Raw genomic sequence first — 57,671 nt, 5'->3', positions numbered from 1 at the left:
TTCAATCACCTGTGCGATTGAGTGTTCTTCGTTATAGGCCGGAATAATCACTTCGGTTTTCATCATTTACCTTATTTGCCTTAAGTACAAAAGAAAAAGGGGTGGATCAGATCCACCCCTTTCGAGAATCATATTTCATTGAAACTTAGTTGCCCGGATTCACCAGGAAGACTTCGATATCTTCAACAATTGGCGCTCCGATGCCGGAGTTAATTGTAAAGATCTCTTCGCCGTTCGATGGATCGGTGAACGAGAAGATAAACGGCCCGATCGGGTCTACTGGATTGACTGGCAACAAGCGGTTCTCACGAACCGTGGTCAAGAAGTTGTCAGCGCCGCCAAAGGTGTGAATCGAACCAAAGCGCGTTACGGCAAAGATACCGAGACCGTGCGTGGGATCGTTCTGCACTGCAAAGCCAACCAGCGTCGAGTTAGAGCCGAAGAAGAACGTCGGCAATTCGATTCCCGTTGGTTCGCCGCCCTCTGGGTAGACTTCAAAGAAGTCGCCAGGGCCGGTGCAGGCCACACCGCCAGCCAATATGCCGCTCTCGACGATTAATTCGAGGTCGGTATAAGCAGGCACGTTAGAAACCGGAGGCCCTGTTAACGCAGGAGATGCGCTTCCGGCTGGGGAATCAATGCGAGAAATCAATCCGCCGCTAAACAGGACGTAAATGACGGGGTTGTTGAGGTCGCCCGACACAACTTCCATATCAACAGCCTTCTTGCCTGTGCGTGAAGTACGGATTGTACGGAAAGCGTTCAACGAACCGTCAGCGCCCACGGCAAAGACATCGCCTTCTTTTGATAAGGCAAAGTAACCGTCTGCGTTCGTCGCAAATTCGATATCAACAGGACGCAGATCAATTGACGGTAAGTAGTTGCGCTGAATAAATCCAGTTTCAGCATTGCGTCGCACGGAACGGATAAATCCATCGTTACGCGCAGCAATAACGGCGCTCACTTCCGTACTCTCTGAACCTGCCGTCAGAATTTCGAGATCAACATATTGTTTTGTCGTGTTGAAACTCAAGAAGCCGAGACTCGATGCAGGATCAAGTTCACCGTCTCCGTTGAAGTCGAACCAACCTAATGTATCGCCTAACTCGTGGATACCGCCAAAGCGGTCGAGCAAGTTGATGCCTTGGTTTGCGTTCTCAAAGATCGGAATCGGCGTCTTCGTCGGTTTTGGAGTCGCAGTCGGAACAATTGGCGTCGGAGTTTCCGTCGGAGACTCTGGAGTCGCTGTCGGCGGAATCGGCGTCGCTGTTGGCGTTTCACCAGGAGACTCAGGCGTCGCTGTCGGCGGAACCGGAGTATTCGTCGGTGGAACCGGAGTCGCTGTTGGCGTTTCACCAGGAGACTCAGGCGTCGCTGTCGGCGGAACCGGAGTGTTCGTCGGTGGAACTGGCGTCGCCGTCGGCGTCTCACCTGGAGATTCAGGTGTCGCTGTCGGCGGAACCGGCGTGTTCGTCGGCGGAACAGGGGTCGCTGTAGGGGTTTCTACAGGAGTTTCACCAGGAGACTCAGGCGTCGCTGTCGGCGGAACCGGAGTGTTCGTCGGTGGAACTGGCGTCGCAGTCGGGGTTTCAACTGGCGTTTCAGTCGGCGTCTCTGATGTTTGTGCGTTAACGGTCGTCGTTCCAATCATCATTGCCAAAGCAAGCGCAAAAAAGAAGGTAGGAACGAGAAGAAAACGCACGGAAATTTTCTTCATCATGGAATCTCCTTACAGCGATGGTCATTTAACCACCCCATCTTAAAAGAAATTAACGTTCTTAGCAAGAGCATTTTGTCTTTTTACTGAAAATCTTTTTTTATCGGAGTTACCGTAACTGCTTTAGCTTGAATGTTTTTTTACATCGAAGCCCATTTAGAACGACCGGGAGCATGGTTCCTGTCCGGCGGAATGAACGATAAAAACCGTTACGTTTATTTACATTTTTTTCAGACATAATCATCTATTTTTATCAACAAAGCGAACAGGGGCAATTCAACCATCTCATTTATATAAACTTAAAACAATATGCGTAGATAGGTCTTGTGTTAAATCTATTTAGATATTAATCCCATATCCTCCTAATAAATTTCAAGTTAAGTGGATGATGATGAAGCAGACCACACTCTTATCTATTTATTTATCATCCATGATCGTAAATAGTCATCCGTGAGTTGTTTTTTTTATTTTGGAACCTTAATATCTTCCGAAGAGTTCGTTTTAAACCAAAACCCCGTCCTGGAGGACTCGCGCAATGACAACAAAGAAAGAAAAAACAAATGTAAACCGCCGGACATTTTTAGAAGGCGCTGGTTCAGGCGCTGCGGCGATTGCTGCAATGACATCCGCTCCGGCGGTGTGGGCGGCCGGTTACAGCCCCAACGAAACCATCGGCGTCGCCCATATTGGACTCGGCGTTCGCGGCGGGCAGTTGATTGTCGACGTCGCGGGGGAGCCTGAAAAGGACCGCCCCGGCACTAAAGGCGCGAAAGTGGTTGCGGTTTGCGACATCTACAAACCTCACCTCGAGAAAGGCGTGAAATCCAGCGCAAATAAAAACGTCAAAACCTACCATAATTATGAAGACGTGCTCGCAGATAAGAATGTTGACGCCGTAGTCATCGCGACGCCCGACCATTGGCATTCAAAAATGACAATCGACGCAGCCAACGCGGGCAAAGACATTTACGTCGAAAAGTGTTGGACGCGAACATTGCCCGAAGCCAAGGCCATGTACAAAGCCATCAAACAAAACAAGACCGTCATGCAATTAGGGCACAACACCCGCGCCAGCGCCGCCGCCGTCCAAGCCCGCGAAGTCATTAACACTGGCATCCTCGGCCCGATCACCTTTGTCCGCACCGGCATCTTTCGCAACCGCCCGTGGGGCACAGATGAATGGCGCTGGTATGGCTGGTATTCAGACTTTGAACGCCCCGATGAAGAAATGGTCAAAGCCAATTTGGATTGGGACCGCTTCCTCGGCGCCGCCCCTTACCATCCGTTCAGCATGGAGCGATTCTGGCATTGGCGCTGCTATTGGGATTACGGCACCGGCATCTCCGGCGACTTGCTCTCGCACTCGTTCGACTATACGCAAATGATTCTCGGCATGGGAATCCCCGGCAGCTGCGCCTGCTCCGGTCAGAACAACTTATTGAAAGACGGTCGTGAAGCTCCCGACACATGGAACTGCATCTTTGAATATCCTCACCTCGACATGACCTTAGTGTGGAACTCGAGTTTCAATAGCCAAGCCAAATCACCGGGACCATTTGAGATTGATATTCGCGGCAAAGACGCCGTCATGGTCACTGGCGCCAACGACTACAACGTGTACGTGGAAGAAACGTCGAAAAAATACAAATCGAAAATAGACTCGGGCGAGATTAAAACTGATAAGCCATTCAAGTCGTTTGATCCCTCGCAGACGCCTGAGCAGCCGACTCACATGCAAGACTTTATTGATTGCATGAGAACGCGCGAGAAACCCAAAGACAATGAGGACGAAGCCTTCGTGGAAGCCGTCACCTGCATCATGACTGTCGAAGCCTATTTCCAAAAACGCACCGTCACTTGGGACGCCAAACGCCAGGAAATCGTGTAAGCGTCATTCCGTTAGTGTCGTGTTAGGGAGTAATTCATCCCAATGTTATAGACATATGGGGCGGCGAGCCAAGGCTAAATGAACTTCAACCAGCATGTAACTGAAAGCAAGTCTCGCTTTTTAGCAAATCTCGCTTTTTAGGATCCCCCCTAGCCCCCCTTAAAAAAGGGGGGTGGCGCTGCAAGCGCCGGGGGGATAGCGAGATATTTGGACTTCCCTTGTTTTCACTGACAGTGTTGTAATGGCTGCCCGTTTCGCTGTCTTGCCCTTGCCACCCGCTAAACGCCAGGAAATCGTGTAGAGAACTCGAAATGCTCACATGAAAAGGCGAGGCTATTACTGCCTCGCCTTTTTCTATTTCGTGTTTCTGTCTAGACTCGAACAATCATTGATCTAGAGACCAGAATGACTGAAACCCACTCCAATCGCCCCATTCGCACAAGCACGCTGTTTCGCGACGCAGAGTCTCCCATGCTGCGGCGTTGGCCAGAATGGGCGCAAATGCTATTTTTTGGCTGCACCGCATTGTTTATCAATCTCGTGATCGGTTTTATGATTCTTCCATTGGACTTCACCGACGCCGCAGATTTCAAACAGCAGATCAAACAAGAACAAGGCGTTATCGCCGGCATCCTCGTCGTCGTGGTCGCAGGGCCGATGATGGAGACCGCTGTCGGACAATTCCTGCCGTTGTTCTTTGCAAAAGTCGTCCGTCGCAAGAAGTTGGTTCAAATTCTGTGGGCTTCCATTTGGTTTGCCGCGCTGCATATCGCCAATGGTCCAGCCCACGTCATTCAGACTTTTTTTGTGGGCTGGGTGTTCGCCGTTTGCTTCTTGTTTTGCTGGTCAGAATCGTGGTTTAAAGCGGCGCGGGTAACCTACATTGCCCACGCGCTGCATAACGCCGTCGTCTATATTTTATTCTTAGCAAGCACCGCCTAAATAAATACACCAAGATAAAGCTGCGGGATATCAAATCGAGTCTTGAGAATCCATCTCATACCCATTTCGTTTGAGGTGGGAATACGGACTGCCAACAGTAGACCAGCCATTCTGGCGTGGGGGCATCTCTGTGAGCGCCTGTGCAAAAGGGCCTGAAAGCCCGCACGGAAGCGAAGAGAGATGTACCCACGCCTTTCGCAACATAAAGTACACTGTATCAAAAGGCGAGAAATTAAACTTGATAGCGATTTAATTACAATCGCCGGATGCCGAAGCCGCCGCCGACTTCGATAGATGATCCCGTTGAAAAATCGAAATGCCCCAACGCAATCGCGCTGACTGCTTTGCCAACGTCTTCGGGCGTCCCCCATCGTGGTTGAGGGCTCATGCCTTCTGAAATTAATTTGTCGTATTTTTCTTTCACGCCCGAAGTCATATCAGTCGCAATCACGCCGGGTTGTATCTCATAAACCAATATATCTTCGTGGGCGAGACGGTCGGCGAACAATTTCACCGCCATGCTCAGTCCCGCTTTTGACAGGCAATACTCGCCCCGGTTGATCGACGCGGTATACGCTGAAATCGACGTAACAAACACGATGCGCGCCTGTTGTTGAGCGCCCTGCCCGCGCAATTCAATCATCTTGTTTGCGGCGTATTGCGTAAGAAAGAACGGGCCTTTCAGGTTGGTGTCCATAACGTATTCATAACTGTCTTGCGACATGTCAAGCAAGTCGGCGCGCACCTTAGGCGCCACGCCTGCGTTGTTCACCAGCAAATCAAACCGCCCAAAGGCTTTGATGGTCTCATCCACCATACGGCGTCCATCGGCTTCATTGGCGACGTTCGCTTGGATGATTTCTGCGCGCCGCCCCAGTTGTTGAATCTTCTCTTGGGTCTCTTTCGCCGCCGCTTGGTTGCCTGCGTAATTGACCATCACGTCATATCCAGCCTGGGCGAGTTGGCAAGCGATTCCCCGCCCGATGCCCCGGCTGGCCCCAGTCACGAGCGCGCACATTGATGTAGACATAGCGATTCCCCTTGATCGTTTAGATATTTCATCTCCAATTGTGAAACAATATCATCGCCAGGTCACGGGGCGAACTATGGATTTTTTATGAACATACTTAAAGAAGCCGGCTTATTTGTTTTTTGCGCATCTTTCGTCGCGACTGTCGCATGGGGATATTCATGGCTAGACGCCCCTTCACAATCCACCGAAGCATGGGTGTACGCCGACATCTCACGAACAAATATTGTCGCCGTCTCAGGCCCTTCTCAAGTTTTTTTTAACGCTCCCGACGGCTCCTTCGTTCTCTATGATTGGATGCAGGATGAATTTTTTGCGCCTCGCCCCTATCAAGAGAACCTGGAAGGGCCGAAAAACGAACAGATATTGAAAGTTATCGAAGGGCGGTTGCGAGGCGATATTGCCGCCAATGTATCGTATAGCGATTTTACGCTGAACTGGTTCCTCGAAGAAACAAAAAAACATGGAAACTCCCAGGGCGGTCAATCGACCCAAACCATCATCGAAGACCCACGCAGGCAAATTCGCGCAATTGTTGTATGGAACCAGTTAGGCGGGATCAAAGAATATTACGAAGAATCATTTAGAAAGAAACCACGGCTATCCATCGTATATTACTCAAACGGCAATCCACGAAAAATGAAACACTTTAACGGGGCGGGAAAAATCAATGGCGGCGCGTATGAGTTTCATCCCAACGGGCGCATTCATAGCTACAGCCATTTTTTTGAAGGCGTCCCCTGGGGGCCGTATTTGTCTTGGGATGAAGAGGGCCGTCTACTCAAAGAAGATTTTATGATGGGCCGAAACCACAAGCCAACGAACTAGGCATAACCAAAATGGCAATAAGCCTCCCCCTATACCTTTGGGCGCTGCTGGCGATGTTTACCGTCACGGGCATTCTTTTTCTGGGACGATATACTTGGCAATGGCTTAGACTATTCTTGTTGATTCGACGCGGACTCAAACCGCTTAGCCAAAAAGAACGCGAAGGACGGCTGTTCTCACACCTCAGCGACGCCGACCGCCAAGCACAAGAACTGATCGACCAGCGCGTCAAGCACATTTGGCGCACGGTTTCTAAAACCCATTGGTTTGATCTGGAACACATCCGCGATGATTGCTTTGCCTTGATCCGCGATGTGGCGGCAGCCTATTACCCCAATTCCAACCGGCCTGAATATGAAGCCTCTCTCTATGAAATTCTATTATTGAGCGAGCGCGTCCACCGTGAGATCAAGACGCTGATTGCGCCCATCGCTCCGCTGCAAAAAGTCTCCGTCAAGCATCTGCTGCAAACCAAAGAGATATTTGAGAAAACCCAAACTGTCATCGACAAACGCGGCGTTCGTACCGGACGCCGCATCATTAACGCCGTTTGGACGGCAGTGAATGTCGTGAACCCGCAATATTGGGTGTCGCGGGCGATTTACCTGGGCGCATCCGAAATGGCGGGGCGCAAAGCGCTGGCGTCGATTTACCGCATCGTCGGCGTCGAAGCCATGAAAACCTATCGCTCGTCTTCCACCATTCGTCCCGATGAAGTCATGCTGAAAGATTTAGACCATTCCGTTTCCGAAAATTTAGATAACGAAAGCATCCAGCCAGACATCATCATGCCGGAAGAAAGCAGTCATACTCCGGTTCAAGATGAAATGAGCGATCTCCAGACCATCAAAACTGAGGAAGACATGCCGCCTGAATGGAACAACGAAAACAATCAGCAATCGACTCTCTATGAAAATGCGGCAAAAACGCTGTCATTATTTATTGAGGGCAGCCTGCACCTGTGGGAGAAACTCGCCAGCCCCGCGCCCATCTTGAAGAAATATGCTGAGCAAAACCCCGACATCCACACGCTGCATGACATCCAACGGCTGCCAGCGGAACAAATCGAGGCCATCGCCAAAACCTATCGCAAACAAGGCGAATGGCTCAGCGCCGTCGAAGGCGTGGCGACGGGCGCAGGTGGATTTCTCTTAATGGGCGTCGACGCGGCATCGCTGTTGGCGCTGCAATTGCGCACCATTCAGCAAATCGGTTATTGCTATGGATTTGACGTCACTCAACCTGAAGAAAAACTGTTCGCCGTCAAACTGCTGGTCGAAGGCTATACCCACCCCATGCGACAAGACCGCCGCACTCTGTTGGAAGAAATGCGCGCGGCGGCGAAGTTAATGAAAACCAATTCTCCACTGGGACTGTTGCAAAAACGCATGTTCGTCCAAGGGCTTACCAAGGCGGCGCAGAAAATCGGCATCTCGATGGGCGGGCGAAAAACCGCTCAAGTGCTCCCATTTATTGGCGCCGCAGTCGGCGGTGTGATGAACAAAAAAATCACCAAAGATATCGCTAAAATCGCCCAAGAAGTCTATCACGACCGCTTGCTTCAATTAAAAGAAGCCGAATCAGCAAAGAGCCAGCCAGAGTAAGGCTATTCACTCTCCATGGTTTCCGCGTATTGAACGGCGCGGTTCAAACGGGCAGCGATTTTTTCACATCCAAGTAGTTCCAACACATTAAAGATCGGCGGACTAACCACCGACCCCGTCAACCCGATCCGCACCGCCTGCGCCAACACTTTCATTTTCAGGTCGCGGGTTTCCATGATACGGCCAAACTCTGCTTCCCACGCTTCTTTGTTGGGCGGCGCGTCGGGATACGAGGCAGCGAACTTCGCGAGGTCGCCCAAGCCCGCCATCGCTTCGGACGTGAAGAATTTCTTCGATTCCTTTTCAGGAAACTCTAACTCGTCATTGAAAAGAAATTGAATTTTCTCCCAGGTTTCTTCCAAGGTGTGCGAACGCTCTTGGACCGCTTCGGCGATGCCTTTGAATAAAGCGTCGTTCTCTTCTGCCGTAATAAATTCCATCGGCAGATAACTCTTCACGGCTGCGAATGTTTTAAAGCGAGTGATAAAATCTTCCGGTGTGAGTTGACGGATATGCTCGCCATTGAGCCACTCCAGTTTTTTGGCGTCAAACACGGCTGCCGACTTGTTCAAATTTTCGACGCCAAACAATTTAACCAACTCATTGGGCGTGAAATATTCCTGATCGCCGTGTCCCCAACCCAAACGCGCCAGATAATTGACCAGCGCCTCAGGCAAGTAACCCTGCTCGCGATACTCCAACACCCCGGCGGCGCCGTGCCGTTTGGAGAGCCTGGTTTTGTCCGGCCCTAAGATTTGCGGCAAGTGAATAAACTGCGGCGTCGGATAGCCCAGCAGCGTTCCAATCACAACCTGGCGAAGCGTATTGTTAATATGATCGTCGCCGCGCATCACATGAGTAATTTGCATATCGAAGTCATCAACCACAACCGCAAGGTTGTAGGTCGGCGCACCGTCGGTACGCAGCAATACTAAATCGTCCATGTCTTCATTCTGCTTGACGATCTCTCCCCGCACCATGTCATGGATTTGGGTAACGCCAACGGAAGGAACTTTCAAACGTACGCAAAACGGCGTTCCATCATCGGGGTGGTTCGCCTCGCGGCAGAGGCCGTCATAGCGCGCCGTCTGTCCGGCGGCCTGTTGCTCCTGGCGCATTTGGTCAATGCGTTCCGACGAACAACGGCAGCGGTAGGCATTGCCCTCTTCAATCATGCGCAGCGCTTCGTCTTGATGCCGCTTGGCGTTCTTGCTTTGGAAAACGGGCGGCTCATCAATCGGCAGTCCCATCCAGTTTAAACTTTCAAGAATCGCGTCCACATATTCATCTTTCGAGCGCTCTTTGTCGGTGTCTTCAACGCGCAGCAAAAACAGGCCGCCTTTGTTGCGCGCATACAAATAGTTATACAGCGCAGTACGAAAGTTGCCGACATGTGGATTGCCCGTCGGGCTAGGCGCAAAACGGACGCGAATGACCGGTTGTGAAGTCATCAAAATTCTTTCCTTGCATTGGTGGTTTAGGAAGGCTGGACGTTGGAGTCGATGTGCCGTTCCTCTAATTCTTTCCGGTATACATCTAACACTTCATTGGAGGAACGATAAAGTTCTTGCATGAAGGCTTCGTTTTCGAGATAGCCTTTTTGGGCCAAGATTTCGAGCAGTTGCATTAAAACTTTTTGTTGGATGGAAGCCGCTGTTTTACGGGGATTTCTAATGTCTAATCCTTGTTTTTTTAATTTTTCGTCCCGCTTAAGGTTATCAAATGAACGAATGGCTTCGATCTTGGTTTCAAAACATTCAAATAATTGCAGCACTTGGCCGATGCTCAAAAAACGCTTGACGCTTGCACGGGGACGCAACAGTTTTATGCTGCCGCCTGCCGCGAGCGCTTCACGCTTCATCCGTAGCATGACTAACACCATCGCGCTATCAATAAAACGCACTTGTTCTATGTCTAGTATGATGAAATGACGGGATGATTCGACCAGTTGTTCAAGCAGGCTTTTTAGCGTGTTCGAATCATTCTTTCCGAGATCGCCGGACATTTCGATGATTTGAATTTGGTCTTGTTCACGGCGCGTAATCCGCATCAATTGGCTCCACAAGTAATTCGATCATTATAGTAAATGATTAAACATATACGAAGATAAATGTTTAAAATAAAATCTATCCTTGGTATTTTGTCAAACGCTCTAGAACGATTCAGAAGGCGGCGTGAAGTCAGAAAATGGATCAGAGGGCGGCGCCCCCATTGCGCGAATTGTTTCTTCAATCACAGTTTGAAATCGCCCAGCAACATCCAATATCCCTGTAAAATAGGCAATATACCGGTCAGCGCTTCGCCTCGCATTGTCGAGTTCACTCGCGTTCTGACGAGGACGATTCTGCAATCGCAAAAACGGCGCGAGAACCTGATCAGCCGCTTCGTCGAGCACAACATACAATTTTTGCTCTTGCACGGCTGCCGTATGACAGGCATGAATCTGCTGCAACAAATCTGCAATTTTTTCGTTTCTTGGCTCTTGCGCGTTTAATTCAGCATCGAGTTCCTGCGCTTTCTGCAGCCCCTCTCCAGCGTGTTGAAGCGCCAGTTGCAATATCTGCATCGCCATATTCAAAACGTCGAGCCCTTGCGCGGAGTGGTCGCCAAAGAAAAACCCGACCGTCAACGCTAGCGTGTTGTGAGTCTCGCTGGCGCCGCTGGGATCAGCGCCTCCGCCGCCCGGTGAAAATTGTTCAATCACTTGCGATAGAGGCTGGAACAACGCGCCTTCTACCTTCGCGCCGGTGGCAGAGCAATTAATCACATCCTGGGTGGTCGATTTGATTTCTTCTTCGAGCGAACGCAAATACGCTAACCAAAACTTGCTGGTCGCCGCTTCTCCGCCCGCATTCGATGGGACAAAGATTGGATCAAATTCTTCCCACTCCGGTTTGTCGCCAATCAACTCAACCCGCATTTTTCCCGGCGTTTCAGCGATCTCGATTTTCCGGTTGAATGCTGCTTGGTTGAAGTGAGTTGTCCCGCCTTCTTTGGGGAATGAAAAATCGAGGCCAATCAAAATAATTGGGGCGCACCCCATATATCGGGCGAGATAAAAACAGGTCTGCCCGACGTTGGTGCCAATTTTCACATCCGCCGCGCCTTGAGACAGTTCCGGCAGCGTCGCCAACAGTTTAGACGATGTCATTGGGATAGTGACTTTTGTTCCTTGCAATTGCGCGGCGGCTTCATGATACAAACTGGGTGAATACACCAGTGTGGTCGAGCCTAAATCCGTCACGCCCTCAAAGTGTTTGGCATTCAACGCTGTCGGGTCGGTTGAAACAACAATGTGAGGCGGCGTCCCTGCTGCGCACAGCGCTTTATAGGCGGTATCAACGGCAATGATTACTGCATTGACGCCGATCTGTTTAATGGATTCTATATCCTGATCGAGCGACGGCCCGGCGCCGATAATGTAACATGGCTTCCCCGCGAAAAGATCTCTCAATGTGGAAACATTCGGCGATTTCAACATCACAGGAAAATTGCGAATGATATTTTCCTGAATCATCGCGCCAATTTGCACTTTGGTTCGCAGTAAAATTTCGCCGCCTTGCATTGATTCGTGCACAATGGTCGCGACTTGATTGTAATAAGCGGGATTGCGGTCACACGAAGCCTGGTGCCGAATGAGCGACAGTCCATTGAGGCTGTATTGCGTCAGGTTTGCGTTGAAATGGCTTCGGATTTCAGTCGGTGTTGGCTGAACAAAAAAATAGACCGACTTGGTCAATAGATAGGGCGAGAGATCAATGGCGGTAAAGGCAGCGTGAACAACATCAATATCGTCTTCAATAATTACGATTTGGCTGAGCGTTTTTTTGCAGATTTGCACCAGCTGAAACACATGGTGCATCAACCCGCATCCAAGAACCATTAAATGAAACGGCGATTCAATGGTAACATTCGCCGCCCAGCGCTGCGCTTCCTGCAACGGATCGCGGCTGCTGTGCAGCAACGTCGTTTGCCCGTTTTTATCATGGTGAATTCGCAACGACGGTGCGCCGCTTGAGGTATCAAATAGTTCCAGATTGAGTGATGGTACGTGGTTCCCAAGACGAACAGCTAAATCCGGTTGATAGTCATGAAGCAGTTTAATGTTGTCCTGGAAAAAGTTCGCCATAGAACCCGTCTTTTTACGTTTTTTGCGAAGCGCCCGCGTCGTCTTGTTTCATCATATAAGACAGTTCAGAGAAAAATTCATTCACGGTTTTAAAATCGCGATACACCGACGCAAACCGCACATACGCGACTTGGTCGAGATCGCGCAGTTCCCGCATGACCTCTTCGCCAATCACCGAGGTTTCAATCTCGCGGTCGCTCATGGTGTGAATTTTGCCTTCGATGCGGTCAGTCACGTCTTGAATCTGCTCTTCTGACACAGGACGTTTCTGACACGCGATACGAATCGACTGCTCCACTTTTTTTCGGTTAAAATCTTCCCGCCCGTGGTTGCGTTTAATTACACGGACGGGAATCTCTTCCAGTCGTTCATAGGTCGTAAAGCGCCGCTCGCATTTATTGCATTCGCGACGGCGGCGAATACTCATCCCGCCCGCCATCGAACGCGAGTCAACCACTTTGTCATCATCAAGGCCGCAATAGGGACACTTCACAGATGCAATCCTTTATCGTTATGCAGACACAGCTTGATGCTGTTCCACTAAAGAAATCCATTGGGGATACAAGGGAAACGCCTGGGTCAATTCCTTGACTTTCCCTTGGACGTTTTTGATGACCGTCTCATCCAGTTTTGATTCGAGAATGTCCGCGATACAATTGGCGACGGTCTTCATTTCTTCAACGCCCATACCGCGCGAGGTCAACGCCGGCGTTCCTAAGCGAATGCCGCTGGTGACGAAAGGCTTCTCTTTATCATACGGAATCATGTTCTTGTTGCAGGTCAACCAAGCGCTATCCAACGCATGTTCAGACGCCTTACCGGTAAGCCCGTTGTGACTGACGTCCAACAAGAGCAAGTGCGTGTCTGTCCCGCCTGCAATCAAGCGGATGTTGCGTTCTTTAAAAGCCTCTTCCATTGCTTTGGCATTGTTAAGAATGCGTTGTTGATATTCTTTGAACGAAGGCTTCAAGGCTTCATGAAACGCCACCGCTTTCGCCGCAATGACGTGCATCAACGGCCCGCCCTGGCTGCCGGGGAAGATTTGCTTGTTAATATCTTTCTTATATTGCTCTTTGCATAAGATCATACCGCCGCGCGGCCCGCGCAATGTTTTGTGAGTGGTCGTCGTCACTACGTCGCAATGCTCGACGGGGCTTGGGTGCAATCCCACCGCAACTAGCCCGGCGATATGGGCGATGTCCGCCATCGTCTTTGCGCCAACGGAACGGGCAATCTCGGCCATTGCCGCAAAGTCTAACGTACGCGAATACGCAGACGCGCCAAACACCACCAATGCGGGTTTGACTTCCTCAACTTGTTTACGAAACTCGTCGAGGTCGATCTGTTCGGTTTCTTTACTCACGCCGTACGAGTGAAATTCGTAGAGGTTGCCCGAAAAGTTGACCGGGCTGCCGTGGGTCAAGTGGCCGCCTTGCGCAAGATCAAGCCCCATGATTTTGCTGCCGGGCGCGACCAGCGCAAAATACGACGCCAAGTTCGCGCCGGAGCCGGAGTGCGGCTGCACATTGGCATGTTCTGCATTGAATAATTTCTTGGCGCGTTCAATCGCCAGAGTTTCAACGACGTCAACATGTTCGCACCCGCCATAGTAGCGCTTGCCTGGATAGCCTTCGGCGTACTTATTGGTTAACGGCGTGCCCATGGCTTCCATCACGGCTTCAGAAGTGAAATTCTCAGATGCGATGAGTTCGAGTTTTGAGTGCTGACGGTTTGCTTCATCCAGAATGGAACTAAACACTTCTGGATCGGTGCTGCGTAAATTCTCGAGCATGGCGATACTCCTATTGGTGTAGTCGCCCAGACTCCCCGACTACGTACGTTCGTCTGGATTTAGAATTAGAAATACACAAAATACCACAATATATTGTATATCATCATAAATCAAAACACAGTGCCGTCCAGCACATTAAGACAAGAAAATCTGGATTTTGTGAATGCAATCAAAAATTTTGGAGACCGAAAAGAATAGCATTGTTAGAAGTTCAAAGGTTTGGGGGCGTCTCTATGAACGCCTGTGCAAAAAGGGCAATAAGCCCGCACCGAAGCGAAGAGAGACGTACCCGAACCTTTGGTATAAAAATTTCACCAAATTACGAGATTTCGCTCCACGTATAATCAGTGTCATTGCGAGCAAAGCGAAGCAATCTCGGTTTTCGATGCGTGAGATTGCCGCGTCGGCCTGCGGCCTCCTCGCAATGACACTGACAAAGGCTTGGGTGCCCTTAAGTCAACGACATTGCCTCTGTATTTACTGCCCCACGCCGCGTTCGTAGTCGGAAATGATGTTGATACGCCGCTGGTATTTTCCGCCGAGAAACTCTTTGGCCAGCCAGCGGTCTACCATGGCAAAAATATCGTCGGCTTCCTGCCAATCGGCGCCGAAGGTAATTACGTTGGCGTTGTTATGCTCGCGGGATTTCTCCGCGTGTTCTTCATTCAACGGCAACACCGCCCTGACGCCGGGCACTTTGTTGGCGGTAATCACCATTCCATGCGCAGAACCGCAAATCAAAATGCCCCGGTCAGCGCGGCCCAGCGCAACCAGTTCTGACACCCGGATTGCATAATCAGGATGATCGCACGACTTCTCATCGTCCGTACCGCTGTCGATGACCAGGTATCCGTTTTTCGTCAGGCGTTCGCGCAATTCATTTTTTACTTTGAAACCGCGATGGTCAGAACCCAACGCAACAACAAACTGCTTTGAATCATAAAAACGCTGTTTGACGAACTCCCAATCTCGCATCATATTCTGAATCGATATTTCGATCATTTGCGTAACGCTCTCGAACAGCGTCTCGTCGCCGCCGACTGGATCGGGAATTTCCAAGGGGCCGTCGGGATATAAAAATTGCCCCAGCAAACGCACCTTGTCAGCGTCTTGCGGAAACATCTCTTCAATAAATTCGCGGTGGTATTGCTCCATCACCAATAAGAGGTCGGCGTCGGCAGCCATTTCGGCAGTCAACAGGCTGGAATGAAAACCGTCCAACGAAACTTCACGCTTTGCGCACATCTGCAAGGCGCCCTCCGAAGCAGGCATCCCATCGACGGCGGATACGCCGCTGGACACAACCTCGACAGCGTCATCGATTTGCTGCTCGACGGCTTTTTTGAGCAGCGCCTCAGCAATCGGGCTGCGGCAGCTGTTGCCCGTGCAAATCACGTTAATCAATAATGGACGGTCTGACATGAATTCCCGCTTTCAGCCGTTGCAAATTATTTAAGCCAACGGCGGCTTTTTGGTGTGATGGTCGGTCGCCAGTTGAAACGCGTGCCCTAAGTTTAACACGCGTTCTTCACTCAGCACCGGCCCGATGATCTGCAGCCCGATGGGGAGATTGTCCTTGCTGAATCCGCCTGGAATCACCATGCCCGGCAAACCAGCCAGGTTGGTCGGCGCGGTGAACACATCTGAAAGATACATCTCAAGCGGGTCGGTCGTCTTCTCGCCCGCTTTAAACGGAGGCGACGGCGTTGCAGGACAAATCACCGCATCCACTTCTTCGAATGCGTTCTCAAAATCTCGCTTCATCAGCGTCCGCACTTTTTGCGCCTTGCGGTAATACGCGTCGAAGAATCCCGCGCTAAGGACATACGTCCCCAGCATGATTCGCCGTTTGACTTCGGGGCCGAAACCTTCGCTGCGCATCTTTTTATACATCTCAACGATGTTGTCCTGCTGGCCTTCGCGATGACCGTACACAACCCCGTCATAGCGCGCCAGGTTGCTGGACGCCTCCGCCGTGCAGACGATGTAATACGTCGCGATAGCGTATTCGGTATGCGGTAAGGAAATCTCTTTGATCTCAGCGCCAAGGCCTTCGTACACTTTGATGGCTTCATCGACGGCGTTCTTGATTTCAGCGTTCATACCCTTGGGAAAATATTCTTTGGGAACGCCAATTCGCATTCGCTTCACGTCTCCCGTTAATGCGGCGGGATAATCCGGCACGGGCGTATCGATGGACGTTGAATCCATCCGGTCAAGCCCGGAAATAATCTTGAGAAGTATCGCCGCGTCGCGCGCGTCTTTGGTGATCGGCCCGATTTGATCGAGCGACGACGCAAATGCAACCAGCCCATATCGTGACACTCGTCCGTATGTAGGCTTCAGCCCCGTAACCGAACAAAACGCCGCTGGCTGGCGAATCGAACCGCCCGTGTCAGAACCGATGCTAAGTATGGTTTCGTCCGCGCTGACGCAAGCCGTCGAACCGCCGCTGGAACCGCCCGGGACGTAGTCTAAATCCCAGGGGTTTGATGTCCGCCCGAATGCGGAATTTTCCGTCGAGGAGCCCATCGCGAATTCATCCATGTTGGTTTTACCAACAGGGATCAAACCAGCGTCGAGCATCTTTGTAATCACGGTTGCGTCGTATGGAGGCGTAAACTCTTGCAGTATTTTCGACGAGCAGGTCGTAGGGCTGCCCTGCATACAGAGGTTGTCTTTTAACGCAATCGGAACGCCCGCCCAGGGAGAGAGCGCCTCGCCTTTCGTCCGTTTTGCATCAATCTCATCCGCCCGCTGTTCCGCCTGTTCACGCAACAGGGTTTGGTAGGCGTTTACCTTTGCTTCGACCGAGTCGATGCGTTGATAGACGGACGCCGTCAGTTCCCGCGCCGAAAGTTCTTTTGATTGCAGCAGTTCCGCCGCCTGCCAGGCGGTCAGTTGATACGGTTCAGTCATGTGTTTTTCCAATTATTTACCAAAATTGCCATGTCAACCGTCGCCTTCTCGAAAAATGAGGTTGACGGTAAGCAGAGTCAAAACAGAATCCCTTCTCCCCCTGGGAGAAGGAGCGGCTTATGTAGGGTGGGTTCTTACACCACCAGAATCGACCTTTTTCTATCCGGCAATTCCAACGCGATCCACTCTGTAATAATCTTGAATTTGAGGCCTATATTAATTCGTTGCGGCGTACTTCTGTCAATGCGTACGCATGTAAGGGATTGACGATTGGCGGCGGCGGGTTATAGTTTTAGCGCACATCTATAGGCGTGTAGCTCAATTGGCAGAGCGACTGACTCCAAATCAGTAGGTTGCGGGTTCAATTCCTGCCACGCCTGTATGATTCCTCTCGACTTACGAACGCGACGGATTCAATCTTAAAAAAATTCATCGCATATACATAGCAGTACCGGAAATGCTATGGCGAACAAAAACAAATATGATTGGTTACACCGCTGGGCACCGACTATTGTCGCTCTTATCGCAATCGGCGGTTTTGCACTCGCAGCAGTTCTCTATTTCCCTAATCAACAAATCGCTCTAAAAGACGAACTCATCAAAATACTCCAAGAGTCTTTTGACCAACAAAAGCAAATTTTAGAGTTAACAACTTTCCCAAAAGCGTTGGAAAATATTAAGGCGCAAAAAGAATTGTACGAAATGGAAATTCAGAAGTTGAAAGAAGAAAGAGAACGTTTAATTGAATTAACAAATATTCAGAAAGTTGGTTTTGAAAAAGGCCTTGAATTACTAACTAATCGAATCACAGAATTACAGAAGAAAATAGATGTTGTAAGCACCAATCGCTTTAAATCAGTACAAGAATTTAAAGATTATATTGACAAAGTGGAACTGTTATTACCGACCCCTACCGCCCAACCCGGTGAATAACCAACGGCGCGGGCATATCGTCTCAAAAGAACTTTCAATATTTTATTTCTTAATTTTATTGACTTTATTTGTCATAGATTTTACACTTCACAAATACAATCTCCTCTGAACTCGCATTCGTTACGAAATTCCTTTTTCAAAACACACCTGGGCTTCTCAGACAGCGTTATCCATTTTTTATCCATTTTGAAATTTAAGACAGGAGAATACGATGTCAGAAACAATGAAGCAAAAACCCGCTCATCACCCCATTCCACAAGAAGCGTTTGATTGGTACGACGAATACGCCCACGGAATCATCGACCGCCGCACATTCATGGACCGCCTGGGGACGCTGGCCGCCGCTGGCTTCACCATGAATATGCTGCTGCCAGTATTGATGCCCAATTATGCGCTCGCCGAACAAGTTTCGTTTAACGACCCCGACATTGTGGCAAAGTATGCGACGTTTGAATCACCGAACGGGCATGGCGAAGGACGAGGCTATCTGGTCACGCCCGCAAAGATCGAAGGCAAGATTCCAGCCGTGTTGGTCATCCACGAAAACCGCGGCCTCAACCCCTACGTTAAAGACGTCGCCCGCCGCGTCGCCAAAGCGGGGTTCATCGCTTTCGCGCCAGACGCGCTTCACCCGGTGGGTGGATACCCTGGCAACGACGACGAGGGCCGCAGCATGCAGGGTTCTCTTGACCGCGCCAAAATCGAGCAAGACTTCATCGCCGCCGCCAAGTTCATCAAGTCGCATGAATCGAGTAATGGAAAACTCGGCGCAGTCGGTTTCTGCTTCGGCGGTTACATCGTGAACATGTTGGCAGCAACGCTTGGCGACCAATTAAGCGCAGGCGTCCCCTTTTACGGAACGCCCGCCGCGAAAGAGATCCGAAAGAACATCCGCGCCGCGATGATGATTCAACTGGCGGAGTTAGACAACCGCGTCAACGGCGCTTGGCCTGAATATGAACAAGATTTAAAAGCGAACAAAGTTGACTACGTTATGTATCAGTATGAGAATTCAAATCACGGCTTCCACAATGATTCAACCGGGCGCTATAACGAAGAAATGGCGGAACTGGCCTGGACGCGCACCATCGAATTTTTCAACAAACATCTGCGATAAAAAATTGCGACCGAACTTAAATTGAATAGGCGTTGCGGGTTCAATTCCTGCCGCGCCTGTTTCCCTTCACTTACGAAACCCCTCTAAAACATGGTGTCATCACATAGTCATCAAATGGACGAAAAGTTGGATTTTTGGTGACTTAATTCCGTTTTAAGTCAAATCATCACGCATTTTATTAACAAACGCCACAGTACCCATAACAATTCCCCGTTTATTTCGCTCATCCAATCCATTCAAGTCAAATAATTAAAACGGCTAAGCCTTGCACTCGCTCATAAAATTTACAACAATACGGGAATTACGTGATTAATGATGTGAAATTCAGCAGATGGTTTTGAATGGTTGTTGGATTGGGTTGTGAAGATTGGGTGACAGTGGTTGTCAGGGGTGAGGTGTAGGATCCAATAAAAATCTCACATTCAATTTCAATTAAATCTATTTAGAGAGCAAGGTTCTTATGCAAAGCATGCTACTCGATAATAAAAAAAACGGAAATGTGGGAGATACGCTGCGCAAGCATTTAATCACGGGCTCAAGACTCTCAGTAATTTCCAGTATTTTTTCAATCTACGGATTTGAATCTCTAAAAAATGAACTCCAGAAAACTGATGGTCTGCGGTTGCTTCTTTGTCTACTAACGGCGGTTGAAAATTGCGGTTGTGGCGGTCGAAAATCGCGGTGAATATACGGTAAGGAATATTAGATAAAGAATCAAGAGAAGAAAGCCCGACGCATCGGAAGGAGGCCGTAGGCCGACTGGAGTTGCGACGGGCTTTTAATGGTTTCGTAAAGTGGAGTTCGATTACTTTTTCTGTTGAGAAGACGGCTTCTACTTGAATCGTTTTTTGGATTCCTGCAACCGAAAACTCTCCCCATTCGCCTCCAGAATATGAACGCGGTGGGTCAGGCGGTCGAGAAGAGCGCCCGTGAGACGTTCGCTTCCCATGACTTCGGGCCATTCTTCGAAAGGAAGGTTGGTGGTCACCATCAGACTGGTTCGTTCATAGGCCCGGCTCGCCACATCAAACAAGAGTTCGGCTCCGGTTTTCGAGAATGGGACGTATCCCAATTCATCCAGAATCAAGAGATCGAAACGCTCCAATTGTTTGTGGAATTTCTCCAGCGATTTTTCTTCCCGGCGCTCCAGGAGTTGAGTCGCCAAACTCGTCACGGTGAAGAAACAGACCTTGCGGCCCTGCTGACAAGCGGAAAAACCCAACGCGCACGCGATATGAGTCTTGCCGGTTCCCGGGTTGCCCACCAGAAGAACATTTTCCCGGTTATCGATATAGTCTCCCGGGATCAATTCTCGAACCAGGGATTCATTGATCGAAGGCTGAGCGTTGAAATCAAACGCGTCCAAGGTTTTGATCACCGGAAATCGAGCGGCTTTGATCCGGCGCTCCGCCGCTCGTTGCTCTCGTTCGATGGTCTCCCGTTCGGCCAGGCGAGGCAGATATATGGGATAATCCGAACGGTCCGCCCGGCATTGTTCCGCCAATCGCTTGATAGTCGCGCAGGAAAGCGGGCAGTTTCAATTGCTTGAGGTAATGCTGAAGGAGAAGCGAGGCTTGGTTCATGAGGCTCCCCCTTTCAGCATCGTTTGATATGCGTTCAAATTCGGAGGCTCCACTTGCACCGGCTTGAGATGCTCCCGCCCTTCAATTTGTAATGTTAAATCAATCGTATCGATCCTCTCTCATGAGAGATAAGTTCCGTATCGTACATGGAACAGGGAGCCTATGATCGAGAAGTTTAAGTACTTATTGGACGAATTCATAAAAGAATCGGTCAAGATATGGCGAGAAAAAATTAATAAATGAAGGTAGGATTGATATTGTGGGGCGCCAATCGAAAAATATCACCGTTACTGGTGACCCCATTCGTCGGGTCATAAATCATTCCATCATAGTCAAATATTGATGAAATTTGCGCAATCTCTCCATCCGGCCCCTTGCTGACAATAACTAAACAATTTGTTTGGGCTTCTTCAAATGGAAACAATGAATTCAATTTTTGCGCTTCGATGCCAAGAAAGTGACGGCAATCAGCCTCTCGTGAGAAAAAAGGGTCAATCAGGCTATTTAAAGGTAAACGCTCGACAAATCGAAACCGCAACATATTCGCCAAATCATTGGTTTGATTTTTAACGTAAATGTCATGTCCATTGAGGATGACGCCTTGCGGTAATACCGGTGACACACTGGTCTCGGCTTGAAATAGAAAGTATTCGGTTGAAATTTGTTGTGACTTTGTATAGACGGCTGAAACTTTTGTCTGAACGAGAGCGTTTTGAAAATTAAATGCAGATATCGAACCAAGAATCATTAAAATCGCAGTTACGACCAATAATTCCAATAACGAAAACCCTCGCAATACTTGATGGCTTTCTAATGTTGCTTTTGAGGCAGGCTCCATCCGACTATCCAAAATACAAAATCATTATAGAAGTATATGATGGATTGTGGAATATTTTATGGATAGAGTCAATAGAAAGTCAATTCATTCTTTTAAATAGTCAGTCCAGGGTTTGTCATTATTGATGTTCCACCATTCAGGCGTCTGCGCATTAATAAACTCAACCTGACTTGAGTCGTCCTTAATTTGAATTTTTTGCCCTGACTGTAACAGATCGCGTTGAGAACCAATTTGAATTTCCGCTTCACCTTCGAGCAATATCAATTCAATGTGTTGTGGAGACACCAGCAGATCGAATTCTGTGCCCAGTGGAGTAATTGAACCATTGGGAACCATAAAAACCGTTTGATGGTTAGATGATTTATTTCGATAGCGAATCTGGCCCATGTCTATCTGAACGGTATGCTTTTCAATTAACGAGATCGTTGTTTCGCGGTTTAAGATAATCTGTTCGTCGTCGCTTAGACGAACCAGAACCTGGTTCGTCTGAGTATTTAGTTTTGAACCTACGCTCATAGAATATAGTTCGGCGTCAATCTGAACCGGTTTAGAATTAAGAAGAACTAAACCCGGGCCATCAATGATGGTGATCGGTTTTCCGGAGTTAAATATTGCATAGGTCCATGTGATAACAGCGATGAGAATGACGCATGTACAAAGGCTCAACGTCTTTCGAACACGTCGTCTTTGAACCTGGTATTGACGAATGGATTCAATGACCCGGTTTTCTAACGAGGGATTGCTGCTTTTGTACAAATTGGTGCGACTCAGGGTCTCTTTGAGTGCGTCGTTTAAGTCATTTGATGGTTTTGACATAATAGTTTTCCACTACATCTGAAACGATTCAGGAAGTTTTGATTTCAAACTGGTTCTTGCCCGTCGAAGCCTGCTGCTGACTGCTTCTTCGCCAATATTTAATACTTTTGCCGCTTCATGCATCTTCATATTTTCAACATAAATTAAGGCAAGAATCTCGCGCTCTTTGTATGATAGTTGGTTCATTGCGTTCGCTAGAGTCGACTCGGTTTCAGATGAATATAGAGCGTCAAGAGGAGTATATGAATTGGTGGCGGATGATTCCTGGGATGAAAATATCTTTCTAACCCGGTCTTTTCGCAGCACGTCTATAGCGTGATTGCGCGCGACTCGATATAAAAACGCTTTAATATTGTCAATATTTTTTTTCTTTACGGCTGTTTCCTTCCAGAGTTTCACAAACGTACCATGTACGATATCATCGATATCGTCGGTATTTTTAACTAAAAAGTGAACAAACCGCGTTAACGGAGCCTGAAACTCGCGTATGATTCGCCTCAACTCCGTTTCAGAGCCGTTGGTTGAATAATGATAATCCATGGATTTTAACTTAAAATGCACATCTAATAAAAAGACGCGTCAGTTTTAAAATTCGGTCATTTTTAGTATATCTCCCATCCTTCAATCGTGGTGATGGGGCCAAGTGGAAATGGAGGAAGCAACGGGTCTGCAAAGTAGACGCGGTTTATGCGGCTTCCATTCTCACTTTGAGAAGAAATAACAATCTCTCCAAGATGGTTCCCGTCAAAATCTCCCAAAATTCCCCGGCTAATTTTGTTGCCTCGAATCAAAACGCTGGAATTTAGAAAAATGGGACTAAAATCATAATTGAGCATCACCAATTCAAAGCCGTTGAGGTTGTTCTGCACAATACAATGCTCAATCCCCCGATTACTGTTTAGCAACTCAATTCCACCAATGTAATGATGAGTATCATTGATAGTAAAAATACGACTTGAATTCATCTCAAAATCAAGTCGTCGCAAGTTAGAATCCGTTGTAAGCAATGTGGCTTCAGCGAGGCCATTCCCGTCGAAATCTCCTGCTGCCAGGTCAATACAGTCCCATCGATCAATGCTGAAGGTTTGTTCTTCTTCACCGGTTAACAGGTTTATTTTACTAAAAAAGCGCTCCTGGTCAGGATCGTCTGAATTAATTCCGACATAAACCACAGGTTCTTCCAGGTCTCCGTTTGAAGCCGCAATTCTAGAAACCGAATCATTCGGCCTGAGAGGCTTGCTCCAAAGCAAAAGCGCTTCTTGAGAGTTTTTTTCAATTATATACGCGTTAAGGTTTGTGACACCGTTTATTAAAGTAGAGAAAATGATGTAGGTTTCTTCAAAACCGCCAACACTCGTCATCACGAGAGATGAGTCGTCAATTCGGTTTGTCTCTAGAAGTATTTGCTCTTCTGTAGTCCGGCTAGAAATCATCGTCAGTATCGTTCTATCATCAGTGAATGATTTCAGAGTGATAATTTCTTTTTGACGATCAAAGTTAGCGTCAATGAAGGCAATTGGAGTACATGTGGTTAAACGAGACGTTGAAGAGACTGCGCCGATTTGTGGAGCGCGGTAATTATACTCGAATAGCGTTGTCTCTTGTTTGGGTGAATAAATAATGAAATGAATATCCGGTTCTTTTGACGATTGGAATACGATATCCTGTGCGCCGTCTTCATCAAAATCGGTCAAGAATAAGAGGTTGATTTCAGTAATATCATCTTGAAATGGGACGACAATCTTTTTGCGTTCAAAAAAATCGACGATGGCTAAATTTTTTTGATCATTTGATAACGCGACCAACTCGTTAACATGATCGCCATCCACATCGCCGCTGAGCAAGGATGAATAGAAATGCTGCGTTTCAAAACTGTCGATTAATGGGATGTTGATTGCGCGGCTGGCCGTTTCTGGTAATGTAATAAAATTTGTTGATTGAATGTCGGCGTATTGATGCGCCCATTGCGCAAAAACGGGTTGGGCAATAATAAAAAAGACGATGGCGGAAAATCGACAAATCAAATTAATCTCTCGACACAAGCGACAAAAAAAAACGATTCGAAAAGTTATACTTTTCATTATATCAATCAGGATAAAGCATACTATAACTTACGTCCATTAAATGACGTTCATGACTCATTTTTTCGGTCATAAAGCGCGGTCGCACTTCAAATCACTTAGTTTATTGTTATAGTCAACCGCAAATCTTGATTTAGAATTACAATTTAGCAAGGGAGAATTTTCATCATGTTACTCTACCAGCGTTTTTATTGTCCCCTACTGCTATTTTCAACCGTTTGTTTAATCCAAACCAGCTCCGTCTTCGCTCAAGATTGGGGGTATTGGTGGGGAAATGAACTGGGGACGTTTCATTTCGACAGCCCCATTCAAACGTCTATTTCAGAACAGATTTCTGTTACGTCTTTTGAACTTAATATCTCTTTTGATGATGAGTTGTTGGTAGGGGACGTTTTAGGTTCAGAGACGCAACAAATTATTGGCGTTAACCCAGAGCGATTATCTCTAGTTGTTTTTGACCCAATGATGAATGAAACACTGAGCGTCCCTCTTGTTCAGCCAAGTGAAATCTCTGGAACAGGCGATGAGGTGTTCCTTATCACTCAACTATTCAATTATGACGACATTGAAGGTATGGAAGTTTTTTGTTCAATAGGTAACCGAGCGAACCAGCGGCCCGTTTTTCAAATTGTTTCACCTGCCAAACAAAGCGTTCTCACCCATTTTGAGGGCTTGCCGATTCAAGATGTTGACGGCGACGAAATCTGGAACGGCGCCGAAAATGGACTTTTCGCATTTCAAAGCCCATCAGGGAAATGGAAATTCATCTCGCGATCATCGGCTGGGCATTCAGACTATAAACCCCGTTCATTGAATATCTGGGATATTGAGACAGAAGAATTACAGGCCCAGTTTCATACAGCGACGCCTCCACCATTTCCAACATTTGTTCGTCAGCAGGATGGGAGTACTCGCTTTTTCTTTGTTCCTCTAACGCCAGACAATTGGATAAAAGTAGACGGTGTGCCGATATTGGACGAGAACGGAAACTATATAAACGTCAGTGAGACCTTCGCCGGCATGACGGTGAAAGATAATGAAGCGTATGACTTTTGTCTCAAGTTTGATGACAGCGACCCAAATCAACCTCCACTGACCCTTGAGTGGTACAACAAACGCGGTGAGTTAATGTCAGGCCGCGGGATGATTACGAAGAGCAAAAACGGAACGTTATATGGCGTCTCATGGGACGATTACATCAGAATTTGGGATTCGACCTCAACAGGGGCCATTCACGTTTATAATTTTGAGAGCGGAGAAATTGTCGCAGAGCACCATGCCGAAGAAGGAAAATCGTTTATGAATGCAGTCATATCAGATGGCGATGAGCAGTTGTTTGCGATATATCAAGAAGAGCCTGTGCTTCAACGCTATGACTTGTTTGATGGGCTTCAGGGTTCTGTAAACGTATCCGATGATGATAATGCTAGAGTAGAAATGACTGGCATTTCCGACATGGATGGCAACGGCAGCCCTGACGTAATATTAGAAATCATCGAATTTGGTCAACAATGTGTTTGTATATACAACTCTGACTTAACACTGCTTAGCAAACTTTCGATGCCATATCTTCAAGATAATGCAAGTGCAATTGCTGACATTGACCGTGATGGATACCCAGAAGTTTACTTCATTGATAAAGTTAGTCATAATATAGTCCACCAATTGGAGTATATTTCAACCTCTAACGCGAAAAATTATCATTTGTATTAATTTTCTGACCGAACCGGCTCCGATAATTCGTCTAGTAATTAAACACTACAAGCCTATCTGATGTAAATTTCATCAGCCAAGCTTCTATTTTATTTTCTAGCGAGCCCAAATGTCAGAATTAGGCGCCAAACGGATATTCATCTGTGACGACCAGCCGATTGTCATCGAAGGCGTGAAAAAAACGATTTCTTCGTTAACTCATCTTTCGCTGTGCGGCAGCGCATTAACCGTGGAAGACGCCGAAGAAAACATTCAACGCCTGAAACCCGATCTATTGATATTAGATTTGTTCGTGAATGGCGCCGATGGCGCACAACTTTTAGAAAAAACGTGGAATAGCGACTTCTCTTTCTCTCCTATTTTTTATGGTTCTTCCGGTATTTGGGTACTTTATCACAAATTGAATTGCGTTTTGTTGACGCTTTTTCGTGAATTCTTGATCTTTCGCTGTATCAGGCATGGGTACAACTCTGCTTGCTTCAGTGCGGGCTTTCAAGCCCTTATGCACAGGCGCTCCCAGAGTTCCACCCATACCTGATTGGGTTGTCCATTTTTGAAATGCCGGAGCCCGTTTCTGAATCCAAAAAATGGCCATCCATCAAGGTAGGTACTCACTTACCGGATGAACTTTATTTTTCTTTCCGAGCAGCTAGTTAAGGATTCTTCTAATGAAGCAGAACTGAGAACATCTATCAGTCGGGCATATTATGCTGTATTCCACATTGCGATTGATAAAATAAATGAGATTGATCCATCATTTAAATATAGTACATCCAATATACACAAAAAGATTTTGGATTGGTTCGAAATAAAATCAGTTTCTACCCATTATGGAATTAAACGGATGTCTGATGCGCGTAAACAGGCAGATTACGAGCCCAATCCAAGATTTCCAAATCCCTATGTTGATATGACGGAACTTCGTTCAAAAACGGAAGAAATCATTAGCATGGGGAAAAGTATAATCCAGAAAATCAAGAACCTTCAATAAAACCACGGGGCGGTCGATTGACCGCCCCGTTTGCGTTTCAATGAGTTGAATTTATTGCTGCGGTTTTGTTTCGTCTTCCGGCGGCTCTGGTTCCACTATCTCCACTGTTTCCTCTGGCTCTTTCGGTGTTTCCGGTTCAAGCGGTTCTTCTGCGGGTTGCGTCGCCTCCGGCGTTTTGGTTTCAACGGAAACCGAAATCGTTAGTTCAGGAGCATCAGCAGGCGGCGAGTCGGTTGGCGTCGCTGCGGCGAGTTGCGGTTCGCCGGGGATGGTCCACAGCAGGCGCATCATATAGGCCAGCGTCAACAGGCCGATCACGAACGTCGCCAGGAAAAGTATCAGGCTGGTCCATTCGTAGTTCGGGGTCAGGTCGGCGAATTCATAATACTGGGCAAGCGAAATCGAGCGCACCAAGTCGCGCCCCATCACCATACCGAATAGCGTCAGGAACGCGGTCAACACTGCGCCCCAATAGAATTTGGGTTGGTCGCGTTTAATGAAGGCGACAATCAAAAAGCCCAGCGACGCGAACGCGGTCAATACGCCGACCGTCCAGCCAACAAACAGGAGGCCGTTGCCCATAAAGGCTTTCATGCGGTCGCCGCCTAACATGCCCAGGTAGCCAAAACCGATAATGATCGCCAGAAATGTCCCTGTCTTGCCCCAAAGCAGGCCGTTCTTATACATCCATGCTGCGGCTTCGGCTTTTGAGGAGTGGTAGCGCAATTGAAAACGGGCGATGCCCGCAGCCCACAGCCCGGCGATGGCGATGGCGCCAGTCACGTTGTGTAAGTAGCGCGTCCAGAATTCCGCCGTGCCAACGATGAAACTACGCTCGCCTGCGTGGATGGCTTTCCACAGGTCAGGGTGTTCAACCAGCATGGCGTTGTTGGTGAAGATGGCGGCGACGGTGAGAAACAGCGCCAGATTCACCAGGACAATCAACCGTGTGAGCAGCGAAGCGCGTTTGTCTTCGGGCCGGACGGCGATCATGACGTAAAGCAGGTAGAAGCCGAGCATGACCAGGCCGATAATCGCCATCCAGCCCCAGCCCATCATGATATTGGCGGTATAAAAGAACTGCCCATATAACACCTGGACGAACAACAGCGGCGCCACGCCCATGGTAATCGCCATTGATAAGGCGACGGGCATCACTTTGACCATCCAATAATTGGCTTGCGAAGTGTTGGGGCGCCCGCCGAACAACCATTCATTGACGGTGACGATCAGGGTTCCGCCTAGAACGAAATTCATAAAAATAAAGTGCAGCGTCAGCGTCAGCCAGCCTAACGATTGAAAGATAATCGTCGGCGAGGGTACGCCCAGCGGGTCCGTCGGTGGAATCAATCCATTCACGGCGCGTTCTCCTTTATGATTTGCGTTCGCTTGTTGCGGAACGCAGGCCCATCGCGGCTTCTTGTTCGCGATGGAGGTTTAACAGATATTGAGTCATGGCCTTGAGGTCTTCTTCCGGCCCCACAAACGGTGGCATAAATAATTGTTCGATATGTAGTTTTTCGAGCGAATGGCGGATGGAATCTTCCGGCCAATTCAAAATGAGCGGTTTGATGCCATTGACGCCGTCGAGAGTGTGGCAGCGGCTGCATTGCGCCGCAAAGAGAGCCTCGCCGCGTTGTTCAATACTGAGGTTTTCCGGGTCAGCGCCCAGGCGTACTAGAGTCCACGGCGCCCAGGCGAGCGTGCCTTCTTGTTGTAAGCGCTCAACGTCGTCCACCAGGATGCCGTTGGAATACATATAGTCATAAATGATATACGGCTTGCGTACTCCTTCGCGGACGAACTCCATCGCGCCAGTCGCGATAAAGGCGATCATGCCCAGGAGTATCGCCGTCTCAAGATTGACGTAGCGTTTGTTCCATACCAGCCCGAAATAGGCGTAAAGCCCGACCAGGGTAGAGGCCGCCACGCCAAACATGAAAAACATGGTCATGGCGATGGCGCCGCCGCTAATCATCTGCACCGCTGCTTCGGGGACATACATGAAATACCATACCGAAACCGGGGCCATTAGCGCCATGGGAATCAACCACTTTCCGCCGGCGGTGATGATGTGGTGGCGTTCTTCGCGGGTATAGTCTTTAACCAGATTGGCGATGATCGCGACAAAAATACCGACTAGCGACATGGCGCTGATGGTGCGAAGCGCGAGCGAAGGCCAGTAGGTCGGATTCAAGAAAGCGTCCCAGAAGAAACGGGTTTCGATCCAGGCGCCGGGGGTCAGCATGAACGTCAATATCCCGTTGATAATGACCAGGCTCATAAACGCTGAAATCGCGTAGATCCAACCGACCATGTTATGCCGACCGGGGCTGAGTTTTCCCCAAGTGTAGTAATACACGTAGCCCGCGACGATCTCGACAAGAAAGAAGACCCATTCTGTCGCCCATCCCCATACGAATTGATGGATCAGCGCCGAAGTGGCGTCGGGACTGACGAGCGAAATCGAGAACCAGATGGCGACTCCAGTCAGTGCGCCGAATATGAATGGCCCCAAGATCAAGTATTTGCTGAAATCTTTGAGGAACTTCAACATGAGCTGGTCGTTGGTGCGCAAGGCCCGCCATTCAGCCCAAGCAGTGAAGAGACCAGCGCCGACGGCAAAGTGAGCGACGACGACGTGAACAATGGCGATTATGGCAATCACCATGCCGCCGCCGAGGATAGGGACGTCCCAAATCGGATATTGCATCGCGAAATCCTTTCTATTGATGAAGTCGATCAGGGGGATCACGTTTCCGCGATTGACACTCAGTATACTAAACCAATGCTCGCAATGAATAGAGGGACAGCAGGTAAAACAAATGATTCACACAAAACTGACGCTTTTCTCTAGTCGTACTTAATTGAATGTCAGGCTAGATTATTTAATGAGCAAATGTCCTTTAATTTCCTGTTTAGTTAATTATGTAGAAGTCATTATGTCAATCGAGTAAATATTTGTATTGATTTGCTTTAGGTATAAATAAAAGTGATTATTTATGAGAATATGATACTTGGCCATTGAAAACAAAAAATTGGTGTGTTAGGTAGTTGTAAGACTCGGGAAATAGATGGATTTCCGGGGATTTTGCCCAATAAGCGGCATAATTGAACTGGAGGAGTTGTAGATGAAAAGATTGATTGGAAAACTCACCTTGGCTGGGGCAGCGGCGCTGTTACTGTTGCCTTCAGTACAGGCGCAATCATTTGATTGTACGCCTGTCGATTTATTGGATTACTTAAACGCTGATGGTTGGTATGATGATGTTGCGGATGAGCCTGCCGTTGCAACCAGCCATGAATCTGGCGGGACATGGACGCTGGATAGTGGTACAACGCAGCGGATTCAAATTTCAACTTTGCCTGAAGACGTCATTCCAGGACAAGTGAACCTGACGGCAGACGGAGAAGTTGAGTTTTTGTTGCCTGAAATGGTCGGCGCACTTGATGTCTATTATCCTGTTGGAAATATCATCGCAGTGCCCGAAGGCAATTATAAATACGCCTTCTTCGCCATGATGTCGGGCAGCGGCAATTGGCCGGGCAACGAGACCCAATGGGGCCCGGAACAGGACCCTGATACCGGTGAATTGGTCGATCCGCGTACGGAACTGAATAACTTCAAGCCGATTTACGCTGACGGTGAAGGCGACTGGATGGAAATCGGCATTGTGAACGACTGGTTCTGGGAACCGCCAGTATGGGTGGCGCCCGTCAGCGGCGATGCAGAAGAAATCGTCCAGCAGTACAAAGCCTATGAAGGCGATCCCAACGGTTTGATTTATGTCTGGGAAGGCGTTGGACAAGCCAATCATGACTATGGCCAGTACACCTACTGCAACGGCGTCGATAACTATTTCACTTATTACATGGATGGTTACCCCGGCTCGTTAGAAGGCCTGACCGAAGCGACCTTGTGGGTTGAAATGTGGGGCAACGTCAAGTTCTCAATTTCAACAGACAATGTGAACTTCACTGAATTGTATAACTCTGCCACAGAAGATCAGGTTTATACGGCCCCTGCAGGCAACCTGGACGGTTATCAGCCGAACTTGGCTCTGCGTTCGTTTGATCTGGCCCCGTTTCTTGCTAACGGCGATGTCACCGAACTGTATTACAAGTTTGAAGACGCCGCGCCAGGCAACGCAGAAGGCGTAGAAAACAATCCGTGGGGACCCCGCGTTCGCAATATTGGCATCTTCACAGGTGAAGTGGAAGAAACGTCACTCGGTGATCGTTTGTGGCCTGACTTGGTGCGTTATGACGGCGCTTCACCTCCGGGCGGCTTGATCCTCATTCGCAAGCAATATCGTTTGGATGAAAACCGTACATTGACCGGTCTTCAAATGCCGAACAACATTCCTCACGCAAGCCCGATTCTTAGCTTCTTTGGAATCACGCTGGCGAATGATAAAACAGAAGTCGAACAATATATGCTTCACTAAGGCGTATGTGAATAATCAAGTTATGAAACCGGGCTGCGTTTTGCGGCCCGGTTTTTTTATGATGAGACCTTGAGCGCATCAAGTATCAATTGGGCGCGGTGCTGAGGGAGAAATCCCGATTCGATGGTTTTCATTCCTTGTTGACGTAACTGTTGGCGGCGGTCTTCATGGTTTAATAATTTGTGCGCCGCCGCGACAAATTCTTCCGGCGTGTTGGCTGCTTCGCAGTCGCGGCCCGGCAGGATGGCTTGTTCATTCATCCCGCTTACTGAATCGGTCAGAAAACACCCGCCTGCACGCAGCACGTCACAGTCGCGGATATTGATGCTGCCGGGAAGTTGCAAACTGTGGACGCCGATCACGATTTGCGCGGATCGGTATACGTCGCCCAAGCGGTCATAGGGGACGAATCCATGATAGCGGTTCGCATATTTCTCGCCGAGAACCGATAACCAGTCGCGGTTGCCGAAGACGTGTAATCCTAAAGGCAAGAGCGCTTCGGCCATGCGGCGGCGGCGCCAATCCATATCCAGCATATAGGTTAGATAGGTCAGGGCGGCGGCGTCTTCGCGAAACACGCGTCCACTGACTTGGAAATACCGTTGCGCGGATTGCAGCAGTGACGCAGGGAGGTCGCGTTGCGCCCACCATTCGCGTAAGCCCAGGGTGCCTGTCCCTGAAACGAGCGCATATTGATGGGCTTCTTGCAACAAATCGCGGTCGCTGGGTGATACTTTTTCTAAAAATGGATTGAGGTTCCAGATCATGCCAACGAAGGTGATGGGAAACGCATACTCGTCGTTGTGTTTGCCTTCATGCTCCAATAACGCAAACACTGGCAGGTGGGCGGTGCGTATCGCGCCCTGCTTTATCAGAGCAGGCAGGTATGCGTGATCGGCGTGAAACACGACTTCGTTTTCGTCATAGGTTGGAAAGGCATCGAGATTTTTGCGCATGGTGGGGTCGTCGGTCACCCAGACCGCCCGGTGGAATTCTCCTTGAGGAACCACGCTGTGAGACGGGTCGTTTAAACTCAGAACGATGTCCGGTTGTGCGCGAACTAGCCCTTCATATTCGACGAATTTTCGCGTACGCCCTCGCGGCAACGGAGTAAAAGCGCTCTCGACGCCGACGGAACTCAGTCCACGATGGATCGCCCGCAATATGGGGGTTGACGTATATTCAGAAATAGCGCCCGACGACCAAACTTTTGCGGCGCGTTTCGGAAGCGTTTGTATGTTCGACTGAAATTCTTGCGACGCTTGATTCAAGGTTTGGCAATGCTCGGCAAGTTGTCCGATACAGGTTTGAAAGGCTTGGACGTAGGCTTCGGCTGTCGCTGCGTCTTGCGCGTTTGAGCCAAAGACGATGTCCATGTTGTTGGTAAATGTCATGAAAAGTGAATGGGCTTTCACTTGGTTCAATAGGGTTTCTGCCAGAGGCTCGCCCACCGCCCACACCCAGGCGCCGCTGAGCAAAATGGAACGGAAATCAAATAACGCCAAGTTGACCGTGAGCGCAAGCGGATCGCGGTCAATCAATAGAATGATGGTTTGCGGCAGCGCTTGGGCGGCCTGCTGCAGGTATTGGTATTCAGCGAACGTCCCCAGCCCGGCGACAACGATGAGGGGCGGCGACTGGGTTTTTATCTCATCAATTTTGGTTTGAAACTTTCGCATCAATTCTTCGCCGGGTTGTAGTGCGATGGCGTCGCCTTGATCAAAACTCGCTTGTTGAGCCGCGCCGTTTTGATATTGCACTTTGAGCGTAGCGAGTTTGGGGCGTTCTTTTGTTATGGGAGCCAATAGTTCAGGGGCGGTGAGTTCGAGGAGTTGTTGATGCGCCGCCAGATAGGGAAGCGAAAGTTGAGAATAAGAATGCCAGCCATCAGTTGGGGGATGCGTTGCGTCGTTCATGCTCTGACTCTATCGAATTCGCTGCAAACAGCAAAGGGAAGATGATCTTCAATATATAAATTCTTGTCAGCAATTTCGGTTCTTTCGGTATTTGGATACTTTTTCACAAATAGAATTGAGATTTATAGAAGCCTCTTCATCAATACTTGATCTTTCGCTGTGTGTGGCATGGGTACAACTCTGCTCGCTTCAGTGCGGGCTTTCAGGCCCTTATGCGCAGGCGCTCCCAGAGTTGCACCCATGCCTGATTGGTTCGTCAATTTTCAATATGCCCGAATACGTTTTCTTAAACAAAATTATGGCCATTCATCAATGTAAGTACCAGATGAACCAAAATTTCTATAGCGTCATTGCGATGAAGCGTTAGCGACCGAAGCGTGGGGAGGGCGAGTCTCCCGACGAGCCGCGAAAATGAGAAGCGCTCGTTTTTTATAAAAATGGAGCGGAGATTTCTCCCCGCCCCGATAGACTGTGAAGTAAATTATTGAACTCGTTTGTCGTTAGATGGCGTTTCGGATTTTGCAATCAGGGCTGGTTCTTCGACCCGTCTTTGGCCCAAGCCACACAATGTCGCCGTCGCTGACAAGGCCGTTCGACACCTGATATTGAAAATTGGGGATTCCGTTCGGACAACCGAAGGTCCCTTGTCTTCCATCACGGCTCTGGCGGCATCCGCCCCAGTCGTTGCGGGCGTCAGGCCCCCAGGCGTTAATACGATAATGGGCGCCCCATAGACAATCCCAGTTGTAATTGTCTTTGGCGGCGTTCACGAGAGTAATGTCATAGGCCGAACCCCACTGGACGGCGTCTGCGGATGCGTCTGAAAAAAACGGATCTATCGGTATCGAAGAGATATAAGCGATGGGGCTGGTCAATACATACCAGCGTCGTACATTCGGCGTTTGACCACCATAAGGCGGATAGTCGCCCGCATCCATTTGATACATTTCCAATGCAGTCTCAAGCGTCTTCATGTCTGAAACGCAACGGGCGACTTTGGCGCGAATTTGCGCGTTCAAAAAATTGGGTACAGCGATTGCCGCGAGGATGCCAATAATCGCTACGACGATTAACAACTCAATTAAAGTAAAGCCGGATTGTTTCATTAACTTTCTCCCCAATCATCATTCGATTAATAGTAAGAATATAAATTATCATAAAATATTTTTGATTCTTTGCCTATCGTAATGAACTCTTAATCGAATTTTATTTCTATTTGGTGAACTCATTTTGGGTTCTCACGTATAGTTGGATACTTTTTTTTCTGCATTCGGTATGGGTACAGCTCTGCTCGCTTCAGTGCGGGCTTTCAGGCCCTTATGCACAGGCGCTCCCAGAGTTGCACCCATACCTATTCTTGTTTGGCAATTTTTGATACGCCGGAATACGTTTTTGAAATCAAAAACATGACCATCCATCAATGTAGGTATTCAATTACCGGATGAACCTCATTTTTAATAAATGAACGAACCAACCGTTGACGTTCTTTTATGCCACCCCTATAAATTAGTTTTTCTAACTAAATATAAAGGCATGACTACAATGGCGCGAAAAAATTTCCCTTTGAGTTACTTATTGTTTAATCTGCTTTTGATTACCGGTATGGCGTTGACGATATCTGCCGCGAACACCGCAGAAGAAGAAACCATTCAACTGACGCAAGGCGTTGGTATTGACCGGGTGGGACGATCCGGGCGCTCGGCGATTCGGACGGACCCGGTTGAATATCAAATTGTGACTGGAACGTGGGTGGCTCCCAAAGAAGGAGACGTTCTTATCACTGGCGCGACGGATGAACCGACCTGGCAAAAGACTGAAGCCGATGAAGACGGCTGGTTTCAGGGGCCGGGGCGCCGTCGCGGCTATATCTCCGTGAATGTTCATTCAGACAGTGATCGAATGATGCTGTTGAATGGGTCGGGCCATTCGATGGTCTACGTGAATCAGGTACCGCGCATGGGCGATGTGTATGGATACGGCTATTCATTCTTGCCGGTGCGTTTGAATCAAGGCGACAATGAGTTCTTATTTCAATGCAGCCGCGGGCGCTTAAAGGCCTCTCTTGTTACTCCATCGAACATCCTTCAATTGAATGATCGTGATATGACGTTGCCTGATCTCGTCGTCGGGGAAGACGTTGACGTTTGGGGCGGAATCATCGTGATTCAACCCATGCGCAAGCAGATGAGAGGTTTGTTCATTCGCGCCTCGCTCGAACAAGGCGGGAGTACATTGACTCCCGCGCCGCCCATCCAACCGATGAGCGCAGCGAAAGTTCCGTTTCGAATCATTAGCGATGCTCCCGTACAACCAGGAAAACAGAAACTACAGATTGAACTGTTGATGGAGTCGGACAATGGATTATCGCGGCGTGACTTCAAAGAGTTGACCCTAGATATACGCGAACCGACGCAAAGCCGCAAGCGCACTTTCATTAGCGATATTGACGGCAGCGTACAATATTATGCAGTCCAACCAGCGAACCGGTTGCCGGGCGGTTGGCGCGACCCGGCGTTGGTGTTGTCGCTTCACGGCGCCAGCGTCGAAGCCATCAATCAAGCCAATGCTTATTCAAGCAAGACCTGGGCGCATATCGTGGCGCCGACCAACCGCCGTCCGTATGGGTTCGATTGGGAAGAATGGGGCCGCATGGATGCGCTCGAAGTGCTTGGCATTGCGAAACAAACGCTTCATACCGATCCCGCGCGAACTTACTTGACCGGACACTCGATGGGCGGTCATGGAACCTGGCAAGTCGGCGTGCATTTCCCCGACCAATTCGCCGCCATCGCGCCCAGCGCGGGCTGGATCAGTTTCTTCTCCTATGTAGGGCGCGGCAGCCGCGAGCCTGAAACCGAAATCGGAAAACTCATCCAGCGTTCATCAAACGCCAGCGACACGCTGGCGATGAAACATAATTATGCGCAAGAGGGCGTCTATATTCTCCACGGCGGCGCGGACGACAACGTGCCCGCGTCACAAGCGCAAACGATGGTCGAAGAGCTGAGCGGTTTTCATCGCGACTTCGTTTATCACGAAGAACCTGGACAAGGCCACTGGTGGAACCTCTCTGATGAGAATGGCGCGGATTGCGTCGATTGGGCGCCGATGTTTGACTTTTTCGCCCGTCATGCGCTGCCGTCAAGCGAGCAGGTTCGCCGCGCCAGTTTTACGACGGTGAACCCCGGCGTCTCAGCGAAAAACCATTGGGCGACAATCTTCGCTCAAGAAAAGATGCTTGAGCCGAGCGCCATTGATATTCAGTTTGATCCCTACAAACGCCGCTTTGTCGGCGAGACGAAGAACGTCAGCCGCTTGTCGTTGGACGTCAGCGTGTTGCCTCCAAATGGGGCATTGATGGTTTCATTGGACCAGCAGGAAATCGCGGACATTCGTTGGCCTTGGAGCGAAACCGTCAATCTTGAAAAGCAAGAGGGCGAATGGTCTGTCGTTGACAAGTTCTCAAAAGCCGACAAAGGGCCGCACCGCTATGGGCCGTTTAAACAGGCGTTTCGTAACCGGATGGTGTTTGTTTATGGAACGCGCGGTTCGTCGGGGCAAAGCCAATGGGCGTTTAACAAAGCGCGCTATGACGCCGAACAGTTTTGGTATCGCGGCAACGCCTCCGTACCTGTCATCGCCGATAATGAATTTGACCCCGCCGATTATCCTGACCGCAATGTCGTTCTATATGGCAACGCAAATTCAAACTTGGCGTGGAAGAAATTGCTTGCCGATTGCCCTGTACAAGTCAATAACGGCTCAGTGACAATCGGGGCAAGAGAGATTCAAGGCAGCGACTTGGCTTGTTTGTTTATGTATCCCCGCCAGGATAGCAAACTCGCCAGCGTCGCGGTTGTGTCTGGCTCGGGTCTTGTCGGGATGAAGTTGACCGACCGCTGCCCCTATTTCACATCCGGCGTCGGGTATCCTGATGTGACGGTCTTAACGCCTGGTTATCTGAAAGACGGCGCTGAGGGCATCGTCGCCGCAGGTTTCTTCGGCATGGACTGGGGAGTTGAATCCGGCGAGTTTGTGTTTCAGGATGATTAAAAACGTTTCACCGGAATCATAGAAACGATGAAGACAGGCTTATCAAGTAGGGTGGTGTTGAGCGAAGCGAAACCCACCAATGAAAACCTAGCGTTATGCCACGGTGGGATTCATTGCATTCATCCCACCCTACATTGGGCTAATTTGTAAGAGGATTCATTGTAGGGGCGCAGCGTGCTGCGCCCTTTTTGCTTCTGATGGGTTAAGAACTCATCCTACGGGGTAAACCTCCCTCAACTTGGGGGGGGATTTTATACATCACCCTCTTGCTTTCGCCAGATATTTCAGCGTGGAGGCGTGGGGCAGGGCGCTGGTCTCGGCGTTACGGTCGAGCGAGGCAAAGTCAAAATCTTTAAATGCGTTTTCAAGCGAGAGTTCGCCGTGGGCGAGCCGCAAGAGTTCGTCGGTCAATTCGGCGCCAGACCATGACAAGACGGTTTCCGCGCGCGCCTCTTTGACATTCACCGGCGGGACGCGCACGTTGTTACGAAACGCGAGTTCCTTGCGGATGATGCGCGAGGCTTTTTTGACGACCTTGGGTTCCCACAGCCCACCGTCCGCCCAAGGGGTGGTCGGCTTTGGTACAAACGGGGATACGGTAATCGTCAGCCGCCCGCCGCCTGATTTGGTGAAGGCGTCGTTCATTTTTTTGCCGAACTCGATGATGTCGCTGGCTTCCTGCATTGGCTCTGATTCGGGCGTTCCAATGACGAAATACAATTTCATGCTGGGAAAGCGCCGTTTGCCCGCCCATTCCGCCAGCCGGATGTACTTCTCGTCCTTCACGCCTTTTCTCATGCGCTTACGGCTTTCGATGCTGCCCGTCTCCGGCGCGACGGTGATGTTGTGTTGTCCGGCTGCTTTGAGCAAATCGAGAAAGCGCTCAGTGATGCGTTCTGCGCGAAGGGACGAGGTTGAAACCTGCTTGCCGCGCGTGAGCAGCCATTCGGTGATCTCTTCCACTTGCGGATGGTCTGCGACTGCGGCGCCCAATAGGCCGACTTTGTGGTAATCGTTCTGATAGCGCTCAAGAACGCCGATTAACTTATCGTAGTTGCGGTAACGCGCCGAGCCGTTCATGTAATGGACGATGCAAAATTTGCAGCGGTACATGCAGCCGCGCGAAACTTCAAGCAAAAACGCCCCGCCGAATTCATCGTCGGGAGCCAGCATGATCGAGTGGCAATCGACTTCGTCGATCTCATCCATCGAGTGGGCGGTGTGGACCGTGGGATCGTAGACTTCATGCACCGCAGGGACAAACACATTGGGCACGCGCTCTGCGACGCGGGTGAGCACGTCCATGCGCGGAAGCCCTTGGGCTTCGATCAGAGTTTGAGCGAGCGTCGAAACAACGCGCTCGCCTTCGCCAATGACGATGATGTCTGCGATGCGCGAGACCACACGTACATTCGCCGTCGAGGCTTGGCCTCCGACGATTAATATAGGGGAACCTTCGCTGCGGTCTTGCCATAGCGGTTCGACGCCGCCGCGAATCATCATCTGCAACAAATGAATGATGTCGAGCTCGTAGGTATATGATGTCGCCAGATAGGGGAACCGAAAAAGCGGGATTTGATTGTTCAAACTGCGCGTTTCGCGCCCTTTTTTATCAAAAAAAATTCGCTCGGCGGCAATGCCTGATTCTTGAAACAAGCGATAAATTTGTTGAAAGCCAAGACACGCCATGCCGACGCCATACACATTGGGGTAGATCATCCCCAGCGGGCCATGCGGCGTCTCGGGGTAGGCAAGCAGGTGCTTCTCGTGGGCAATTTTCTCTTTAAGTCCCATATTTTTATAAGGTTACGGGTATTTATCTTTCATGGAAGTGGTTGCTAATTCTATGGAAGAGTATAGCGTTTTTTGATTCTGTGAATGAGAAACCGCGTTGTTTCACGATAATCTCATTGTAGTAGCAGCATGTCTTTTTGGTTAAATTGACTAAGAACCTAAATTTAGTCATAAATATATCCAAGTTTTGTGAGTAGGCGTTGACACTGCCCCGACGTATTAGTAGGATTATCAATCTCATAAGACAGTTTCTTTAGGACTGCTTTGTTATTGGCCTGAAGAGAGATTCGTTGGACAAAATGTCCACAAATAAATTACAGGATGATGAACCCAATTGGGTTCGCATCGCCGGGCAAGCCTCTTTTATTCCGGTGTTTCTGGCTTTGTATCCCATCGCGTTTTTTATGATTGGACGCTGGCTGGATGATTATTTTGGCTTGACTTGGTTAAAAATTCCTTTTTTATTTTTGGGAATGTTTTCAGGATTTCGACAAACATATTTTGTGATTCGCCGGTTGATTGACCAGTTGGAGAAGAAGAGTGACTCCGAAAGACATTAACCAGGTTGTGGCGAATTCACTCGGCGCGATTATTATTCTGTCGCTGTTGGCTTGGCCGGTTTTTGGATTAGACGCCGCTTTTGGATGTTTGTTTGGCGGCCTAGCATCAGCGGTTAATTTGTGGTTATTAAAGAGTCTGATCGAAGAGGCAATGGGGCCTTGCCGATCATTCCGAATTTTTTTGTACATACTTGTTAAACTGCCCGTGTTTTATGGATTGGGCGCGTTTATTTTGTTGACGATGAAAGTGGCGCTGCTTCCGGCGCTTGCAGCATTTCAGGTTCCGTTTCTTTTTGTCTTGCTCGAATCGTTGCGGGGCGGAAGAGAAGCCGGGCCGACTGAAACCGCCGCAGAAACAAAAGTCGAGGTTGATTGATGAACGTCGCAAGTACCTTATGGTTTGCGGTCATTCAAGCATCAGAAGAAGCCGGGCATGCCGTTGAGCACGCTGCTGAAAGCGCGAGCCACGGTCAAGAGGCCGCCGCGATTCCTGAACTGCCTAACTTTGTCCATGCGCTTCATGTGTATTTTCCTCATAATCAATTCATCGAATTGATGCGGTATTTTGAAAACCAAATCTTTATTATTCTGGCGATTGCCGCCATCGCAGCGTTTTTCTACACGGCGACGCGCAAATGTTCGATTATTCCTGGGCGCTTGCAGGCGTGCGCTGAATTGATTATTGAAGCCCTGCTCGGTATCGTGACTGGAATTCTGGGTGAAAAAGAAGGGCGGCGCTATTTTCCATTTATCGGCAGCCTGTTTCTCTTCATTTTTACGATGAACTGGTTCGGCCTGATTCCGTTGATGAAGTCGCCGACTTCGAGTTTTGCCGTCACCAGCGCACTCGCGATTTGCGTGTTTTTATATGTTCAATTTGCTGCGCTGACCCGTCTCGGTCCTGCGAAGTATTTTTATCACCTGATGGGCGAACCGAAAGACGCCGTTGGGTGGGGGCTAGTGCCGCTGTTTTTGCCGCTGCATATTATGGAAGAATTTATTAAGCCGCTGAGTCTGGCTTGCCGACTTTTTGGTAACATCTTCGGCGAAGACATGCTGCTGGGAATCGCCCTGATTTTAGGTGTGCAAATGGTTGTCGCCCTGATTCCCATGTCGCCAGTCGGCATCCCGCTGCACTTGCCGTTTGTGTTCTTGTCGATGTTGTTAGGGACGATTCAGGCTTTAGTTTTTTCATTATTGGCGACTGTGTATATTTCAATGGTGTTGCCGCACGAAGAACACCATTGATTACAATTTAGAAATGTCGTCGGCGCGTTGCGTCGGCATCAGGACGATAAAATAACGCCGTCCATAGTTCGGTAAAATGCTAGGAGGATAGCATGGAAGAGCAAGTAGCCAGCATGATTACGTCACAAGGCGCCTACCACTTGGGTGTTGGTATTGCCGCGATTGGTTCGGGTATCGGTTTGGGTATGGCCGTTGGCAAAGCAATGGAAGCCATGGCGCGTCAACCCGAAGCCGCCGGGCGCATTCAAACGGCAATGATCATCGGCGCTGCGTTTATCGAAGCGTTGACGATTTATGCGCTGATCTCCAACTTCTTCGCGTCACTGGCTGGATTCTAATTCGCTCCTGAATTAAACCACCAGCAGCGGAAGGAGTAGTTATTGTGATCAGTTCGATTCTTCAGACGGTTCAAAGCGTTGCGGTCGTTGGCGCGTCCGGCGGAGGTCCGCCTTTGTACGCGCAGATCATTACGCATATTGTCTGCTTCCTTATTGTATTTTGGATATTGAAGCTGTTTGCGTTTGGTCCCATCATGAACATCATTGATGAGCGTCGCAACGCGATTGATGCAGATTTGAAGCGCGCCGAGGATGTGCGCCTTCAATCAGAGAAAGACCAGGAAGCGATTTCTGCGCGGCTGCGCGGCATCGAAGAGGAGTCCCGCCAGAAAATGCTGGAACTTCTCAACGAAGGCAAGCGTACGGCGGATGGAATTCGCGAGAAGGGCCATGCGGATGCGGAAGCGCTGCTGGAAAAAGCCAGGCAGAACGTCCAGTATGAAATCCAAAAGGCCCGCGAAGAACTCAAGGCCGACATTGTCAATATGACGATCATGGCCTCTGAACACCTGATCAAAGAACGGCTCGATGACGAGAAGCAACGCAGCCTGATCGGCGACTTCTTGAATCGGATCGAAAGGAACTAGAGCGTGGAGCGGGACCCGGACGTTTCCAAAAACTATGCGTCAGCCTTGTTGGCCGCCGCAGGTAAGCACAATGTCTCGTTAGACGACGCGCTGAGCGAAGCGTTGTCGTTGCGCGAATTGATATTGTCCCAATCCCGTTTTAAGGTGTTTCTAGAAGGCCCGCAGTTTCGCGCGGACGATAAGCGCAAGATGATTCGCGACGCATTTCAGAACAATAGCTCTGAATTGTTCATGTATTTTCTCTTGCTATTGTTGCGGCGCGGACGACTAGACCATTTGATCGACATCCTTGATGAGTTCGAGCGGCTCGTGGAAAAAGAAGGCGGCGTTACTGAAGGCTTAGTAACGACTGCGGTCGAGTTGTCGGATGAAGAAAAAGATACCCTGCGACAAAAACTGGACGCCTATTGCGAACGAAAGTTTATCATGCAATTCAAGGTCGATCCCACAATTGTCGGGGGCGTACGGGTACAGTTTGGCGACACGCTGATTGATGCGACCATTCAGTCGCAGTTGGTCGATTTGCGGCGCCGGATGTCCTTGGCGCGATTGGCGTCTTAACGCTGCGCCATAGAGTGAACCACTGACGGAGAGGCGAAAACGATGGCTTTGCGACCGGAAGAAATCACGTCGGTTCTTGAACGGGAACTGTCGGCATTTGAAACCGATCTCAAGATGGAGACGGTTGGCAGCGTCCTGAAAGTCGGCGACGGCATCGCTACGATTTATGGATTAGAAGAAGCCATGTCCGGCGAGTTGCTGGAATTTCCCGGCGGCCTGATGGGCATGGTATTGAACTTGGAAGAAAACTCCGTTGGCGCCGCTTTGTTCGGTTCTGACCGGGGCATTAAAGAAGGCGATATCGTCAAACGCACCGGACGCATTGCGTCGGTTCCCGTTGGCGAAGGCGTGATTGGCCGCGTGGTCAACGCGCTGGGCGAGCCAATCGACGGCGACGGCCCCATCGCATCGACCGAGTTCCGCACCGTTGAATCAATGGCGCCGGGCGTACTTGATCGCCAGCCCGTTAAGGAACCGTTGATGACGGGAATAAAAGCGATCGATTCGATGATTCCAATCGGACGCGGTCAGCGCGAATTGATTATTGGCGACCGAGGCACGGGCAAGACGGCCGTCGCAATCGACGCCATCATCAATCAAAAAGGCGCCGACGTTTTCTGTATTTACGTCGCTATTGGTCAAAAAGCTTCCAGCGTCGCCGCTGTAGCGGAAGTATTAAAGAAAAACGGCGCGATGGAATACACCACGATTGTTTCTTCGACGGCGGAACAGTCCGCCTCGCTGCAATATATCGCCCCTTACGCTGGTTGTGCGATGGGCGAATATTTCATGTACAGCGGGCGCTCTGTGTTGGTTGTATATGACGATCTTTCCAAACACGCGGCGGCTTATCGCCAGTTGTCTTTGCTCTTACGCCGTCCTCCCGGACGCGAAGCGTATCCTGGCGACGTTTTCTACTTGCACAGCCGTTTGTTAGAACGCGCCGCAAAACTCAGCGATGAAAAAAGCGGCGGTTCTTTGACCGCGCTTCCCATTATCGAAACTCAGGCGGGCGACGTTTCCGCATACATTCCAACCAACGTCATTTCGATTACCGATGGACAGATTTATCTGGAACCTGACTTGTTCTACGCGGGCGTTAAGCCAGCGATCAATGTCGGACTTTCCGTGTCCCGCGTCGGTGGAAACGCGCAGACCAAAGCGATGAAATCGGTCGCAGGCCGTCTGCGCCTCGATCTGGCCCAGTATCGTGAATTGGCGGCGTTTGCGCAGTTTGGTTCTGACCTTGATAAGGCGACCCAGGCCCAGCTGATTCGCGGCGAGCGCATGACTGAGTTGCTCAAACAAAACCAATACGCGCCTAAGACGCTTGCCCAGCAAGTCGTCATTATTTTTGCGGGCGCCCACGGTTTCTTAGATTCTCTCGATACGCATGACGTGCGCAAGTTTGAAGAAGGCTTGTTTGCGTTTGTTGAGAAGGGTTACGGCGACGTCATCCATTCGATTGAAGAAAAGAAAATTGTGGATGATGATGCGGTCGAAAAGTTAAACGAAGCAATCACAAAGTATAAAGAGCAGTTTCAAACAGCGTAAATTCTAGGACGGGATACGAACAATGCCGTCGTTAAAAGACCTTCGCCGCCGCATCCGTACGGTGAAGAACACACAACTGATTACCCGCGCCATGCGTTCGGTCGCCGCATCCAAGATGCGCCGCACTCACGAACGCCGTGATAAGGCGCGTCCGTATGTTGAGCGCTTACAGCAGTTGGTCGCCAATCTGGTCAACTCTGTCGGTTCGGAAGGGCAGCCGCTCTTAGAAAACCGTGAAGTCAAAAAGCGCTTGATGGTTGTGTTTTCATCTGACCGCGGGCTGTGCGGCGCTTTCAACAACACAATTTCTCGATACGCAATCGACAGGGCGAAAGCCGTCGAAAACGGAACATTCTATATTGTAGGTAAACGCGCCGCCAGCGCCATTCGTCGACAAGGGTTTCCTATTTGCAAGTCGTATGAAGATTTTAGCGGTAATGTAGACGTTCCCCGGGTTCTTGAAATTGCCCGCGAGCTGCGCGACCTGTTTTTGAGCGGCGAATATGACGCAGTCGAATTGGTTTGCAACCGTGCGATCAGCGCGATGAATTATCGGCCTCATCATGAACTACTGTTGCCGCTCAAGCAGGATGAACTGGCTCCAAGCAGCGGCGGCGCGTCGGCCCCGATTGATTATATTTTTGAACCGGACCCGCTAACGCTGTTGAAACAATTGCTGCCGAAGTTTCTCGAAACGAAATTATTGTTCACGTTCGTGGACGCATTCGCCGCTGAACACCAGGCGCGCATGATGGCGATGGCGGCGGCGAATACCAACTGCCGTGAATTGATTGACACGCTGACGCTTGACATGAACAAGGCGCGACAGACCTCAATCACGACGGAAATTCTCGAAATCGTTAGCGGCGCCAACGCGCTGTCTGGCTAAACGAACACCCGGTTCTCTCCTTTTGGGGAGAGATTGAAACGAAGCATCCCGCGCGGCGGGAATAAAAAGAGAGGCAACACAATGTCGAACGTCGGAGAAGTCCGCCAGGTGATTGGCCCCACAGTGGACGTTGAATTCCACCCCGATCATCTGCCCAATATGCTCAACGCTCTTCTGATTGAAGACGAAGAAAGAGGCATCCATTTGACCGTCGAAGTGGCGCAGCACACCGGCAACAACATGGTGCGGTGCGTAGCGATGGCGTCGACGGACGGCTTGGTTCGCGGCATGAAGGTGACGGATACTGGCAAGCCGATTTCCGTACCGGTGGGCGATCAGGTGCTGGGGCGCATGTTTAACCTGCTCGGCAACCCGATTGACGGCAAGGGCGATGTTGCTGACGTTGAAAACCGCCACCCCATTCACCGCGCGGCCCCTTCATTTGAAGAGCAAGTTCCCGTCGCGGAAATTTTTGAAACGGGCATCAAAGTTATTGACTTGCTTGCTCCCTATTCCAAAGGTGGAAAAGTCGGCCTCTTCGGCGGCGCGGGCGTTGGCAAGACCGTCGTTATCATGGAACTCATCCGTAATATCGCGGCGGAACACGGCGGCGTGTCGGTGTTCGGCGGCGTGGGCGAACGTACCCGCGAAGGAAATGACTTGTGGCTCGAAATGAATGAGTCCGGCGTTATTGACCGTACCGCGTTGGTCTTCGGCCAGATGAATGAACCGCCTGGAGCGCGTCAGCGGGTTGCGCTTTCTGCGTTGACGATGGCCGAATATTTCCGCGACGACCGCGGTCAGGACGTGTTGCTCTTTATTGATAACATCTTCCGCTTTACGCAAGCGGGTTCTGAAGTGTCCGCTCTCCTCGGACGTATGCCTTCCGCCGTTGGTTATCAGCCGACGCTGAGTACCGAAATGGGCGCCTTGCAAGAGCGTATTACCTCGACCAAAAAAGGTTCGATCACTTCCGTCCAGGCGATTTACGTCCCTGCCGATGACTTGACCGATCCGGCTCCTGCGGCGGCCTTTTCTCACCTGGACGCGACGTCGGTTCTTTCGCGTCAAATCGCGGAACTGGGCATTTACCCGGCGGTCGATCCGCTTGACTCGACCTCGCGAATCATGGACCCGCGCATTCTCGGCGAAGACCATTACAACACCGCCCGCGACGTACAAGAGGTCTTGCAACGGTATAAAGATTTGCAGGACATCATCGCGATTCTCGGTATGGATGAACTTTCAGACGAAGATAAGATTTCCGTGCAGCGCGCGCGCAAAATTCAGCGCTTTTTGTCGCAGCCGTTCTTTGTTGCGGAGCAGTTCACTGGACGCGAAGGCCGTTACGTTAAAGTCGCTGACTCCATCGAAGCGTTTGGCAAAATTGCCCGAGGCGAGATGGACGAGCTGCCTGAGCAAGCGTTCTATATGTGCGGAACGTTGGATGAAGTCGTCGACAACGCGAAGAAAATGGCTGCGGCCTAGACACGAAGATTGAGAGCCTAAACGAATTATGGCGTCAACATATATATTCCGCGTTTTGTCTCACGAAGCCACGCTGTTCGAGGGCGAGGTTGTGTCCGTTATGGCGCCGGCGTATGAGGGTTCGGTTGGAATCATGGCCCATCACGCGCCTTATCTCACCACGTTGACCAAAGGGGATTTGATGGTCCGCGTGAGCGACGATGAGGTCCATAATTTTGTGGTTGACGGCGGCGTATTGGAAGTCTCCGGCGGCGAAGCGGTTTTGTTGACGGAAAGTATCGAAGAAAAGAAGTAGCAGGCATTCCATAAAATTTAGCGAAAGCGGGTGGAGAAATTCTCTACCCGCTTTTTTTGTTTGCCCTCATCCTCGCCTGCTCCCAACATTTCAAGTAGGGTGGCGTTGAGCGAAGCGAAACCCACCAATAAAAACCTACCGTTATGCCACGGTGGGATTCATTGCATTCATCCCACCCCACCCTACTGAACTGAAGCGAAGAGAAGACATCCCCAAACCGTTACTTCCCCGCTGCCTTCTTAAACGCCTCATACACAATCGGGTCATCAGCGGCGCCGTTAAATTCAAACGGGCTGTATTGGTTTAATTCTTTGTGCATGAATCCCCACGAACAGCCGTTTTCAACGCTGGCGCGTAATGCCTGCGCGGCGGTCTCGCCTAACTTGTCGTCTTCGTTACAGACAATGGGCTTGTTGAATTTTTTGAAGGCTTGAATGCGTGATGGAATGTCTTCGATTTTGGTTCCATTGAAATGGATCAGAATGAAATCGGCTTCTTCGGCGATCATTGCGTCCATTCTGCCGTGGCCCAAACCGCTGGTCGAGACGAGGAGATTGGGCGCGGTTTTCTTCGCGAGGCGGATGAGTTCTAACTCGCCTGTAGCCGATTTAATCTGATGATGGTCAAATCCATTATGGTCATATTCATTGGCGATTTCGATGGCGACATTCGTTATCTTGTTTTCTTGAATCCATTTCATCGCGTTGACGACAGCGCGCTTGACCGCCTCTGCATCGTTTAGAATCTGGTCTTGCCGCTGATAAAACAATCCCAGTATGACCACCATGCCTTGCTTGTCGCATTCATCAATCACACGCTTGATGCGTTTCATGTAAGGTTTTTTCAACGCGCCGTTGGGGCGAAACGCGGAATTGACTGCGCCTTCGTAACCAGGGAACCCGCCTTGTAAGTTCAGCGTAATTGCGCGGACTTCATACGATTTGTATTCAGGTATCTTTGACAAAAATTGGTCTGTATTTGTCGTCGAATCAAAGTCGGGTTTCGATGCGTCTTCAAAGGTGCTGTTCACCATGCGGACATTCATCAACAGACCTTCGGCAGGCGCGCCTGGATGCGTAATCGCGTTATTAATTTTCCAATTGGTTCCATCAATAGAAACGGACGTTGCGCTTGCATGAATCGTCAATGTAAGAATGCAGCAAACAAAATAGCGTATTCGCGTCATGGAAATTCTCCCGCAGCGTTTTTGCTATTGTTGCATGTACGCCTAAAGATTTTTAGTGGTTTGTTGGATGGCAGGGTTGCATTCATTGTGTAGACGCAGCAGGGCAATTTCTTTACACTCAATGCTTAGCATGATGCGTATGGATTGCGAGAGGAATAACTATGACACAAGATATTCTGAGACGAACATTCATTGCGGGCGCGGCTGGATTGGCTGCGACATGGTCCCGTGCTGCTGTTTCAGTAGATGAGAACGAACCGTATCTTCGGATTGCCGGACTGACTGTTTTTCGAGGCGACCAGTTGAACAGTAAAAGTGAACTTGAGGTGATGATGGGGTGGTCAGTTTTTTCTACGCCCCCGGCAGGGGAAGGGAACTCGGCGGAGATTCAGTTTTCAACCAACAAGCCAATCAACAACGCGTCGTTTCGGATTACGGTCGGTGTTCGTGATCGTAAGAATAAACAACTCGAACTGCTGTTGGCAAAAAGCAAGACGGTGATTGCCAAATTTGAAATCCGCAACCCCGCGTTGTTCCAGCCGATTGATGCGCCGATTGCAGATGAATATCTTGCTGCGGTGATAAAAGAGGGCGTCGTATTACGGCAATCGGTTGGAGACGTTCCATTATGGTTTGTGTCAGATCCAGCCAGTGAGTTTGGCCGCGCGCCTGCATTCATGCCGCATTTGTTTGTTCCATTGGAAGAGACCGACCGGCTCGAACAATTCTTGCAACGCATGGCGTCGTATGAAAGTTTGAACGAGTTTTGTTGGCGCAGCGGGGCGGTGATGGACGGCCTGTGGATGCTGGCGCGGTTCTCAAAGCAAAAGCGTTTTCAAAAAGCAATCAACGATCAACTCGATGTGTACTTTGAGCGCCTCATCTGGCCGGAAGGTAAGACGGCGCCTGATGTTCCGGGGATGGAGAACACGCTGACCTGGTCGACGCTGGCGCATGTTCGCCCCGACCACCGCTCGATTGATTTTGCAATCAAGAAGTGGTTTGAAAAACGCCGTCCTGACGGCGTGATGAGCGACGGGAGCAACATCGTTACAGAAACGAATTATACGGTCGCGTATCCATTGGCTGTGATCGGGCGACAACGTAACGATGAAGACCTCGTCGATGAAGCGCTCAATCAAATTCGATATCACATTCGCGAATTGGTGCATGACGGTTCACTCTATTTGCGGCGTAAGCAGTCCGGCGAATATTATTTTCAGAATTGGTGCCGTGGGATCTGCTGGTACTACATCGGCATGGTGCGCACCTTGGAAGCGTCGGGGCGTAAATCCGGCGTTGATGATATCATTGAGGAAATCCAACGCTGCGCGGATTGGATCGTTCAATACCAGCGCGATGACGGCTTGTGGCACACCTTTGTACATGATGCAACTACGCCAGCGGATACATCGGGAACCTCCGGCATTGCAGCGGCGATTGCGGCGGCGGTGCGTTGTGGATGGGTGGATGACAAATATCTGAGTGCGTCTCGTCTTGCGTTACAGGGTCTCAAAAGAAAACTTACGCTTGACGGTTGGTTGACGGGCGTTGCTCCAGGCAATGTTGGCGGAGAGGCGTTGCAGCGCAATCCCTACCGCGCAACCCAACAAATGGGCATGGGCCTGATGGGAAGCCTGGTTGCTGAACTTTGGGACGAGCGCGGATAGATTCGTCTTGATCAAAACGGAATGAAAAAGCGGACGCCTGAGATCACTCAAACGCCCGCTTTGTTTTTGTGTGGTATGAATGTTATTTTTTTTGAACACGGTTGCCGCCGTATTCATCTCTCCGGTTATTGAAACAATTGGGGCGTGAATTCGTTGAGGTATTCGCGCCAGTTGATCCAGGTGTGTCCGCCTTCTGTTTCTTTATACACCACGTCGAATTTATGTTTCTTGAACAGTTCGACGGTGGCGCGTGAGGTTTCGATCAGAAAATCGTCTTTGCCGGTGGCGAACCAGAACAATTTTACGCTTTTCTTTAATTCATCATTGGCGAGCATTTCTTTGTGGTCTTCTTCAAAAGTCGGCGCTGGACGGTTGCCCCGGTTGCCCGCCAGGCCAAAGACGCCGGAACTATAAACGCCGATGTAAGCAAACTGGTCTAAATGGGGAATGGAGATGTTAAGCGTCTGGGCGCCGCCCATCGAAAGCCCGGCAATGGCGCGATGATTGCGGTCAGCCAAGACGCGATAGTGCGACTCAACGTACGGCAAAATATCAGTATTGAAATCTTCTTCAAATTCACCGCGAGAACCGCGAGATGAATTTGTGTGTCCGGCTGGCATGACCACGATCATCGGCTTGGCTTTTTTTGCGGCGATGAGGTTGTCGAGAATAAAGCCCGCCCGGCCAACGGTTGTCCATGCTACGTCGCTGTCGGAGGCGCCGTGCAATAAATAAAAGACGGGGTATGTCTCTTGATTGGATTCATAACCCGGCGGCGTATAGATTTGCATTCTGCGGAAGCGTTCTAACGATGACGAATAATAATTGATGGTTGAGACGGCGCCGTGCGGGACGTTATTCGCGTCCATATAATCTGCGCCCGGAACATAGACCATGCTCCAGACATTTTGGTTTGATTCGCTGACCGTGGGGTTGCGTGGATCGACAACGGGAGTCCCATCGACATTGAATGTGTAGCGGTAGGCGCCGGGGGCGATTCTCATGGAGACTTCCCAAACGCCCTCGTCATTTTTGGTTAAGTCTGCGCCCTGGTCTAAACCGGGGATATCGCCGCCATTGAGTTTGACCGAGGTCGCATTCGGCGCGAGGATGCGAAATGCGACCTGCCCGTCTTCACTGACTTCCGGTGAAACCACTTGCGGGCCGCGCGGTTGCGCATGAGAAGCCATTACTAGAAAAAGCGATAGAATACAGCCAAAAACAATACTTAATCGTGAAGATCGAATGAGAAACATATTAAATATCCTATCTTTCATTGAATTATCTCAATCAGTGGATTATGTCATAATATGAATGCCATGTTCAGGTAGTTTATCGTAAAGCAGAGCGCTTTGATGTTTCATTTTTATGTTTTACGTTAATAAAAACACCGGCTGGCGCATCAAATCCAGGATTTACAGTGTGAAAAATGTATCTCTACTTTATTTCGTACACGAAAAACTGTATACTGTTATTGAGGTCACATGAATGCCAGATCAAAAAAATCCAATTTGTAATAACGTGCTTGTTGCGATTCGTCGAATTACCCGCGCGATTGACCTCCATTCGAAAGACCTCGTTCGCAATTATGGAATCACTGGCCCGCAGTTGCTTTTAATGCAGCACTTGAGTGGAGACGGTTCAAGTTCGGCGGGCGATATTGCCAAGCGAATTCATTTAAGCAACGCGACAACGACAGAAATTATCAATCGGCTGGAAAAGCGCGTATTTATCGAGAGAAAAAGAAGTTCTCAAGACAAGCGGCAAGTATTCGTTTCCCTGACGCCGCTGGGTCAAGAAGTCCTAAAAAACGCGCCGTCTCCTCTTCAGGAACGCTTTGTCAGCGAGTTTGTGAAATTAGAGGAATGGGAGCAGAACACGTTGTTGTCTTCGCTGCAGCGGATTGCGTCAATGATGGAAGCAAAAGAAATCGAAGCATCGCCGATTCTGACTTCGGGTGCAATCACACAGCCGTTGGATGAAGAGTTCGGGTGATTTTTTTCTAATATACTTCGTGCACGAATAAAATAAGATGTTAAAGATTAAGCCAGTAAGGGAGTGATGAAATGATTGTCGATAATGCTACAGGCACAGACACCGATGTGTTTCTTGAAGTCAGCGATGACATTGGCGTTGATTTTCCCGATAAAAAGTTTACCCAAGATGAAGAATTTTGCACGATTTCATTAGACGGCGTTGAAAAGCGCATCCGCTTTCACGACTATGATGAAATTTATTCGATTCCAGGCCTCTACGAGAAAATTTTTTATGATCACCTGCGTTGTTGTTCGCCGGAAACCGTATGTGATTTTTTCTTTGATGAGATCAGAAAGCGCGGTTTGTCGGAAGATCAGTTGCGTGTGCTTGAAATTGGCTCAGGAAACGGAATGGTCGGCGAATTAATGAAGCAGCATGGCGTTTCCTTTGTGGTTGGCGTTGATATTTTGATTGAAGCCAAATTGGCCGCCTATCGCGACCGCCCCAACGTATATGACGATTATTTTGCGATTGATTTGACCGATATCCCTGAGAGTATCGAAGAAGATATCTTGATGTATAAACTAAACAGTTTGGTCTCGGTCGCCGCGCTGGGCTTCGATGATTTGCCTCCGCTGGCGTATGCGCGGGCGTTTAATTTAATTTCAAAAGAAGGTTGGATTGCGTTTAACATCAAAGACCTGTTTTTGAGCGGAAAAGACAGCTCCGGGTTTTCCCGGCTGTTTAAAAAGATGATTGACAACGATATCGTGTCGATTCATGTGCAAGAAAAATATCAACACCGGGTGGCGACCGACAATTCACCTTTGTATTACTACGCTATTGTCGCCCAGAAACTGGCGGACATCCCCAGAGCCTGGCTCGCTGAGATGGCTTGAGTTTCGCCTGAATGATCTGTTTGACAAATGTATGTAAATCCTTCAGTGAAGACGGAGAGTTTGTTGTTCGAGACCTCTGTCTTGAAATCCATAAGGGCGAAACGCTTGTCCTTCTGGGTTCTTCCGGCTGCGGCAAGACCACGACCTTAAAAATGATCAATGGTTTGGTTCTGCCGTCGAGTGGTTTAATCGAAGTCGACGGGCGCGACATCAAGACGGTTGATCCTGTTGCGTTGCGGCGTTCGATGGGATATGTGTTTCAAGGGATTGGATTATTTCCTCATCTAACGGTTGAAGACAATGTTTCAATCGTGCTGCGGCTACAGGGGCGATCAGCCTTCGAACGAAAAGACAAGGCGTTCGAATGGTTAGGCATCGTCGGTTTAGACCCCGAGCAATACGCCAAGCGCTATCCAAACGAACTCTCGGGCGGTCAAAAACAGAGGGTCGGCGTTGCGCGCGCGTTGGCGGCGGACCCTGACTATTTGCTCATGGATGAACCGTTTGGCGCACTGGATGCGATTACCCGCGACGATTTGCAGCAAGAGTTGATGAAAATCAGGCTCCGCATGGCCAAGACCATCGTCTTTGTAACGCATGATTTGTTTGAAGCGCTTACGTTGGCTGACCGGATTGCAGTGATGAACCACGGTCGCATAGATCAAATTGGCGTTCCCAATGAATTGATGCAGTCTCCCGCCACGGAATTTGTACGCGAGTTGTTTGAAAAACCCAAACGGCAACTACAGTTGGTGCAAGGAAATGAATGATGGATGAATCTCTCTTTCGTTTCATCGTAGAGCGCTTGCCCGACCTTGGACAAAAAACGGGCGAACATATTATTCTTTCTTGCGGCGCCGTCTTCGGCGCTGTTTTCATTGGAGTGCCTGCTGGCGTGTTGGCTGTGCGTAACCGGACGGTTCGCAAGGTTTTCTTTACGATTGCGGGCATTATTCAAACCATCCCCAGCTTAGCTATGCTGGCGTTTCTTCTTCCATTTCTCGGGATCGGCGTCGCTCCGGCTCTGGTTGCGTTAATCCTCTATGCGCTATTGCCGATTGCAAGAAATACCTACACTGGAATGAATGAAATTGACGATGCGATACTCGAAGCCGCCGATGGATTGGGGTTTTCGCGTTCGCAACGTCTATGGCTCATTGAGTTGCCGACTGCGTTGCCCACCATCATCGCCGGGATTCGCACCGCCGCCGTGATTTGCGTCGGCATCGCAACCCTCTCGGCGTTTATTGGCGCTGGCGGTCTGGGTGATTTTATCAACCGGGGCCTGTCGATGAACAATACGCGCCTGATTTTATTGGGCGCCGTCCCTGCGGGAATTCTGGCGATTCTTTTAGATAAGGCGATTGGCGCGATTGAACATTCTGTCTCATGGAAGAAAGATAATGAAATCTAAAATTCTGGCGGCCCGCGCGTACACTTTCTGCGGATTGATTTGCGTGTGTGTTTTGCTGTTGTCTCAATGTGGAATTGATCGCAGCCAGACGGTGGTACTTGGCTGTAAAAATTTTACCGAGCAGATCATTCTCGGTGAAATCATTGCGCAAATGATCGAACAAAATACGAAACTAAAGGTCGTTCGCAAATGGAACCTGGGAGGAACAATGGTCTGCCATCAGGCGTTGCTCGCAGGCGAGATTGATCTCTATCCTGAATACACGGGCACTGCCTACATGAATGTACTGGGCCAAAATACCATACAGGATGCGACGCGGACGTTCAAATTTGTTCAACAAAAATATCTCGAAGAATTTCAATGTGAATGGTTGCCTGCGTTTGGATTGAATAATACATACACCATTACTGTCCGACGTGAAGACGCTGAAAAATGGAACGTGAAATCCATCAGCGGCCTGCAATCGTTCGCGGGAGAATTGACTGCTGGCTTTACGGCGGAGTTTATGGAACGCCAAGACGGGTGGCCCCAGTTACGGGAACAATATGGCCTACCATTCGCAAAGGTTGTTGATTTAGAGCCGGGGCTAATGTATGAGGCGATCGCCAACAACAATGTCGATGTGATTTGTGGATTCTCAACGGATGGGCGCATTTCTGTTTATGATTTGGTTGCGTTGGAGGATGATCTGCATTTCTTTCCGCCCTATTACGCCGCGCCAGTGGCGCGGACCGCTGTGTTCGATCTCCACCCTGAGTTGAAAGGCTTGCTGTCCCAATTGGCGGGTTCGTTAGATAACCAAACCATGCAGGAACTCAACCTTCAAGTTGATGAACATAAGGTTGCCCCCAAGTCGGTCGCCAAAGAGTTTTTGGCGACGATGAATTAAATATAAACTTGACGATTTTTCGGTTCTTCCGTAAATTGGATACTTTTTAATAGTGGTTGTATGTGGCATGGCTACAACTCGCTTCGCTTCGGTGCGGGCTTTCAGGCCCTTTCGCACAGGCGCTCACAGAGTTGCACCCACGCTATAAAACTCTGCTTCTTATCTAACGCGAATCGTCCTTTCAGTTGCATTATGCAAAGTAAAGGTCACGTTTTGTTCGCTTGTGTTTTTGTAGACGCGCAGGCAGTCGGATACGGTTTCGATTTCGGTATTGTTAATGTGAATCAAGACATCGCCTTCTCGAACGCCCAAACGATAGGCTTCGCTCTCAGTGGGGACGGCGACAAATCGTACGCCCGCCTCTTTGATCATTCCCGCCGCTGACATCTGGTCTTTGCCAATTAAATTGTCGATGGCGGCGCCAAGGAACCGCTGGGGATTCGGTTTTCTCTTAGCGGCAATATCGCCAGAATTTTTGTTCTGAGGATGCGCCTGTCGGTAATTGTCTACGATAGTTTTAAAGTCATCACGGGTTACGCCAAAGCGGTCCATGGGGAAATTTTCAAACCCCAGTTTGATTGCTGGCGAGTCGTCTTTGACGCGGTAATCGCCCGCGCTTGGGTTGATGAATTTTGGATCGGCGACCAGCGAGTTTTTATCGAACCCTTTTTTTTGCCATGCGTTGATGGCCATCGGATCGCCGACACCGGTCACCATAGGCGCGTCGCCATTGTTGAAAAACAGATTGTTGTCGAATGATTTTGCGTAAGACGGGTTGGCGCGGATGAATTGATAGGGCTTGTCGCTGACGAAGATATTGCGTTCAATCACATCGTCGCAGCCAGGGAACCAAATGTGAAACCCGCCGAATCCATTAATGATTACGTTGTTCTCAACCCGGCGGTAGAACCCTTCGCGCAGTTTCACGCCCATGCCGATGCATAAATTTTTGTAGACATGGTAATTGCTGGAACCGTCATCCAGGTCGATGCCCCATGAGTGGCCTGCGTCGTGGGCGAAGCGGTTCAATCGAATGTGAGTCGTTTTGTAATTGTCGAGCAAGGCGCGCTCTTTGGCGAAGGGCTCGATATCTCTGCCGCCGTTGTAGGAGGTTTTCCAAAAGCGGTCGCGCCCCCAACTGTTGAACGGCCCGTGGTCGCCCGACTCGCGCACGGTGTCGAACGCGTCGTTATATTCAATGATATGCCCGCCCCAACAACCGTCGTTGATGCAAATCGCCGCGCGGGGAATATTAAAAATTGTGTTATGGCGAATGGTGATCTCTTCCGCCATTGAGACGATCACGCCCGCAGTTTGTTTGCCGATCGTTCCAATGTCGTGAATCAAATTGCCTTCAATCAAACATTGAACTGGATATTGGTTTGATTTCGGTCCCGGCGTCAGGTCGATCTCGTCTTGCGGCAGCGTATTGCTGTAGCTGATTGCTGGAGAGCGTACTGCGTCAAAATCGCCAATGATGCAGATTGCACTCTCGCCGATATTTTTAAAGTAATTATTGATGACCTGCGCCTGGCGGTTGTATCCATCAAGAAAGACCGCGTTGCCGCCCAGGTTGGTGAATTCACAATTTGAAACCGAGCAATCTTCTGTATTCTTGAGCCGAAGCGCTGACAGCCGGGCGATTGACCAGTCGCCGCGCAGCAAGCGTTCATACGGCTGCATGAAAATTCGCGATGTGTATTGAAATTTCAGGTTTTTAAAATGTATGTTCTTGATTGGGCTGTCTTCAGTTCCTTGCAGTTGAATCAATTCATGTAACCGGGTTGCAATGACTGTTGCTGAATTCAGGTCATCATCATTGCGTGGAATCACATAGAGCATACTTGACGCCCCGTCATAAAACCATTCGCCAGGGGCGTCGAGTTCTTCCTGGATGTTCTCAACAAACAGATGGTCTTTGTGATAGCCGCCGCGATAGTGGTCGTCAAAGCCGCCGCCACGGTTTTCTTGCCAGCCGCCTCTTAGTTGCAGTGAATCATCGTTGTTGACGCCTTCGATTTGGTAGTGCTTGCTGCCCCACATGCCTTCATGTAGCGCGTGAAGATAGCCGCCGATTGGGTTTGCCCACGTTTTGATTTGGTCAGGCGAGATCGCTTCTTTTGATGTACCGCCGAAGAATTTCGCGTTTGGATCAAAGTTTGGAAAACGCGCCATGCGGTAGCGCTGGTTGTTCACATAGAGTTCATCAAATTGTGCGTCCACGTTTGCTTGATAGGCGCCGTCCTGGTTTCGCGACCAGTCGAGTTCCATCTCAAACCCGCCGCTGATGGTGACTGCTTCGTCTTGCCAATTGGTAAACAGAATTTCGCCATTGTCAGACCCTGAATGTTTTGGCTGTAAAACGACGGGGGCGTTGAGGTGGTAGGTTCCTTCCCGAAAATAGATAGTGACATTATCTTTGCCTGCGTTTTTCTCAATGTGATTCAGGGCAGGCGCCATCGTTAAAAACGGTTGTTCGAGGGTTCCAGACTGATTGTCTTTGCCATCGAGTGAGATGAAAAATTCTGCGGCCCGGGTGGAGCCAGGGAATGTGATGAATAGCGTAAGTAAAATAATGCCCCGCATGAGATGATTTAAGTTCATTTGCGCCCCTGAGGTTTTTCTGTAAGTTTTGTTGTAAGCCGACTTCCAACGGTATCAGAGCCGCGCACCAGTATAAAGTCGGCGTTGCATATTAATGAGTTCACAATAAAACACTTAATGAATATGTTATCGCTGGCGCCAGCGCCAATTTATATCAAAAATTGATGTTCTTTCGTAAATTGGATGCTTTCTCATAAATTGAATTGAGATTTTTCTGCATGTGGCATGGGTACAACTCTGCTCGCTTCAGTGCCAATGTCATTGACTTAAGGGGTGGCAAGGGCAAGGCTGAATAAAATGAAGCCAGCCCTTGAAATATTGTTTGAATGTATCGCTTTATTTGTGCTGTTTTGAAATCCCCCTGGCGCTTTCAGCGCCGT

General features: G+C 49.5%; 50 protein-coding genes and 1 tRNA gene (1 of these 51 running past the window's edge). 28 read left to right on the top strand and 23 right to left on the bottom strand.

Features of this window, described 5'->3' with window-relative positions; genetic code table 11:
• Positions 1 to 66, bottom strand: the beginning of a protein-coding gene (locus P9L94_09005; protein MDP8244204.1) for a glycosyltransferase family 2 protein. 633 nt of this gene lie to the left of the window's left edge; the window shows 66 of its 699 coding nt (coding positions 1-66); it begins with the start codon at positions 64 to 66; the stop codon falls past the left edge of the window.
• A gap of 79 nt (positions 67 to 145) precedes the next feature.
• Positions 146 to 1,720: a hypothetical protein gene (locus P9L94_09000; GenBank protein MDP8244203.1), complete on the bottom strand. Its 1,575-nt coding sequence runs from the start codon at positions 1,718 to 1,720 to the stop codon at positions 146 to 148.
• 532 nt (positions 1,721 to 2,252) lie between these two features.
• Between P9L94_09000 and P9L94_08995 the strand changes: the two genes are divergently transcribed.
• Both P9L94_08995 and P9L94_08990 read left to right on the top strand, forming a co-directional pair.
• Complete coding sequence (locus P9L94_08995; GenBank protein MDP8244202.1) at positions 2,253 to 3,605, top strand: Gfo/Idh/MocA family oxidoreductase; 1,353 nt, start codon at positions 2,253 to 2,255, stop codon at positions 3,603 to 3,605.
• Positions 3,606 to 4,010: 405 nt separating this feature from the next.
• Complete coding sequence (locus P9L94_08990) at positions 4,011 to 4,547, top strand: CPBP family intramembrane metalloprotease (GenBank protein MDP8244201.1); 537 nt, start codon at positions 4,011 to 4,013, stop codon at positions 4,545 to 4,547.
• 253 nt (positions 4,548 to 4,800) lie between these two features.
• Here the strand turns inward: P9L94_08990 and P9L94_08985 are convergent, their stop codons facing one another.
• Positions 4,801 to 5,577, bottom strand: coding sequence for a 3-ketoacyl-ACP reductase (locus P9L94_08985; protein ID MDP8244200.1), 777 nt, complete (start codon positions 5,575 to 5,577; stop codon positions 4,801 to 4,803).
• An 87-nt stretch (positions 5,578 to 5,664) separates the two neighbouring features.
• On the opposite strand from P9L94_08985, the gene P9L94_08980 reads away from it, so the two are divergent.
• Positions 5,665 to 6,405 carry a hypothetical protein gene (locus tag P9L94_08980; protein MDP8244199.1) on the top strand — a complete coding sequence of 247 codons (741 nt, stop codon included), beginning with the start codon at positions 5,665 to 5,667 and terminating at the stop codon, positions 6,403 to 6,405.
• A gap of 11 nt (positions 6,406 to 6,416) precedes the next feature.
• Positions 6,417 to 8,009 (top strand): EcsC family protein, encoded by a 1,593-nt coding sequence (locus P9L94_08975; GenBank protein MDP8244198.1) that lies wholly within the window; start codon positions 6,417 to 6,419, stop codon positions 8,007 to 8,009.
• 2 nt (positions 8,010 to 8,011) lie between these two features.
• Here P9L94_08975 and gltX read toward each other — a convergent pair whose 3' ends face one another.
• The 7 genes from gltX to gatA form a co-directional block, all read right to left on the bottom strand.
• Complete coding sequence (gene gltX, locus P9L94_08970; protein MDP8244197.1) at positions 8,012 to 9,460, bottom strand: glutamate--tRNA ligase; 1,449 nt, start codon at positions 9,458 to 9,460, stop codon at positions 8,012 to 8,014.
• Positions 9,461 to 9,486: 26 nt separating this feature from the next.
• The gene (locus P9L94_08965; GenBank protein ID MDP8244196.1) at positions 9,487 to 10,059 is read right to left on the bottom strand and encodes an STAS domain-containing protein; all 573 of its coding nucleotides are present in this window, start codon (positions 10,057 to 10,059) and stop codon (positions 9,487 to 9,489) included.
• Positions 10,060 to 10,161: 102 nt separating this feature from the next.
• Entirely contained in the window at positions 10,162 to 12,138 is a 1,977-nt protein-coding gene (locus P9L94_08960; GenBank protein ID MDP8244195.1) for a DUF115 domain-containing protein, read from the bottom strand.
• 13 nt (positions 12,139 to 12,151) lie between these two features.
• Positions 12,152 to 12,631, bottom strand: coding sequence for a transcriptional regulator NrdR (gene nrdR / locus P9L94_08955; GenBank protein MDP8244194.1), 480 nt, complete (start codon positions 12,629 to 12,631; stop codon positions 12,152 to 12,154).
• Between the two features lie 18 nt (positions 12,632 to 12,649).
• Positions 12,650 to 13,930, bottom strand: coding sequence for a serine hydroxymethyltransferase (gene glyA, locus P9L94_08950; protein MDP8244193.1), 1,281 nt, complete (start codon positions 13,928 to 13,930; stop codon positions 12,650 to 12,652).
• 477 nt (positions 13,931 to 14,407) lie between these two features.
• Entirely contained in the window at positions 14,408 to 15,352 is a 945-nt protein-coding gene (locus P9L94_08945) for an RpiB/LacA/LacB family sugar-phosphate isomerase (GenBank protein MDP8244192.1), read from the bottom strand.
• A 30-nt stretch (positions 15,353 to 15,382) separates the two neighbouring features.
• Positions 15,383 to 16,849, bottom strand: coding sequence for an Asp-tRNA(Asn)/Glu-tRNA(Gln) amidotransferase subunit GatA (gene gatA, locus P9L94_08940; protein ID MDP8244191.1), 1,467 nt, complete (start codon positions 16,847 to 16,849; stop codon positions 15,383 to 15,385).
• 307 nt (positions 16,850 to 17,156) lie between these two features.
• Here gatA and P9L94_08935 point away from each other — a divergent pair.
• The 3 genes from P9L94_08935 to P9L94_08925 all read left to right on the top strand — a co-directional run bounded on the left by P9L94_08935 (position 17,157) and on the right by P9L94_08925 (position 18,899).
• A tRNA-Trp gene (locus P9L94_08935) sits at positions 17,157 to 17,229 on the top strand.
• An 82-nt stretch (positions 17,230 to 17,311) separates the two neighbouring features.
• A complete protein-coding gene (locus P9L94_08930; protein ID MDP8244190.1) occupies positions 17,312 to 17,782 on the top strand; it encodes a hypothetical protein in 471 nt (156 codons plus the stop codon).
• Between the two features lie 211 nt (positions 17,783 to 17,993).
• On the top strand, positions 17,994 to 18,899 hold the full coding sequence (locus tag P9L94_08925; protein MDP8244189.1) for a dienelactone hydrolase family protein: 906 nt from the start codon (positions 17,994 to 17,996) through the stop codon (positions 18,897 to 18,899).
• Positions 18,900 to 19,731: 832 nt separating this feature from the next.
• Here the strand turns inward: P9L94_08925 and istB are convergent.
• The 5 genes from istB to P9L94_08900 all read right to left on the bottom strand — a co-directional run bounded on the left by istB (position 19,732) and on the right by P9L94_08900 (position 24,160).
• Positions 19,732 to 20,403 (bottom strand): IS21-like element helper ATPase IstB, encoded by a 672-nt coding sequence (gene istB, locus P9L94_08920; GenBank protein ID MDP8244188.1) that lies wholly within the window; start codon positions 20,401 to 20,403, stop codon positions 19,732 to 19,734.
• 311 nt (positions 20,404 to 20,714) lie between these two features.
• Entirely contained in the window at positions 20,715 to 21,320 is a 606-nt protein-coding gene (locus P9L94_08915; protein MDP8244187.1) for a prepilin-type N-terminal cleavage/methylation domain-containing protein, read from the bottom strand.
• An 84-nt stretch (positions 21,321 to 21,404) separates the two neighbouring features.
• On the bottom strand, positions 21,405 to 22,136 hold the full coding sequence (locus tag P9L94_08910) for a hypothetical protein (GenBank protein ID MDP8244186.1): 732 nt from the start codon (positions 22,134 to 22,136) through the stop codon (positions 21,405 to 21,407).
• A gap of 12 nt (positions 22,137 to 22,148) precedes the next feature.
• Positions 22,149 to 22,676, bottom strand: a complete 528-nt coding sequence (locus tag P9L94_08905) for a sigma-70 family RNA polymerase sigma factor (GenBank protein ID MDP8244185.1) — start codon at positions 22,674 to 22,676, stop codon at positions 22,149 to 22,151.
• Between the two features lie 62 nt (positions 22,677 to 22,738).
• Complete coding sequence (locus P9L94_08900; GenBank protein ID MDP8244184.1) at positions 22,739 to 24,160, bottom strand: hypothetical protein; 1,422 nt, start codon at positions 24,158 to 24,160, stop codon at positions 22,739 to 22,741.
• A gap of 225 nt (positions 24,161 to 24,385) precedes the next feature.
• Between P9L94_08900 and P9L94_08895 the strand changes: the two genes are divergently transcribed.
• From P9L94_08895 to P9L94_08885, 3 genes are all read left to right on the top strand, one after another.
• Positions 24,386 to 25,930: a hypothetical protein gene (locus P9L94_08895; GenBank protein MDP8244183.1), complete on the top strand. Its 1,545-nt coding sequence runs from the start codon at positions 24,386 to 24,388 to the stop codon at positions 25,928 to 25,930.
• Between the two features lie 109 nt (positions 25,931 to 26,039).
• Positions 26,040 to 26,468 (top strand): response regulator, encoded by a 429-nt coding sequence (locus P9L94_08890; protein ID MDP8244182.1) that lies wholly within the window; start codon positions 26,040 to 26,042, stop codon positions 26,466 to 26,468.
• Positions 26,469 to 26,552: 84 nt separating this feature from the next.
• The gene (locus P9L94_08885) at positions 26,553 to 26,921 is read left to right on the top strand and encodes a hypothetical protein (protein ID MDP8244181.1); all 369 of its coding nucleotides are present in this window, start codon (positions 26,553 to 26,555) and stop codon (positions 26,919 to 26,921) included.
• Positions 26,922 to 26,972: 51 nt separating this feature from the next.
• Here the strand turns inward: P9L94_08885 and P9L94_08880 are convergent, their stop codons facing one another.
• Entirely contained in the window at positions 26,973 to 28,280 is a 1,308-nt protein-coding gene (locus P9L94_08880; GenBank protein MDP8244180.1) for a hypothetical protein, read from the bottom strand.
• Between the two features lie 13 nt (positions 28,281 to 28,293).
• Positions 28,294 to 29,634 (bottom strand): cytochrome ubiquinol oxidase subunit I, encoded by a 1,341-nt coding sequence (locus P9L94_08875; GenBank protein ID MDP8244179.1) that lies wholly within the window; start codon positions 29,632 to 29,634, stop codon positions 28,294 to 28,296.
• Between the two features lie 418 nt (positions 29,635 to 30,052).
• On the opposite strand from P9L94_08875, the gene P9L94_08870 reads away from it, so the two are divergent.
• Entirely contained in the window at positions 30,053 to 31,369 is a 1,317-nt protein-coding gene (locus tag P9L94_08870; protein ID MDP8244178.1) for a hypothetical protein, read from the top strand.
• Between the two features lie 56 nt (positions 31,370 to 31,425).
• Here the strand turns inward: P9L94_08870 and P9L94_08865 are convergent, their stop codons facing one another.
• Positions 31,426 to 33,285 (bottom strand): glycosyltransferase, encoded by a 1,860-nt coding sequence (locus P9L94_08865; GenBank protein MDP8244177.1) that lies wholly within the window; start codon positions 33,283 to 33,285, stop codon positions 31,426 to 31,428.
• A gap of 500 nt (positions 33,286 to 33,785) precedes the next feature.
• A complete protein-coding gene (locus tag P9L94_08860; protein MDP8244176.1) occupies positions 33,786 to 34,391 on the bottom strand; it encodes a prepilin-type N-terminal cleavage/methylation domain-containing protein in 606 nt (201 codons plus the stop codon).
• Between the two features lie 436 nt (positions 34,392 to 34,827).
• On the opposite strand from P9L94_08860, the gene P9L94_08855 reads away from it, so the two are divergent.
• Positions 34,828 to 37,338: a prolyl oligopeptidase family serine peptidase gene (locus P9L94_08855; protein MDP8244175.1), complete on the top strand. Its 2,511-nt coding sequence runs from the start codon at positions 34,828 to 34,830 to the stop codon at positions 37,336 to 37,338.
• Positions 37,339 to 37,596: 258 nt separating this feature from the next.
• Here the strand turns inward: P9L94_08855 and P9L94_08850 are convergent, their stop codons facing one another.
• Entirely contained in the window at positions 37,597 to 39,132 is a 1,536-nt protein-coding gene (locus P9L94_08850) for a radical SAM protein (GenBank protein MDP8244174.1), read from the bottom strand.
• 299 nt (positions 39,133 to 39,431) lie between these two features.
• Between P9L94_08850 and P9L94_08845 the strand changes: the two genes are divergently transcribed.
• The 10 genes from P9L94_08845 to P9L94_08800 all read left to right on the top strand — a co-directional run bounded on the left by P9L94_08845 (position 39,432) and on the right by P9L94_08800 (position 46,652).
• Positions 39,432 to 39,692, top strand: a complete 261-nt coding sequence (locus P9L94_08845; protein ID MDP8244173.1) for an AtpZ/AtpI family protein — start codon at positions 39,432 to 39,434, stop codon at positions 39,690 to 39,692.
• Complete coding sequence (locus tag P9L94_08840; GenBank protein MDP8244172.1) at positions 39,673 to 40,068, top strand: hypothetical protein; 396 nt, start codon at positions 39,673 to 39,675, stop codon at positions 40,066 to 40,068. Before P9L94_08845 ends, P9L94_08840 begins: the two co-directional genes overlap by 20 nt.
• A complete protein-coding gene (atpB, locus tag P9L94_08835; GenBank protein MDP8244171.1) occupies positions 40,068 to 40,940 on the top strand; it encodes a F0F1 ATP synthase subunit A in 873 nt (290 codons plus the stop codon). The genes P9L94_08840 and atpB overlap by 1 nt, the downstream gene beginning before the upstream one ends.
• 92 nt (positions 40,941 to 41,032) lie before the next feature.
• Positions 41,033 to 41,278 (top strand): ATP synthase F0 subunit C, encoded by a 246-nt coding sequence (gene atpE, locus P9L94_08830; protein MDP8244170.1) that lies wholly within the window; start codon positions 41,033 to 41,035, stop codon positions 41,276 to 41,278.
• Positions 41,279 to 41,322: 44 nt separating this feature from the next.
• A complete protein-coding gene (gene atpF, locus P9L94_08825) occupies positions 41,323 to 41,865 on the top strand; it encodes a F0F1 ATP synthase subunit B (GenBank protein MDP8244169.1) in 543 nt (180 codons plus the stop codon).
• Between the two features lie 3 nt (positions 41,866 to 41,868).
• Entirely contained in the window at positions 41,869 to 42,426 is a 558-nt protein-coding gene (gene atpH / locus P9L94_08820; GenBank protein ID MDP8244168.1) for an ATP synthase F1 subunit delta, read from the top strand.
• Between the two features lie 42 nt (positions 42,427 to 42,468).
• Entirely contained in the window at positions 42,469 to 43,980 is a 1,512-nt protein-coding gene (gene atpA / locus P9L94_08815; protein MDP8244167.1) for a F0F1 ATP synthase subunit alpha, read from the top strand.
• A gap of 22 nt (positions 43,981 to 44,002) precedes the next feature.
• Positions 44,003 to 44,869, top strand: a complete 867-nt coding sequence (atpG, locus tag P9L94_08810) for an ATP synthase F1 subunit gamma (GenBank protein MDP8244166.1) — start codon at positions 44,003 to 44,005, stop codon at positions 44,867 to 44,869.
• 81 nt (positions 44,870 to 44,950) lie between these two features.
• Positions 44,951 to 46,357, top strand: coding sequence for a F0F1 ATP synthase subunit beta (gene atpD / locus P9L94_08805; GenBank protein ID MDP8244165.1), 1,407 nt, complete (start codon positions 44,951 to 44,953; stop codon positions 46,355 to 46,357).
• 28 nt (positions 46,358 to 46,385) lie between these two features.
• Positions 46,386 to 46,652, top strand: coding sequence for a F0F1 ATP synthase subunit epsilon (locus P9L94_08800; GenBank protein ID MDP8244164.1), 267 nt, complete (start codon positions 46,386 to 46,388; stop codon positions 46,650 to 46,652).
• Positions 46,653 to 46,872: 220 nt separating this feature from the next.
• On the opposite strand, the gene P9L94_08795 is transcribed toward P9L94_08800, so the two are convergent.
• On the bottom strand, positions 46,873 to 47,838 hold the full coding sequence (locus P9L94_08795) for a hypothetical protein (protein ID MDP8244163.1): 966 nt from the start codon (positions 47,836 to 47,838) through the stop codon (positions 46,873 to 46,875).
• Positions 47,839 to 47,999: 161 nt separating this feature from the next.
• On the opposite strand from P9L94_08795, the gene P9L94_08790 reads away from it, so the two are divergent.
• Complete coding sequence (locus P9L94_08790; protein MDP8244162.1) at positions 48,000 to 49,508, top strand: glycoside hydrolase family 88 protein; 1,509 nt, start codon at positions 48,000 to 48,002, stop codon at positions 49,506 to 49,508.
• A gap of 125 nt (positions 49,509 to 49,633) precedes the next feature.
• On the opposite strand, the gene P9L94_08785 is transcribed toward P9L94_08790, so the two are convergent.
• On the bottom strand, positions 49,634 to 50,764 hold the full coding sequence (locus tag P9L94_08785) for an alpha/beta hydrolase-fold protein (protein ID MDP8244161.1): 1,131 nt from the start codon (positions 50,762 to 50,764) through the stop codon (positions 49,634 to 49,636).
• A gap of 232 nt (positions 50,765 to 50,996) precedes the next feature.
• Between P9L94_08785 and P9L94_08780 the strand changes: the two genes are divergently transcribed.
• The 5 genes from P9L94_08780 (at position 50,997) to P9L94_08760 (ending at position 54,687) form a co-directional block, all read left to right on the top strand.
• Positions 50,997 to 51,503, top strand: a complete 507-nt coding sequence (locus P9L94_08780; GenBank protein ID MDP8244160.1) for a MarR family winged helix-turn-helix transcriptional regulator — start codon at positions 50,997 to 50,999, stop codon at positions 51,501 to 51,503.
• Between the two features lie 71 nt (positions 51,504 to 51,574).
• On the top strand, positions 51,575 to 52,384 hold the full coding sequence (locus P9L94_08775; GenBank protein ID MDP8244159.1) for a class I SAM-dependent methyltransferase: 810 nt from the start codon (positions 51,575 to 51,577) through the stop codon (positions 52,382 to 52,384).
• 11 nt (positions 52,385 to 52,395) lie between these two features.
• Entirely contained in the window at positions 52,396 to 53,154 is a 759-nt protein-coding gene (locus P9L94_08770) for an ATP-binding cassette domain-containing protein (protein ID MDP8244158.1), read from the top strand.
• The gene (locus P9L94_08765) at positions 53,151 to 53,798 is read left to right on the top strand and encodes an ABC transporter permease (protein MDP8244157.1); all 648 of its coding nucleotides are present in this window, start codon (positions 53,151 to 53,153) and stop codon (positions 53,796 to 53,798) included. Before P9L94_08770 ends, P9L94_08765 begins: the two co-directional genes overlap by 4 nt.
• Positions 53,788 to 54,687 carry a glycine betaine ABC transporter substrate-binding protein gene (locus P9L94_08760; protein MDP8244156.1) on the top strand — a complete coding sequence of 300 codons (900 nt, stop codon included), beginning with the start codon at positions 53,788 to 53,790 and terminating at the stop codon, positions 54,685 to 54,687. The genes P9L94_08765 and P9L94_08760 overlap by 11 nt, the downstream gene beginning before the upstream one ends.
• Before the next feature lie 159 nt (positions 54,688 to 54,846).
• Here the strand turns inward: P9L94_08760 and P9L94_08755 are convergent, their stop codons facing one another.
• Positions 54,847 to 57,291: a right-handed parallel beta-helix repeat-containing protein gene (locus P9L94_08755; protein ID MDP8244155.1), complete on the bottom strand. Its 2,445-nt coding sequence runs from the start codon at positions 57,289 to 57,291 to the stop codon at positions 54,847 to 54,849.
• Between the last annotated feature and the right edge of the window lie 380 nt (positions 57,292 to 57,671).

The organism is Candidatus Hinthialibacter antarcticus (assembly GCA_030765645.1).
GTDB lineage: Bacteria > Hinthialibacterota > Hinthialibacteria > Hinthialibacterales > Hinthialibacteraceae > Hinthialibacter > Hinthialibacter antarcticus.
This window is presented reverse-complemented; position numbering and strand designations above follow the sequence as displayed.

Coding starts and splice junctions, on each gene's coding strand:
- P9L94_09000 (MDP8244203.1), bottom strand. CDS start 1,720: ATGATGAAGAAAATTTCCGTGCGTTTTCTTCTCGTTCCTACCTTCTTT.
- P9L94_08995 (MDP8244202.1), top strand. CDS start 2,253: ATGACAACAAAGAAAGAAAAAACAAATGTAAACCGCCGGACATTTTTA.
- P9L94_08990 (MDP8244201.1), top strand. CDS start 4,011: ATGACTGAAACCCACTCCAATCGCCCCATTCGCACAAGCACGCTGTTT.
- P9L94_08985 (MDP8244200.1), bottom strand. CDS start 5,577: ATGTCTACATCAATGTGCGCGCTCGTGACTGGGGCCAGCCGGGGCATC.
- P9L94_08980 (MDP8244199.1), top strand. CDS start 5,665: ATGAACATACTTAAAGAAGCCGGCTTATTTGTTTTTTGCGCATCTTTC.
- P9L94_08975 (MDP8244198.1), top strand. CDS start 6,417: ATGGCAATAAGCCTCCCCCTATACCTTTGGGCGCTGCTGGCGATGTTT.
- gltX (MDP8244197.1), bottom strand. CDS start 9,460: ATGACTTCACAACCGGTCATTCGCGTCCGTTTTGCGCCTAGCCCGACG.
- P9L94_08965 (MDP8244196.1), bottom strand. CDS start 10,059: ATGCGGATTACGCGCCGTGAACAAGACCAAATTCAAATCATCGAAATG.
- P9L94_08960 (MDP8244195.1), bottom strand. CDS start 12,138: ATGGCGAACTTTTTCCAGGACAACATTAAACTGCTTCATGACTATCAA.
- glyA (MDP8244193.1), bottom strand. CDS start 13,930: ATGCTCGAGAATTTACGCAGCACCGATCCAGAAGTGTTTAGTTCCATT.
- P9L94_08945 (MDP8244192.1), bottom strand. CDS start 15,352: ATGTCAGACCGTCCATTATTGATTAACGTGATTTGCACGGGCAACAGC.
- gatA (MDP8244191.1), bottom strand. CDS start 16,849: ATGACTGAACCGTATCAACTGACCGCCTGGCAGGCGGCGGAACTGCTG.
- P9L94_08930 (MDP8244190.1), top strand. CDS start 17,312: ATGGCGAACAAAAACAAATATGATTGGTTACACCGCTGGGCACCGACT.
- P9L94_08925 (MDP8244189.1), top strand. CDS start 17,994: ATGTCAGAAACAATGAAGCAAAAACCCGCTCATCACCCCATTCCACAA.
- P9L94_08915 (MDP8244187.1), bottom strand. CDS start 21,320: ATGGAGCCTGCCTCAAAAGCAACATTAGAAAGCCATCAAGTATTGCGA.
- P9L94_08910 (MDP8244186.1), bottom strand. CDS start 22,136: ATGTCAAAACCATCAAATGACTTAAACGACGCACTCAAAGAGACCCTG.
- P9L94_08905 (MDP8244185.1), bottom strand. CDS start 22,676: ATGGATTATCATTATTCAACCAACGGCTCTGAAACGGAGTTGAGGCGA.
- P9L94_08895 (MDP8244183.1), top strand. CDS start 24,386: ATGTTACTCTACCAGCGTTTTTATTGTCCCCTACTGCTATTTTCAACC.
- P9L94_08890 (MDP8244182.1), top strand. CDS start 26,040: ATGTCAGAATTAGGCGCCAAACGGATATTCATCTGTGACGACCAGCCG.
- P9L94_08885 (MDP8244181.1), top strand. CDS start 26,553: ATGAACTTTATTTTTCTTTCCGAGCAGCTAGTTAAGGATTCTTCTAAT.
- P9L94_08875 (MDP8244179.1), bottom strand. CDS start 29,634: ATGCAATATCCGATTTGGGACGTCCCTATCCTCGGCGGCGGCATGGTG.
- P9L94_08870 (MDP8244178.1), top strand. CDS start 30,053: ATGAAAAGATTGATTGGAAAACTCACCTTGGCTGGGGCAGCGGCGCTG.
- P9L94_08865 (MDP8244177.1), bottom strand. CDS start 33,285: ATGAACGACGCAACGCATCCCCCAACTGATGGCTGGCATTCTTATTCT.
- P9L94_08860 (MDP8244176.1), bottom strand. CDS start 34,391: ATGAAACAATCCGGCTTTACTTTAATTGAGTTGTTAATCGTCGTAGCG.
- P9L94_08855 (MDP8244175.1), top strand. CDS start 34,828: ATGGCGCGAAAAAATTTCCCTTTGAGTTACTTATTGTTTAATCTGCTT.
- P9L94_08850 (MDP8244174.1), bottom strand. CDS start 39,132: ATGGGACTTAAAGAGAAAATTGCCCACGAGAAGCACCTGCTTGCCTAC.
- P9L94_08845 (MDP8244173.1), top strand. CDS start 39,432: ATGTCCACAAATAAATTACAGGATGATGAACCCAATTGGGTTCGCATC.
- atpB (MDP8244171.1), top strand. CDS start 40,068: ATGAACGTCGCAAGTACCTTATGGTTTGCGGTCATTCAAGCATCAGAA.
- atpE (MDP8244170.1), top strand. CDS start 41,033: ATGGAAGAGCAAGTAGCCAGCATGATTACGTCACAAGGCGCCTACCAC.
- atpA (MDP8244167.1), top strand. CDS start 42,469: ATGGCTTTGCGACCGGAAGAAATCACGTCGGTTCTTGAACGGGAACTG.
- atpG (MDP8244166.1), top strand. CDS start 44,003: ATGCCGTCGTTAAAAGACCTTCGCCGCCGCATCCGTACGGTGAAGAAC.
- atpD (MDP8244165.1), top strand. CDS start 44,951: ATGTCGAACGTCGGAGAAGTCCGCCAGGTGATTGGCCCCACAGTGGAC.
- P9L94_08800 (MDP8244164.1), top strand. CDS start 46,386: ATGGCGTCAACATATATATTCCGCGTTTTGTCTCACGAAGCCACGCTG.
- P9L94_08795 (MDP8244163.1), bottom strand. CDS start 47,838: ATGACGCGAATACGCTATTTTGTTTGCTGCATTCTTACATTGACGATT.
- P9L94_08790 (MDP8244162.1), top strand. CDS start 48,000: ATGACACAAGATATTCTGAGACGAACATTCATTGCGGGCGCGGCTGGA.
- P9L94_08785 (MDP8244161.1), bottom strand. CDS start 50,764: ATGTTTCTCATTCGATCTTCACGATTAAGTATTGTTTTTGGCTGTATT.
- P9L94_08780 (MDP8244160.1), top strand. CDS start 50,997: ATGCCAGATCAAAAAAATCCAATTTGTAATAACGTGCTTGTTGCGATT.
- P9L94_08775 (MDP8244159.1), top strand. CDS start 51,575: ATGATTGTCGATAATGCTACAGGCACAGACACCGATGTGTTTCTTGAA.
- P9L94_08770 (MDP8244158.1), top strand. CDS start 52,396: ATGATCTGTTTGACAAATGTATGTAAATCCTTCAGTGAAGACGGAGAG.
- P9L94_08765 (MDP8244157.1), top strand. CDS start 53,151: ATGATGGATGAATCTCTCTTTCGTTTCATCGTAGAGCGCTTGCCCGAC.
- P9L94_08760 (MDP8244156.1), top strand. CDS start 53,788: ATGAAATCTAAAATTCTGGCGGCCCGCGCGTACACTTTCTGCGGATTG.
- P9L94_08755 (MDP8244155.1), bottom strand. CDS start 57,291: ATGAACTTAAATCATCTCATGCGGGGCATTATTTTACTTACGCTATTC.